This window comes from Sphingopyxis sp. GW821-FHT12C06, assembly GCF_058807415.1.
In genome coordinates this window covers 1-57,671 of record NZ_JBXAQR010000008.1, presented here as the reverse complement: position 1 = coordinate 57,671, position 57,671 = coordinate 1, and the positions used below count along the sequence as shown (strand labels likewise).

41 protein-coding genes and 1 riboswitch (1 of these 42 running past the window's edge) are annotated in these 57,671 nt (G+C 63.0%); of the genes, 28 read left to right on the top strand and 13 right to left on the bottom strand.

The features are described 5' to 3' along the window. On the bottom strand, positions 1–1,627 hold the 5' portion of the coding sequence (locus AC1RRJ_RS21000) for a TonB-dependent receptor plug domain-containing protein (protein WP_493126367.1). Its footprint begins 815 nt before the window's first position; only the first 1,627 of its 2,442 coding nucleotides appear in the window; the start codon lies at positions 1,625–1,627; its stop codon lies off the left edge, out of view. 292 nt (positions 1,628–1,919) lie between these two features. Here AC1RRJ_RS21000 and AC1RRJ_RS20995 point away from each other — a divergent pair, with 292 nt between their 5' ends. From AC1RRJ_RS20995 to AC1RRJ_RS20980, 4 genes are all read left to right on the top strand, one after another. Further along, positions 1,920–3,203, top strand: coding sequence for a metal-dependent hydrolase family protein (locus tag AC1RRJ_RS20995; RefSeq protein ID WP_493126365.1), 1,284 nt, complete (start codon positions 1,920–1,922; stop codon positions 3,201–3,203). A gap of 50 nt (positions 3,204–3,253) precedes the next feature. After that, the gene (gene amaB / locus AC1RRJ_RS20990) at positions 3,254–4,825 is read left to right on the top strand and encodes an L-piperidine-6-carboxylate dehydrogenase (protein ID WP_493126363.1); all 1,572 of its coding nucleotides are present in this window, start codon (positions 3,254–3,256) and stop codon (positions 4,823–4,825) included. 27 nt (positions 4,826–4,852) lie between these two features. Beyond that, on the top strand, positions 4,853–5,845 hold the full coding sequence (locus AC1RRJ_RS20985) for a tetratricopeptide repeat protein (RefSeq protein WP_493126361.1): 993 nt from the start codon (positions 4,853–4,855) through the stop codon (positions 5,843–5,845). 61 nt (positions 5,846–5,906) lie between these two features. Further along, positions 5,907–7,319: an amino acid permease gene (locus tag AC1RRJ_RS20980; RefSeq protein WP_493126359.1), complete on the top strand. Its 1,413-nt coding sequence runs from the start codon at positions 5,907–5,909 to the stop codon at positions 7,317–7,319. Between the two features lie 92 nt (positions 7,320–7,411). On the opposite strand, the gene AC1RRJ_RS20975 is transcribed toward AC1RRJ_RS20980, so the two are convergent. The 3 genes from AC1RRJ_RS20975 to AC1RRJ_RS20965 form a co-directional block, all read right to left on the bottom strand. Then, complete coding sequence (locus tag AC1RRJ_RS20975; RefSeq protein WP_493126357.1) at positions 7,412–7,813, bottom strand: acyl-CoA thioesterase; 402 nt, start codon at positions 7,811–7,813, stop codon at positions 7,412–7,414. Further along, on the bottom strand, positions 7,803–10,115 hold the full coding sequence (metE, locus tag AC1RRJ_RS20970) for a 5-methyltetrahydropteroyltriglutamate--homocysteine S-methyltransferase (RefSeq protein WP_493126355.1): 2,313 nt from the start codon (positions 10,113–10,115) through the stop codon (positions 7,803–7,805). Before metE ends, AC1RRJ_RS20975 begins: the two co-directional genes overlap by 11 nt. A 116-nt stretch (positions 10,116–10,231) precedes the next feature. After that, a riboswitch (cobalamin riboswitch) is annotated at positions 10,232–10,436 on the bottom strand. Between the two features lie 217 nt (positions 10,437–10,653). Beyond that, positions 10,654–11,577, bottom strand: coding sequence for a formylglycine-generating enzyme family protein (locus AC1RRJ_RS20965; protein ID WP_493126564.1), 924 nt, complete (start codon positions 11,575–11,577; stop codon positions 10,654–10,656). A gap of 276 nt (positions 11,578–11,853) precedes the next feature. Here AC1RRJ_RS20965 and AC1RRJ_RS20960 point away from each other — a divergent pair, with 276 nt between their 5' ends. From AC1RRJ_RS20960 to AC1RRJ_RS20890, 15 genes are all read left to right on the top strand, one after another. Next, positions 11,854–12,840, top strand: a complete 987-nt coding sequence (locus AC1RRJ_RS20960; RefSeq protein WP_493126562.1) for a LacI family DNA-binding transcriptional regulator — start codon at positions 11,854–11,856, stop codon at positions 12,838–12,840. A 152-nt stretch (positions 12,841–12,992) separates the two neighbouring features. Beyond that, positions 12,993–15,290 carry a TonB-dependent receptor gene (locus AC1RRJ_RS20955; RefSeq protein ID WP_493126353.1) on the top strand — a complete coding sequence of 766 codons (2,298 nt, stop codon included), beginning with the start codon at positions 12,993–12,995 and terminating at the stop codon, positions 15,288–15,290. Between the two features lie 66 nt (positions 15,291–15,356). Beyond that, positions 15,357–17,084: an arylsulfatase gene (locus AC1RRJ_RS20950; RefSeq protein WP_493126351.1), complete on the top strand. Its 1,728-nt coding sequence runs from the start codon at positions 15,357–15,359 to the stop codon at positions 17,082–17,084. Positions 17,085–17,186: 102 nt separating this feature from the next. Then, the gene (locus tag AC1RRJ_RS20945; RefSeq protein WP_493126349.1) at positions 17,187–19,334 is read left to right on the top strand and encodes a beta-glucosidase family protein; all 2,148 of its coding nucleotides are present in this window, start codon (positions 17,187–17,189) and stop codon (positions 19,332–19,334) included. A 181-nt stretch (positions 19,335–19,515) separates the two neighbouring features. Next, on the top strand, positions 19,516–19,791 hold the full coding sequence (locus AC1RRJ_RS20940) for an HU family DNA-binding protein (protein ID WP_493126347.1): 276 nt from the start codon (positions 19,516–19,518) through the stop codon (positions 19,789–19,791). 839 nt (positions 19,792–20,630) lie between these two features. Further along, positions 20,631–22,034 (top strand): putative porin, encoded by a 1,404-nt coding sequence (locus AC1RRJ_RS20935; RefSeq protein ID WP_493126345.1) that lies wholly within the window; start codon positions 20,631–20,633, stop codon positions 22,032–22,034. Between the two features lie 280 nt (positions 22,035–22,314). Further along, positions 22,315–23,334 (top strand): YncE family protein, encoded by a 1,020-nt coding sequence (locus AC1RRJ_RS20930; RefSeq protein ID WP_493126343.1) that lies wholly within the window; start codon positions 22,315–22,317, stop codon positions 23,332–23,334. Then, the gene (locus AC1RRJ_RS20925; protein WP_493126341.1) at positions 23,331–24,284 is read left to right on the top strand and encodes a right-handed parallel beta-helix repeat-containing protein; all 954 of its coding nucleotides are present in this window, start codon (positions 23,331–23,333) and stop codon (positions 24,282–24,284) included. Before AC1RRJ_RS20930 ends, AC1RRJ_RS20925 begins: the two co-directional genes overlap by 4 nt. Beyond that, positions 24,281–24,646: a hypothetical protein gene (locus AC1RRJ_RS20920; RefSeq protein WP_493126339.1), complete on the top strand. Its 366-nt coding sequence runs from the start codon at positions 24,281–24,283 to the stop codon at positions 24,644–24,646. Before AC1RRJ_RS20925 ends, AC1RRJ_RS20920 begins: the two co-directional genes overlap by 4 nt. Before the next feature lie 139 nt (positions 24,647–24,785). Continuing rightward, on the top strand, positions 24,786–26,159 hold the full coding sequence (locus AC1RRJ_RS20915; protein WP_493126337.1) for an aspartate aminotransferase family protein: 1,374 nt from the start codon (positions 24,786–24,788) through the stop codon (positions 26,157–26,159). Between the two features lie 133 nt (positions 26,160–26,292). Then, positions 26,293–29,574 carry an amidohydrolase family protein gene (locus AC1RRJ_RS20910; protein ID WP_493126335.1) on the top strand — a complete coding sequence of 1,094 codons (3,282 nt, stop codon included), beginning with the start codon at positions 26,293–26,295 and terminating at the stop codon, positions 29,572–29,574. Then, positions 29,564–30,445, top strand: coding sequence for a formylglycine-generating enzyme family protein (locus AC1RRJ_RS20905; protein ID WP_493126333.1), 882 nt, complete (start codon positions 29,564–29,566; stop codon positions 30,443–30,445). The genes AC1RRJ_RS20910 and AC1RRJ_RS20905 overlap by 11 nt, the downstream gene beginning before the upstream one ends. A 123-nt stretch (positions 30,446–30,568) precedes the next feature. Further along, entirely contained in the window at positions 30,569–31,774 is a 1,206-nt protein-coding gene (locus AC1RRJ_RS20900) for a serine hydrolase domain-containing protein (RefSeq protein ID WP_493126331.1), read from the top strand. Between the two features lies 1 nt (position 31,775). After that, positions 31,776–33,014, top strand: a complete 1,239-nt coding sequence (locus tag AC1RRJ_RS20895; protein WP_493126329.1) for a DUF418 domain-containing protein — start codon at positions 31,776–31,778, stop codon at positions 33,012–33,014. Positions 33,015–33,025: 11 nt separating this feature from the next. Further along, positions 33,026–34,201, top strand: coding sequence for an alpha/beta hydrolase (locus AC1RRJ_RS20890; RefSeq protein WP_493126327.1), 1,176 nt, complete (start codon positions 33,026–33,028; stop codon positions 34,199–34,201). Between the two features lie 10 nt (positions 34,202–34,211). On the opposite strand, the gene AC1RRJ_RS20885 is transcribed toward AC1RRJ_RS20890, so the two are convergent. Next, positions 34,212–34,676, bottom strand: coding sequence for a nuclear transport factor 2 family protein (locus AC1RRJ_RS20885; RefSeq protein ID WP_493126325.1), 465 nt, complete (start codon positions 34,674–34,676; stop codon positions 34,212–34,214). 64 nt (positions 34,677–34,740) lie between these two features. Next, positions 34,741–36,180, bottom strand: a complete 1,440-nt coding sequence (locus AC1RRJ_RS20880) for an NAD-dependent succinate-semialdehyde dehydrogenase (protein WP_493126324.1) — start codon at positions 36,178–36,180, stop codon at positions 34,741–34,743. Positions 36,181–36,378: 198 nt separating this feature from the next. Here AC1RRJ_RS20880 and AC1RRJ_RS20875 point away from each other — a divergent pair, with 198 nt between their 5' ends. The 3 genes from AC1RRJ_RS20875 to AC1RRJ_RS20865 all read left to right on the top strand — a co-directional run bounded on the left by AC1RRJ_RS20875 (position 36,379) and on the right by AC1RRJ_RS20865 (position 41,067). Beyond that, entirely contained in the window at positions 36,379–37,788 is a 1,410-nt protein-coding gene (locus tag AC1RRJ_RS20875) for a P1 family peptidase (RefSeq protein WP_493126322.1), read from the top strand. 155 nt (positions 37,789–37,943) lie between these two features. Beyond that, entirely contained in the window at positions 37,944–38,843 is a 900-nt protein-coding gene (locus AC1RRJ_RS20870) for a formylglycine-generating enzyme family protein (protein ID WP_493126321.1), read from the top strand. A 97-nt stretch (positions 38,844–38,940) separates the two neighbouring features. Continuing rightward, positions 38,941–41,067: a TonB-dependent receptor gene (locus AC1RRJ_RS20865; RefSeq protein WP_493126319.1), complete on the top strand. Its 2,127-nt coding sequence runs from the start codon at positions 38,941–38,943 to the stop codon at positions 41,065–41,067. A gap of 206 nt (positions 41,068–41,273) precedes the next feature. Here the strand turns inward: AC1RRJ_RS20865 and AC1RRJ_RS20860 are convergent, their stop codons facing one another. Together AC1RRJ_RS20860 and AC1RRJ_RS20855 are read right to left on the bottom strand one after the other, a co-directional pair. Beyond that, entirely contained in the window at positions 41,274–42,143 is an 870-nt protein-coding gene (locus tag AC1RRJ_RS20860) for a right-handed parallel beta-helix repeat-containing protein (protein WP_493126317.1), read from the bottom strand. Beyond that, positions 42,140–43,540, bottom strand: coding sequence for a peptide MFS transporter (locus AC1RRJ_RS20855; RefSeq protein ID WP_493126315.1), 1,401 nt, complete (start codon positions 43,538–43,540; stop codon positions 42,140–42,142). The genes AC1RRJ_RS20860 and AC1RRJ_RS20855 overlap by 4 nt, the downstream gene beginning before the upstream one ends. A gap of 186 nt (positions 43,541–43,726) precedes the next feature. Here AC1RRJ_RS20855 and AC1RRJ_RS20850 point away from each other — a divergent pair, with 186 nt between their 5' ends. Together AC1RRJ_RS20850 and AC1RRJ_RS20845 are read left to right on the top strand one after the other, a co-directional pair. Further along, positions 43,727–44,830: a PepSY-associated TM helix domain-containing protein gene (locus AC1RRJ_RS20850; RefSeq protein ID WP_493126313.1), complete on the top strand. Its 1,104-nt coding sequence runs from the start codon at positions 43,727–43,729 to the stop codon at positions 44,828–44,830. 67 nt (positions 44,831–44,897) lie between these two features. Beyond that, positions 44,898–45,863 (top strand): LysR substrate-binding domain-containing protein, encoded by a 966-nt coding sequence (locus AC1RRJ_RS20845; protein WP_493126311.1) that lies wholly within the window; start codon positions 44,898–44,900, stop codon positions 45,861–45,863. On the opposite strand, the gene AC1RRJ_RS20840 is transcribed toward AC1RRJ_RS20845, so the two are convergent. Then, positions 45,864–46,994 (bottom strand): serine hydrolase domain-containing protein, encoded by a 1,131-nt coding sequence (locus AC1RRJ_RS20840; RefSeq protein WP_493126309.1) that lies wholly within the window; start codon positions 46,992–46,994, stop codon positions 45,864–45,866. It abuts the gene before it with no gap. A gap of 198 nt (positions 46,995–47,192) precedes the next feature. Between AC1RRJ_RS20840 and AC1RRJ_RS20835 the strand changes: the two genes are divergently transcribed. Further along, on the top strand, positions 47,193–47,840 hold the full coding sequence (locus AC1RRJ_RS20835) for an FMN-binding negative transcriptional regulator (protein ID WP_493126307.1): 648 nt from the start codon (positions 47,193–47,195) through the stop codon (positions 47,838–47,840). Positions 47,841–47,958: 118 nt separating this feature from the next. Further along, positions 47,959–49,335, top strand: coding sequence for an aminotransferase (locus AC1RRJ_RS20830; RefSeq protein ID WP_493126304.1), 1,377 nt, complete (start codon positions 47,959–47,961; stop codon positions 49,333–49,335). Between the two features lie 6 nt (positions 49,336–49,341). Here the strand turns inward: AC1RRJ_RS20830 and AC1RRJ_RS20825 are convergent, their stop codons facing one another. Together AC1RRJ_RS20825 and AC1RRJ_RS20820 are read right to left on the bottom strand one after the other, a co-directional pair. Then, on the bottom strand, positions 49,342–50,478 hold the full coding sequence (locus AC1RRJ_RS20825; RefSeq protein ID WP_493126302.1) for a CaiB/BaiF CoA transferase family protein: 1,137 nt from the start codon (positions 50,476–50,478) through the stop codon (positions 49,342–49,344). Position 50,479: 1 nt separating this feature from the next. Beyond that, on the bottom strand, positions 50,480–51,658 hold the full coding sequence (locus tag AC1RRJ_RS20820; RefSeq protein ID WP_493126300.1) for an acyl-CoA dehydrogenase: 1,179 nt from the start codon (positions 51,656–51,658) through the stop codon (positions 50,480–50,482). A 221-nt stretch (positions 51,659–51,879) separates the two neighbouring features. Between AC1RRJ_RS20820 and AC1RRJ_RS20815 the strand changes: the two genes are divergently transcribed. Beyond that, positions 51,880–52,170, top strand: coding sequence for a hypothetical protein (locus AC1RRJ_RS20815; protein WP_493126298.1), 291 nt, complete (start codon positions 51,880–51,882; stop codon positions 52,168–52,170). A 136-nt stretch (positions 52,171–52,306) separates the two neighbouring features. On the opposite strand, the gene AC1RRJ_RS20810 is transcribed toward AC1RRJ_RS20815, so the two are convergent. Further along, positions 52,307–53,314 carry an arginine N-succinyltransferase gene (locus AC1RRJ_RS20810; RefSeq protein WP_493126296.1) on the bottom strand — a complete coding sequence of 336 codons (1,008 nt, stop codon included), beginning with the start codon at positions 53,312–53,314 and terminating at the stop codon, positions 52,307–52,309. A 105-nt stretch (positions 53,315–53,419) separates the two neighbouring features. Beyond that, a complete protein-coding gene (locus AC1RRJ_RS20805) occupies positions 53,420–55,060 on the bottom strand; it encodes a serine hydrolase (RefSeq protein WP_493126294.1) in 1,641 nt (546 codons plus the stop codon). Between the two features lie 388 nt (positions 55,061–55,448). On the opposite strand from AC1RRJ_RS20805, the gene AC1RRJ_RS20800 reads away from it, so the two are divergent. Beyond that, positions 55,449–57,587, top strand: a complete 2,139-nt coding sequence (locus AC1RRJ_RS20800) for a S46 family peptidase (RefSeq protein ID WP_493126292.1) — start codon at positions 55,449–55,451, stop codon at positions 57,585–57,587. Positions 57,588–57,671: the final 84 nt, after the last annotated feature.

Below are 57,671 nucleotides of genomic sequence, written 5' to 3'. Positions count from 1 at the left end.
CCTGACCGGCGGCGGGGGCGCGGAAGCCGGTGCTGACCGAGCCGCGCAGAGCGAAGGCGTCGCTCAGCTCGAAACGCGTGGCGGCCTTGTAGCTGAAGTTCGTGCCGAACTGGTCGTAATCTTCATAGCGGCCGGCGACCGACAGGTTCCACCAGGACGTGATATCGGCATCGACTTCGGCAAACACAGCGTAGCTCGCTGAGTCAAAGGTGCCCGCAAACTCGGGTGAAAAGCCCTGGAAGCCGTTCGACCCGGCGGGCAAATCCCGCAACGGGCCAGTGGTGTAGCTGGCCACATCGCCCTGGCCGATGACATAGGTTTCCTTGCGGTAGCTGGCGCCGGCGAAGGCAAGGATGTTGTCGGTCAATTCATAGGATGTTTCGGCATCGAACTGGATTTCGCGCTGGGTCAGCGAACCCGGCTTGAACGAGGTCGGCGAATTGACGCCCATCGAGGCGTTGATCGTGCCCGTGATGGTGTAGTCGACCGTGTTGGTGCCATAGCGCGCCGACAAATCCCAGTTCCACGGGCCGACCTGGTCGCGCAAACCGACCAGGGCGCTGAAATCTTCCAGATTGCCCGAGAATTCCGGCGTGAAACCGCCCGGATAGATGGTGGCAAGGTTGAACGCTTGCGGGTGAGTCGGCGAGAGATCGAAGGCCGAATTGGCATAGGTGCCGTGGCCGTTTACGCCGCCGGCGGTGAAGGGCTGGCGCAGACCAAAGGTGACTGCGCTTTTGCCGGTCATATAGTTGCCGAACGTATAGGCTTCGAGTTCGTCGCCCAATTCGATCCCAGCGTTCCAGACCGCTTTGAAGGCCATGTAGCGCGGGTCGAGATTGCCTTCGGGATGTTCGGGGACCCCGGGCACGCCCGCGGCCCTCAGCGCTACCGCACCAGCATGGCTGGCCTTTTTGGCATAGGCCTTTTCCTGATCGGTATATTGGGCTGCCAGGTTGAAATAGGCATTGTCGCCAACCGGAACGGCGATGTGGCCCTGAATGTCATAAGTGCGGCCGCCGCTTTCATAATATTCACCGACCTGCCCGATGATCGAGCCGCCGCTTTTGGCCTTTTTCAGCTCCATGTTGATCACGCCGGCGATCGCATCCGAGCCATATTGGGCCGATGCGCCGTCGCGCAGTACCTCGACGCTCGACAGGGCAATGGGCGGAATGACGTTGAAATCCTGTCCCTGCGAGCCCGAGGTCGAAGCATGGCCGGTGCCGATCTGCACGATCGAGGCGCGGTGACGGCGCTTGCCGTTCATCAGCAGCAGAACATGGTCGGCCGGCGAGCCGCGCAGCGTAATCGGCCGCACGAAAGAGGAGCCGTCATTGCCCTGAAGGCGCTGGGCATTGAATGCGGGCACCAGCGTGCGCAGCGCGTCGTTCACGTCGGTATATCCGGTGGTGGAGATCTGCTCCGGCGAGATGACGTCGATCGCGACCGAGCTGTCGGTGATCGAGCGATCCTTGCGGCGCGTTCCGATGACCACGATGTCGCTGCCACCTTCATCGGTATCGGCGCCTTCTGCTTTCGGCGGCTGCGTCTGGGCCTGCGCGACAGGCGCGATCGCGAATGCGAGAGCCGACGACAACAGCAGGCGTGAAACGAACTTCGACATTTTTCCCTCCTTGGTAACCCATTTCCCCACCCGGAAACCTCTGAATTTCCGGAGTCCACCTTATTCTTCATAATTTTCCTATCATAAAATTTATTGCCCAACCAGCAAAATATTCCTATGGGTGGTTGCGGGGCCGGAGGCGATCTTCGGCGCCCGGTCGACGGGAGCTTTTTACGTGATGGACATCGTCAAACCGTCCGTGCCCGGCAGGGCGACCCGCCGCGCCGGCGCGCTATCGCTATCGCTATCGCTATCGCTATCGCTATCGCTATCGCTATCGCTATCGCTATCGATGCTCGGTCTGTTGCTATCGTCCGCGGCCGCAGCGGCACCCGCCGCGCCCGCCGGGGAAGGTCTGGTGATCCACGCAGGCGCTGTCATTGCGATACCGGGCGAGCGCGCGCTTGGCCCCACGACGATCGTCGTTCGTGACCGGCAGATCGCCGAAATCAGGCCCGGGTATGTGGATTTTCCCGATACGCCGACGATCGACCTGAAGGACCGGACCGTGCTGCCCGGCCTGATCGACACCCATGTTCACTTCAGCTTTTCGCCGGAAACCAGGTTGTGGTCGGCGGCGATCGACACGCCGGAAGACGTGGCGCTCTTCGCCTTTTCCAATGCGAAAAAGACCTTGGAGGCCGGCTTCACGACCGTTCGCGATGTGGGATCCGACGGCTATTCGATCCACGCCCTGCGCGACGCGATCAACGAAGGCACCGTCACCGGACCGCGCATCTTTCTCTCGGGGACGTCCTTGTCGATCGTCGGTGGCCATGGCGACATGTCGGGGCTCAACCGCAAGACGACCGAAACGCTGTATCCCTATGATTATACGGGTGCCTGCACCGGCGCGGTCGAATGTGCGCTGCGCGTCCGCGAGGCCGCCAAATATGGCGCCGATCTGATCAAGATCACATCGACCGGCGGCATCATGTCGCAGCAGGCGCGCGGGCTCGGGCAGCATCTGAGCGATGAGGAACTGACCTCGATTGTCACCACCGCGCACAGCCTCGGCCTCAAGGTCGCGGCGCATGCCCATGGCGGCGAGGGGGTCGCGGCATCGGTCCGCGCCGGTGTCGATTCGATCGAGCACGGCACCTGGCTGGACGAAGAGACCGCAAAGCTGATGGCCAAACGCGGCACCTGGCTGGTGCCGACGCTCGGCCTGCTCGATTCGCGGAAAGAGAGCGACGCCAGCCCGGAGGTGCAAGCCAAAATGGCCGAAGCCCGCCGCGTTGCAGGGCGGAACATCCGCCTCGCGGTCCAGTATAAGGTGGCCATCGCTTTCGGCACCGACGCCGGCGTGTCGCCGCACGGTCAGAATGCGCGGCAGTTCCGCCACATGGTCGAACAGGGACCGATGACGCCGATGGCGGCGCTCCGGTCGGCGACCGTCGATGCGGCGGCGCTCATCGACCAGTCGGCCCATCTGGGTACCATCGAGGTCGGAAAATTTGCCGATATGGTCGCCGTTGGCGGCGATCCCGCTCGCGACATTTCGGTGATGGAACATGTCTCCACCGTCATCAAGGACGGCCGCGTCATCGTTCACGACCGGAAAGACCGGCCCTGAACCCTGCCGGTTCGACACACTCTCTCGCAACGCTTTCAACGGACATACAAATGATCGCTATCGATACGCCTCTCTCTCCCCAATTGGCTCAGCCTGCACCCGGCGCCTTCGGCGCCGCCGTTTCGGATATCTTCGGCGACCTCGGGCTGTCGCTCGAGGGTCATCTCGGTTCCGGTCTCGAAGTTTTTTCGCCGATCGACGGATCCGGACTCGCGCGGCTGAAAATGCACCAGCCGGCCGACATGGATGAAATGGTTGCGAACGCCCAAACCGCGTTTCTGGCCTGGAAACAGGTCCCGGCTCCTCATCGCGGCGAACTGGTGCGGCGCTATGGCCAACTCGTTCGCGAACACAAGGAAACCCTGTCGCGGCTGCTGACCATCGAAAATGGCAAGATCCTGACCGAAGCCCGCGGCGAAGTGCAGGAAGTGATCGATATCTGCGAATATGCCGTCGGCCTGTCGCGGCAGCTGTTCGGACTCACGATCGCATCGGAACGCGCCGAGCACCGGTTGACCGAATATTGGCATCCGCTGGGTCCGCTCGGGCTGATTTCGGCGTTCAATTTCCCCGCCGCGGTCTGGGCGTGGGGCACAACGGTCGCGCTCGTCTGCGGCGACAGCGCAATCTGGAAACCCTCTGAAAAGACGCCGCTCACCGCGCTCGCCTTTGGCAAACTGCTCCAGAAGGCCGCGGCCGATTATGAGTTCGCACCCGACCATCTGGTACAGGTCGCCATCGGCGCCGCCGAATGCGGCGGTATCATTGCCGACCATCCGGGGATCGCGATCGTCAGCGCGACGGGCAGCGTCCGCATGGGGCAGGATGTCGGCGTGCGGGTCCAGCGGCGCTTCGGTCGTCCGGTCCTCGAACTTGGAGGCAACAACGCCGCGATCGTGGCACCCAGCGCCGATATCGGTCTTGCCCTTCGCGGCACAGTTTTCGCCGCGACCGGCACGTGCGGCCAGCGCTGTACCTCGCTTCGCCGCCTGATCGTCCACGACAGCATCCGCGCCGATTTCGTGAAGCGTCTGATCGCGACGGTAGGCAGCCTGCGCATCGGCAGCCCGCTCGTCGACGACACCCATGTCGGGCCGCTGATCGACAAGGCGGCGTTCGACGCAATGCAGCGCGCGCTCGATCAGGCGCGCCGCGAAGGCGGGATCGTCCATGGCGGCGAGCGGATCGACATCGATGGCGCGGAGGGCGCCTATTATGTCCGCCCCGCGATCGTCGAAATGCCCGCGCAGAGCGGCATCGTGCGCGAAGAAACCTTCGCCCCCATCCTCTATGTCCTGCCCTACACGACGCTCGACGAAGCGATCGCGCTGCAGAATGGCGTGCCGCAGGGGCTTTCGTCGTGCATCTTCACCAATGATGTGCGCGAAGCCGAGCGCTTCCAGTCGGCACAGGGCAGCGATTGCGGCATCGTCAACGTCAACATCGGCACCAGCGGCGCGGAAATCGGCGGTGCCTTCGGCGGCGAGAAAGTAACCGGCGGCGGCCGCGTGTCGGGCTCGGACAGCTGGAAGAACTATATGCGCCGCGTTACCGCGACGGTGAATTACTCGACATCGCTGCCGCTCGCGCAGGGTGTGAAGTTCGATCTCGACATAGACTAAAACATATCTGTTTGGAGGAGGTTTAATATGGTCCCCGGGAAACTGAAATTGCTGGCATCGGCCGGCCTGTTGTTCATCGCTATGCCGCTGTTGGCGGCGGCTCAGGAGGGCAGCGTGCAAGGCACATCGCTGCTCGGCAAGCCGATGGTCACGACGCAGACGCGCAACGCCAATGTCGCAGCGACCGAAACGCTCGATCGCGCCGCGCGCGAGGCCAAGGCCGTGTTCGAAGCCAATATGACGGCGGACAACGCGACCTGGTACGGCCGCATCCTCTTCTATCAGGGCTATTCGAAGGAATCTGCGGCGGTCTATGATCAGGCGCTGAAGCGCTTCCCCAATTCGGGCAAGCTGCTGCGTCACCGCGCGCATCGCGCCTTTTCGCTGCGCGAGTTCGACAAGTCGATCGAATTTGGGCTGAAGGCGGCAAAAATCTATGAAAACCAGCCGCTCGAACGCGAGAAGCCGGGCCCGGATTATTTCCCCGGCGACCCCGATGTCGTTCAATATTATCTCTATTACCACCTCGGCCAGGCCTATTTCGCCAAGCATGATTTCGACAATGCCGCGAAATGGTTTGCCAAATCGGCGGAGTCGGCCGCCTTCACGCACGACGTCGAGGCCCGGACGGCGAACGGCTATTGGGAATATCTGTCGCTCGCGCGCGCCGGCAAGCTGCGCGAGGCGCAGAAGCTGCTCGACGACTATGATCTGACCCTGTTCGAAGTCCACCCGAAGGGTGGTTCGGACACCTATTTTGACGGGTTGCAACTGTTTAAGGGCCATCGCGCCACCGACAGCTTCTTCAGCGACAAGGACAGCGGCCGCGCCTTTGCGACCGCCGACGGTGTCGCGGCGTCGACGGCCTATAGTCTCGCCAACTATTATATTCTGAGCGGAGAGCCCGAGAAAGCAAAGCCCTGGCTGAAGCGCTCGATCAACGTCGACAGCTGGGGGTTCTTCGCCCGCATCCAGGCCGAGGCCGACTGGTTGCTGCTGTTCCCGGGCGAACAGCCCTGAACTGACGTGCTGGGTGAGCGGCGGACCCGAACAATCGGGCCGGATATTTGGGAGAAGCATCGTGAATAATTGGACCCGCCGCAAACCCATCGCGCTGGCCGGCGAGCGCAGCGCCGGCGCGCTTCCGCCGAGCCTGTCCTGGCCGCAGCTTATGGCGATGGGCGTCGGCGCGATCATCGGTACGGGAATCCTGACCCTGATCGGCGTCGGTGTCGATCGGGCGGGGCCTGCGGTGCTGCTGTCGTTCGCGATCGCCGGTGCGGTCTGCGCCTGCGCGGCACTCGCCTATGCCGAGCTCTCGTCGATGATGCCCGCGGCGGGCAGCGCTTACAGCTATTCCTATGCCGGTCTCGGCGAGGCCTTCGCCTGGATTGTTGGCTGGAGCCTGATCCTCGAATATTCGCTCGTCGTCTCGACGGTCGCGGTGGGTTGGTCGGGATATGCGTCGCCGCTCCTGATGAGCATAGGTTTCCCCGAAGCGTTGACACGCGGTCCCGAACTCGGCGGGCTGATCAATCTTCCCGCCATTGCCATTATCGCGGTCGTCGCGGGCCTGTTGCTGCTGGGGACGCGCGAGAGCGCCCGTATCAACTCGATCCTCGTCGTCGTGAAGATCGCGACCCTGCTGCTCTTTGTCGGTTACACGCTGCCCTATTTTGACGCAGCGCATCTCGATCCGTTCATGCCATACGGATATGTCGCGAACGCCGGCAGCGATGGGGTGCAGCGCGGGGTTATGGCGGCCGCGGCGATCGTCTTCTTCGCCTTTTACGGCTTCGATGCGATTTCGACAGCGGCAGAGGAGGCCAGGAATCCGGCGCGCGATCTGCCGATTGCGATCATCGGTTCGATGGCCGTCTGCACGCTCATCTATATGCTGGTCGCGGCCGCGGCGGTCGGTGCGACGCCCTTTGCCAGCTTTGCCGACAGTCCCGAGCCGCTGGCGCTTATCCTGCGCTCGATCGGGCAGGGGGGGATTGCTCAAATCGTGGCGACGACCGCCGTTGTGGCGCTGCCGACCGTCTTGCTTGCCTTCCTCTATGGGCAAAGCCGGGTTTTCCTTGCGATGGCACGCGACGGCTTTCTACCGGGGCGACTCGCGCATATTTCGAAGCGCGGCACGCCGACACGCATCACACTGCTGACGGCGGCGATCGTCGCGGTCCTGGCCGGCCTGCTGCCGATCGGAAAGGTAGCAGCGCTTGCCAACGCCGGAACGCTGATCGCGTTCATAGCGGTTGGCGTCTGCCTGCTCGTCCTTCGTCGCCGCGCACCCGATACCCCCCGGCCATTTCGCGTTCGCGCGGTTTGGCTGGTCGGGCTCGGAACGATTGGCGGCTGCCTCTACCTTTTCTTGAGCCTGCCGGTCGAGACTCTCTTGTGGTGCCTGATCTGGAATCTGATCGGGCTCACCCTCTATGCTGCATATGGGCAACACCGAAGCCGGTTGGGCAAGTCCAGTAGCGGGAGCTAGGCTTGGCCGTCACCGTGTGGTTTGCGACCGCTTATTGCAATCCTCATCTCAAAGCCGCCGGTTCGCGACTGCCCAAGTCCAGATGATTCATCTCAAGCCCGATTGGTAAGTGGCCGGACCGCCCGCGGCCGCCGATCCGGCCCCACTGCGACAAAGATAAACACTGCCTGCGTGACCTTGTTGTCCTCGTCGGAGTGACGGTCGCGGGCCCAGGCTTCGACTTCGACGTGCATCGAGGTGCGGCCGACTTTGACGAGGCGCCCGAAGACGGACACCTCGTCGCCGACGAAGACGGGGCGGTGGAAGGTCATGCCTTCCACCGAGATCGTCACCGCGCGGCCGCGCGCGTGGCGCGAGGCCACCGAGGAAGCCGCAAGGTCCATCTGCGCCATCAGCCAGCCGCCGAAAATATCGCCATAGACGTTGGCGTTGGCGGGCATCGCGGTGACGCGGACGGCGGGCTGACCGGTGGGAACACTCTCTTCAGTTTGCATTATAGGCCTCCTTGATACGGGCGGTGTTGCGCATGGCTTTGGCGGCGGCAACCATCGCGATCAGCGCGGGGCGGACCTCGTCCCATTTGCGCGTCTTGAGGCCACAGTCGGGGTTCACCCAGATCTGCTGTGGGGGCAGATGCTTGCCCGCGAGCGTCAGCAGGTCGGTCATCTCGCGCTCCGCCGGGATGCGCGGGCTGTGGATGTCATAGACGCCGGGGCCGACTTCGTTTGGATAGGCGTAGGTCGCGAAGGCGTCGAGCAACTCCATCTGCGACCGCGCGGTCTCGATCGAGATGACGTCGGCGTCCATCGCGCCGATCGCGCGGATGATGTCGTTGAACTCCGAATAGCACATATGCGTGTGGATCTGTGTGTCGTCGCGGACGCCCGACGCGGTGATACGGAAGCTTTCGACCGCCCAGTCGAGGTAATGCTGCCATTCGTTGCGGCGAAGGGGGAGGCCTTCGCGCAAGGCGGCTTCGTCGATCTGGATGATCGCGGCGCCGGCGGCCTCGAGATCGAGCACCTCGTCGCGGATCGCGAGCGCGATCTGGCGGCAGCTGGTCTCGCGCGGCTGATCGTCGCGGACGAAGGACCAGTTGAGGATGGTGACGGGGCCGGTGAGCATGCCCTTCATCGGCCGGTCAGTCTGGTCCTGCGCATAGCGCCACCAGTCGACGGTCATCGGCGCGGGGCGCGAGACGTCGCCGTAGAGGATCGGCGGACGGACGCAGCGCGAGCCATAGCTTTGCACCCAGCCGGCGCGGGTGAAGGCGAAGCCGGCGAGCTGTTCGCCGAAATATTGCACCATGTCGTTGCGCTCGAACTCGCCGTGGACGAGGACGTCGAGGCCGATTTCCTCCTGCCATTTGACCGCGGCGCGCGTTTCGATGCGCAGATACTGGTCGTATGCGGCGTCGTCGATCTCGCCCTTGATATGCGCGGCGCGCGCCTTGCGGACCTCCGGGGTCTGCGGGAAGCTGCCGATCGTCGTCGTCGGGAAGGCGGGGAGGGCGAGGCGTTTTTGCTGCGCGTCGCGGCGGGTTGCGAAAGGCGCGGCGCGGTGGGTGGCGGCCGCGTCGAGCGCGGCGAGGCGCTGCGCAACCGCGGGGTCGTGGATTTTCGGCGAGGTCTGGCGCGCGACTGCGGCGATGCGCGAGGACGAGAAGGCGGCGAAGCTCGCGTCCTCGCCTTCGTTCAGCGCCTTGGCGAGCGCGGCGAGTTCCTCGATCTTCTGCACCGCGAAGCTCAGCCACTGGGCGATTTCGGGGTCGAGGCCGAAATCGAGCGCGAGGTCGACGGGGGTGTGGAGCAAGGAGCAGGACGGCGCGAGGATGAGGTCGCGTTTGCCGGCGAGCTCCTTGAGGCGCCAATAGAGGTCGGGGAGGTTGGCGCGCCAGATGTTGCGGCCGTCGATGACGCCGAGCGAGAGCAGGACGTGCGGCTGGAGCCGGGCGAGCGCGGGTTCGAGCTGGCCCGGTGCGCGGACGAGGTCGAGGTGGAGGCCGTGGACGGGCAGGTCGGCGACGAGATCGAGATTGTCGCCGAGGCCGCCGAAGTAAGTGGCGAGCATGAGTTTGGGACCGCGCGTGGCGAGGCGGGCGTAGGCGCGCTCGAACGCGGTGCGCTGTTCGGCCGAGAGGTCGAGGACGAGGCAGGGCTCGTCGATCTGGACCCATTCGGCGCCTTGTTTCGCGAGGCGGGCGAGGATTTCGGCGTAGGTGTCGAGCAGCTGCGGCAGGAGCGCGAGCGGTTCGACCGCCTTGCCCTTGGCGAGCATCAGATAGGAGACGGGGCCGAGGAGGACCGGGCGGGTGTTGTAACCGAGGGCTTTCGCTTCCTCAAACTCGTCGAAGATTTTCGTGGAGGCGATCTTGAAGGTCTGACCCGCGGTGAGTTCGGGGACCATGAAATGATAGTTGGTGTCGAACCATTTGGTCATTTCCTGCGCCGTGGTGTCGTGGGCGTGGCCGCAGGCGGACGGTCCCTGGGCACCGCGCGCCATCGCGAAATAGAGGTCGGGGTCGACGCTCTCGCCGCTCCAGTCGTAGCGCGGCGGGATCGCGCCGATGAGGGCGCTGGTGTCGAGGACATGGTCGTAGAGCGAGAAGTCGTTCGACGGCAGGATGTCGGCGCCGAGCGCTTTCTGGCGCGTCCAGTGCAGCGCGCGGAGGCCCGATGCCGCGGTCTGCAGTTCGGCGAGATTGGTCTTGCCCGCCCAATAGCTTTCGAGCGCGAATTTGAGCTCGCGGCGGAGGCCGATGCGGGGGAAGCCGAGGGTGGCGACGCTGACAGTCATTTCTCAAACACCTTGCAAGGGGCAAGGCGCCGGGCAGACGCGTACGCACGGGACTCCGCGCCCGCAAACAAGGGTCGGGCGCAGCCATGCATGCGGCCTGACCGGACACCCCGCCGGAGGACGTATCTGACGAGGCAGGTCTCCTGGCTCACGGATCAGCGCGGCGGTCTGGCCTTCCCGGTCCCTTGCCGGACCAGTGACACGTATCGACCGCCGCTCACCGCTTACAGTTGCGGGGGCAGCGCCGGCTTTGAACCGGCTTCCCGTCTTAGCTCCACGCCCGGGTAGCGGACGCGGAGAACCTCGACAGGCTGAAGAATAGCGCTGCAGCTGAGTCTGTCAACCATGATATAAAGAATTCTTTATATCATGGTTTTCGGCATGAACGCAGATCGACAAGTCGTCAGATTCTGATGCGAACCAAGAGCCGTCAAGTCGTCTACGGCCAGTTCTGCTTGACTGCGGAGATAAGGCCGAGGCTGGAAGATCCGGTCGGTCCCGGCGTACCGAAAGCACATTCGAATTGTGAAGAGTGTCTCTATGCGGAGACTCGCTTCACACATCGAAATCCGATGTGGCTCGTCGAACTGTCTATTGTTTCGGGGTGCCGGGCGGCCGGGCGATAGCGCTGGCAGTAATTGGCGGCGCATAGATGGGAGCCGCCCTTGAGTACTTTGCGACCGATACGGATATCGGGATGGGCCGGATCATAGCTGCGTTGCACATGTCCTCCACGCGGATTGTCGATCACGCAGCAGGATTTTTTACCCTTCTTTGCGCTCAAGGCCGGTTCGGACCACCAGTCCTGCGTCCATTCCCACACGTTGCCAATCATGTCGCACAAACCGAAGCCGTTGGCGGGGAAGCTGTCTACGGGCGATGTTCCTTCCCATCCATCGAGACATTGATTGGCGAAGGGGAACAGGCCTTGCCAATAGTTGGCGAGCATGGCGCCGCCCGGTGCAAGTTCACCACCCCAGGCATAGTCTGCGCCATCGAGACCTCCGCGCGCGGCATATTCCCATTCGGCTTCGGTCGGGAGGGCTTTGCCGGCCCATGCTGCATATGCTTCGGCATCGTCATAGGCGATATGGACCACTGGATGGGCTTCGCGGCCCTCGATCGAACTCGAAGGGCCCAGCGGATGGCGCCAGTCTGCGCCGAACTCGAAGCGCCACCACTGGCTTGAATCACCCAGGTCGACAGGCCCGGGTGCTTTCTTGAAAACGATCGAGCCGGGTTGTTCCATGCCGGGCAGCATGTCGGGATAATCGGCCCGATCGGGTGGGGTTTCCGCGACGGAAACATGACCGGTTGCGTCGACAAAGCGCTGGAAGTCACGGTTGGTGACGGGCGCAGTGTCTATCCAGAAAGGGGCAACGCGTACTTTGCGGAGTGGGGCTTCCTCGGGATAGAAATTTTCCGATCCCATGGTGAATGTGCCGCCCGGAATGAAGGACATGCCGCGCGGGCGCTCGTCAGAACCCGCATCGTCGTCTGCGCCGGTGATCATTCTTTTTCCCTTTTGGTGTCCTGCCGGACCGACATTTGACATGCCCCCATGGTGTCTTTTTACACAATGCCGCACACGGCCAAGGTGGTTTGATTTGCGATGTATGCCGTCTATCGTCGGCTGTTTAATGCGACAAGTACGTCCTAGGGAGGGTTTTTGAAGCGGTCCGTCACGATCATCGACATCGCGAAGCGCGCCGGCGTATCGTTCAAGACCGTTTCCCGCGTGCTGAATGGAGCGCCAACGGTGGCGGAGGCGTTTCGGCACAAGGTCGAAGAGGCGATGCGCGAACTCGACTATAAACCCAACCGCGCAGCGCGTCTGCTGCGCGGGGGAAAGGCGCATTCGCTAGGTCTGATCATTGGATCGCGGGCCCGGTTCGTCAGCTCGCCCGAACCCGACCGGCGCCTGCCAAGCTACGCTGCAGACGTGATACTGGGGCTGTTGCAGGCGTGCCATCCGGCCGAATATCATCTGGTGATCGAGAGTGTCGCGCCGGACGATGCGGACGGGCCGGCGGCGCTGGAGCGGTTTCTCGATCTTGTCCGGCTCGACGGCGTCATCCTTGTTCCGTCCTTGTGCGATACCCGGTGGGTTCTCGATCTGCTTGAAAGCCGGGGCATGCCCTTCGCACGCATCAACCCGGGGCTGGACCTCGATCGGGCGCTCTGTCTGGTCATCGACAACCGGAGCGCTGCGCGCGAGGTGGGCGAAGCGATTCTGGCCCATGGCCACCGCCGGATCGGGTTTATCGACGGGCCCTCCGAACATGCCGCGCAGCGCGACCGCAAGACCGGCTTGCTCGACGCCGTGTCGAAGGTGCCCGGCGCGCATGTCGAAGTGCGTCAGGGCAATTTCCTGTTCACATCGGGACTGGAGAAGGGGCGGGAACTCATTGCGCTGGATGATCGTCCCACCGCCATTTTCGCTGCGAATGACGAAATGGCGGCGGGCGTTCTGGCCGCGGCGATCGACGCCGGCATCGATGTGCCCGGCCAACTGTCGCTGGTGGGTTTCGGCGGGCTCGCGATCGCAGAACATACCTGGCCGCGCATCACCACCGTCAGCCAGCCGACGATCGAGATCGCCCGCATCGCCGGCCAGAAACTCATCGCGCAAGGCGGACAGGCGGGCGGGGACTGGCCGCAGCTGATCACCGTTCCCTATGAATTGACGATACGGCAGTCGCTCGCCGCTGCGCCTCGCTCCTAGGCGAACCATCCTCGAACATTATTGCTCAATGTTGACGCCCGCCCTGTGCTTCGTTAGGTGATCGAGACAACGTTGTCTCGAATCGCAACCAGGGTTCGAATTCCAGTGCCGATGCGCGAGACGATCGTCGAAATATCCGGGGGAGGATCAGAATGAATTATCGTCGCAAAGCGCTTTGGCTGTGTACCGCTGCCATCGCGATGTCGGTGCCGGCCGTCGTTCAGGCACAGGACGAGTTGGCCGTTTCCGCTGACGACGCCGGGGGCGACGAAATCATCGTGACGGCGCAGAAGCGCGAACAGAATTTGCAGAAGGTGCCGGTTTCGATATCGGTCCTCTCGGCCTCCGCGCTGTCGGACAATCGGGTCAACGGCCTCGAACAACTGGCGCAGGTCTCGCCCTCGATCGGCTTCACCAATAGCGCCAACACGCGCGGGCAGGGGCTTTCGATCCGCGGCATCGGCACGCTCAATTTCTCGGATGGTGTCGAGCCGTCGGTATCGACTGTGATCGACGGGGTCGTCATCGGCCGTTCGGCGGCGTCCTTTTTCGACTTCAACGATATCCAGCGCATCGAAGTGCTCCGCGGCCCGCAGGGAACGCTGTTCGGCAAGAATTCGTCGGCCGGCGCGCTGAACGTCGTCACCGAAAAGCCGAGCCTGTATGACTCGAGCCTCGAAGCGTCGGCGAGCTATGGCACCTTCAACGACGTCCGGCTGAAAGGCACGGGGTCGCTTGTGCTCGATGAGGGGCGCGCTGCGCTTCGCCTGTCGGGATTCCGGTCGACCGCGGACGGCATCATCACCAACACCTTCAACGGCAAGAAACTCAACAACGCCGACAGCTGGGGTGTCCGCGGCAAGTTCCTCTTCGAACCGAGTGATGTCACCTCGATCTATGTGATCGGCGACTATGGCGAGAGCAACCGCGACTGCTGCGTCTCGACCGTGCGATCGGTCCTGCCAACGACGACTTACTACAATGGCCAGACGCGCGCGGCGTTGCTGTCGGCGCAGCAACTCGGGCCGCTGAACCGCGAAGTGACGATCGACGGACTGTCGTTCAACCGGCAGAAAACCGGCGGCGCATCGGTCGAGGTCAACACCGAACTCGGCGGACAGACGATTACATCGATCTCGGCCTACCGTGAATTCCGGGTATTCGACAACAATGACGCTGACGGCGTGTCGTTGCCCGTCGCCAGCGTCAACAACGCCCGTCAGAAGCAGCAGCAGTTCACGCAGGAATTGCGCCTGACCTCGCCGGCGGGCGAGCCGGTCGAATATGTCGTCGGCCTGTTCTATTTCTGGCAGGACGTCGTCAGCCGCACACAGGTCAAGGGCAATCTGGTCACCAACCTGCCCGCGGGCCAATATCTGGGCAACCAGGTCGACCGCGACATCACGACCAAGAATGTCGCCGCGTTCGGCCAGTTGACGGCACACCCCACCGAGAAACTGTCGCTGATCGGCGGTTTTCGCCTGACGTCGGACCAGTCCGTGGCGCATTTCAACCGGACGATCCTGCCGGGTGCCCTCGCGGCGATGCCGAGCCTTGGCGGGCCGGCCTATGTCTCGCCGACGCTGAAGGCCACCGACACCGATTTCAGCTACAAGCTCGGCGCACAATATCAGTTCTCGCCCGACATCATGGCCTATTTCACCTACACCCGCGGATATAAGGGGCCGGCGCTCAATCTGTTGAACAATCTGACGGCGCCGACGGTCAATTCGGGGCTAGCGGTGCTCAAACCCGAAATCGCGCAAAACTGGGAAGCGGGTGTCCGCACGACCTTATTCGACCGGATGCTGACGCTCAACGTCACCGGCTTCTACGAAACCTTCACCGATTTCCAGGCGCAGACCTACAGCGCGGTGCTCACATCGTTCCAGCTTACCAATGCCGGCAAGCTGATCACGCAAGGCGCCGAGGTTGAAGCGATCCTGCGGCCGGTCGATGGCCTGACGCTGACCGGCAATCTGGCCTATACCGATACCGAGGTGCGCGGACTGGTCCTCAGCTGCTTTGCGGGGCAGACGGCGGCGCAGGGCTGCCTGACCGGCAACCGGCAGGATGTGACCGGCGAGGCGCTGACCAACGCGCCGAAATGGGCCTATTCGATCAACGCCAACTATGGCGCCGACATCGGCAACACGCTGCGTGGCAGCGCCAATCTGGCCTTCACCTATCGCTCGCAGGTGCTCTTCAGCTACCGCGACCCGAAGACCGCCCAGCCGGGCTATGGTCTGCTCAATGGACGCGTTTCGCTCGAAACGCAGGATGGTCGGTATCGCCTCTCGGTGTTTGGCAAGAATCTGACGAACAAGCATTTCGCCAGCTTCATCGGCACCGGCCTGCTCGACACATCGCCCACCGGCGCGGGCTACACCCAGCTTCTGACGCCCGACGCCTTCCGCACCTTCGGGGTCGAAGGCGCGGTCCGCTTCTGAGTTGTTATCGCAGCGGGGGGCGCCGGCCGATTGGTGACCCCCGCGGCCATATGGAGCGCCTCACCCATGCAGATTTCCCGTCGCGGCTTCGTCGCCACGCTTCTCGCCACCACGACGCTCTACAGCGCGGCGGCCGCCCGGTCGGTGGGGCGCGGCGGGCCGCGGCCCAATATCATCACCATCGTCCTCGATGACGTGGGCTATTCCGACCTCGGTTGCTTCGGCGCCGAGATCCGCACGCCGGCGATGGATAGTCTCGCAACGGCTGGGCTGCGCTATGTGCATTTCGATACCAAGTCGGTTTGCGCCTCGACCCGCGCGTCGATGCTCACGGGGCGCAACAGCCACACGATCAATATGCCCGACGTGCCCGATGTCGCGGCCGTGCTGTCCAAGGATCCCCGGATGGCGCGCCTGTTCCGCGTGCCGGGCAACGCACAGAATATGGCGCAGGTGCTGCAAAAACAGGGATATGCCACCTGGGCGGTCGGCAAATGGCATATGATCCCGATGGACGAATTGGGCCCGAACGCCGGCCGCGACAACTGGCCGCTCCAGCGCGGCTTCGACTATTTCTATGGTTTTCCGCGGGGCTGGACCGATCAATATCGCCCCGAACTGGTCGAGAATAATCTCTATCTCAAGCGCGAGTTTCCGGCGGATTATCATCTTTCGTCGGACCTGGCCGACAAGGCGATCAGCTTGATCGAAGACCATGTGGCGGCGAAGGGCGACAAGCCCTTTTTCATGAACCTCGGCTTTGGCACGGCGCATTCGCCGATCCAGGTCGCGCGCAAATATTCGGTGCCCTATGACGCCATCTATGAAAAGGGCTGGGACGCAATCCGCGAGGAGCGCTTTACCCGCATGAAGCGGATGGGGCTGATTCCCGCGAATACCCGGATGCCGCCGCGCGAGGCGCGCGACCGGGCGTGGGATGATCTGTCCGACGACGAAAAGGCCGTCTTCGCCCGCTATATGGCGGTGTACGCGGGCTTTATTGAACATTGTGACGAGCAGATCGGCCGATTGCTCGACACGCTCCGGGAAAAGGGGCTGTTCGAGAACACCATTGTTGTCCTGATCTCCGACAATGGCGCGGCATCCGAGGCGGGGCAGGCGGGCTTTTTCGATGGCCTCTATCGCGCGAACAATATCCCCATCACCGAGCAGCGCGCGCGGATCGACGAACTGGGAACGGCCAAAACGCAGGCCGAATATCCGCGGCCGTGGGCGATGGTCGGCGATACGCCGCTGCGGCGATACAAGCTCTGGCCCTATTCGGGCGGCACCCGCACGCCGATGATCTTTCACTGGCCGCGTCATGTGACCGACCCGGGTGCCATCCGGCGGCAATTCGTCGATGTCGTCGACATCGCGCCCACCCTGCTTGAGGCGGCCGATACGCGGTTTGATCCGGTCGTCCACGGGGTGACGCAAATCCCGGTCGCGGGGCGCTCTTTCCTTCCGTCGGTACGAAGCCGCAAGGCGCCGGGCCGACAGGTCCAGTATTTCGAACTGCGCGGCAACCGGGCGATCACCAGCGGGCGCTGGCGCGCGGTCGCCATCCACGATTGCGATCAGCCCTATGCCGATGACCGCTGGGAGCTGTTCGACCTCGAAAGCGACTTTGCTGAAAGTACCGATCTCGCCGCCCGATATCCGGCGAAGGTCAAGGAATTGAAGGCGCTGTGGGACGATCAGTGGGGTCGATATGGCACCGGGGAGCTGGCGCAGCCGTCGGCGCTGACGTGCCGCTATTCGGACATGTTCGACCGCCGTCCGGTGGATTAGCCGGTCGCCGACCGGCAGAAACAAATCAAAAAGCAGGGGAGCGGGATGATGCGAGGCCTATATGCGACGACGGCGCTGGCGATGTTTTTGGGAGCTATGACGATGACGGCTTCGGCTCAGGATAAAGCCGCGCCCACGCGTGTCGAAGCGGCCGCCGACGACTGGGCGACAAAAACCGAAGCGCAAATGACCGATGACGAGCGTTTCTCGATACTCCACGGTTTCATGCCGATTCCGCTCGGCCCCTATGCCAATCCCGAACTGCAGGCGAAATGGCCCAAGGATGTGATCCCGGGAGCCGGCTATGTCGCAGGCGTGCCGCGTCTTGGCATTCCATCGCAGCGCGCAACCGATGCCAGCCTGGGCGTCACCAATCCCTTCGGAATTCGCAAGGGCGACACGGCCACTGCATTGCCCGCAGGTCTTGCGATCGGCGCGACATTCAACCCCGAACTCGCCTTTGCGGGAGCGCATCTGGTCGCCAGCGAAGCGCGCGCGAAGGGGTTCAACGTCCTGCTCGGCGGCGGCATCAACCTTGTCCGCGATCCGCGGGGCGGGCGTAACTTCGAATATATTTCGGAAGACCCGCTTCTGTCGGGGATCATGGGCGCCGAGGCGGTCCGGGGCGCGCAATCGGCAGGCGTCGTGTCGACGGTGAAGCATTTCTCGCTCAACTCGAACGAAACCAACCGCCACACCTGGAATGCCGAGATCGATGACGCCGCGCATCGTGAAAGCGATCTGCTTGCGTTCCAGATCGCGATCGAGCGCGGCCGGCCGGGGTCGGTCATGTGCGCCTATAATCTCGTCAACGGCGAGAAGGCGTGCGGGAATGATCATCTGATCAATACGGTGCTCAAGCGCGACTGGCGTTACAAAGGCTGGGTGATGTCGGATTGGGGCGCGGTGTCGGGGGCCGATTTCGCGATCAAGGGGCTCGACCAGCAGGCGGGCGAGCAGCTCGACAAGCAGGTCTGGTTCGATGCGCCGCTGAAGGCGAAGCTCGCCGACGGCAGCCTGCCGCGCGAACGCCTGTCTGGCATGGTCCGGCGCATCTTGCGCTCGATGAGGGCGAACGGCCTTGTCGATGCGGCGCCCGCACCGGCCGTCGATATGGCCGCGCATGCACAGATCGCGCGGCAGGTCGCGCAGCAAGGCATCGTGTTGCTCAAGAATGACGGCAACGCCCTGCCGCTCGCCGCCAATGTCGCATCAGTCGCAGTGATCGGCCGCAATGCCCATGTTGGTGTTCTTTCGGGCGGCGGTTCGTCGCAGGGTCTGCCACCGCGCGGATGGGCGGCATCGGTGCCTATCGGCGGCGGCGAGGGCTCGATCGGCGCCTGGCGGGTCGAGCGCTGGTTCGCGGGCGCTCCGCTGGCCGCGCTGAAGGAGGCTCTGCCCAAGGCGCATGTCGGCTTCGATCCCGGACTCTATCCGCAGGACGCCGCGGCCTTGGCGGCACGCTCCGACGTCGCGATCGTCTTCGCGAGCAAATATGAGGCCGAAGGCTTCGATTCTCCAGACCTGTCGCTCCCGAGCAATCAGGATGCGATCATCGAGGCGACGGTGGCGGCCAATCCCAACACCATCGTGGTCCTCGAAACGGGGAATCCGGTTGCCATGCCGTGGCTCGCCAGGGTGAAGGCCGTCGTTGCGGCCTGGTATCCGGGGCAGGAGGGTGCTGCGGCGATCGCCGATGTGCTGACCGGCAAGGTCAATCCGTCGGGACGGCTGCCCGTCAGCTTTCCGGCCACGACGGAAACGCTGCCGCGTCCGGCGATCCCCAGCTATGGCTCGCCCGAACACACGCATGTCACGGTGCGAATGAACGAAGGCTCGAACGTCGGCTATCGCTGGAATGCGCAGCGGGGGATCAAGGCGCTATTTCCCTTCGGACATGGGCTTTCCTACACAAGGTTCGCCACGCGCGGGCTCAAAACGGACGGCACCACGGCCAGCCTGACCGTGCGCAATACCGGTGACCGGCCGGGAGCGACGGTTGTTCAGCTTTACCTTGTTTCGCGCAACGGCAAGACGGTGCAGCGGCTGGTTGGATTCCAGCGCGTCGAACTGGCTCCTGGAACGGAAAAGGCGGTCAGAATGACGATCGATCCGCGTTTGCTTGCCGATTGGAGTGGCACCGGCTGGTCGATTGCGAATGGAGAATTTGGTTTTGCTTCAGGCGAGAGCGCGGAGGAGCTTTCGACTCCCGTGACGGTCCGGTTGAAAGAACGCATCTGGCGAGACTAGGCCACGATTGTGCGGTTCTCGTTGCCTGGGTAAGGGCGCCACGAGAGTGAAGAGCGGTTCTTCGGCTTTTTCTGCTCGATTAGCAGCCAATTATGGGGCGAATGGCATAGCGCTGCGCATAAGTACTGCTCTATAGCGGCTTCCCGTCCGGGATGAGTCCGGGCGTATCAGGAGATTTTAGATGAACCATGCCGAACTTTCGGACGCCGTCGCTGCCGCGCTCGACGTGAGCAAGGCCGACGCCAAGAAGGCCGTCGACGCCGTCTTCGCCGCGATTTCCGATGCTGCCGCCAAGGGCGACGAAGTGTCGGTCAACGGCTTCGGCAAGTTCAAGGTCAAGGAATCGGCGGCGCGCGAAGGCCGCAATCCCTCGACCGGTGCGACGATCCAGATTGCCGCCTCGAAGAAGCTGACCTTCGGAGCCGCCAAGGCCGTCAAGGACCGCCTGAACGGCTGATTCGGCTCACCCCGCCGGCACTGCCGGCGGGGAAATGGGCGTCGCGGGCCATCACTGCAAACGCGCGCGGGACTGCGCGACGACCGGCGACCGAGCGCGACAAAACAGGCTGACAGGATCAGGGGCCGGTTCATGACGCTTCTTCTTTAGGCGGAAGCTCGGCAAGGCTGCCGCGCTCATAGGCCTGTTCGGTCCAGTTACGCGATTGCTCGGTCCGACCTGCGCACGACGCTTGTCAGGTGGGCCGAGACGTTGCGTCGCCCGCCCAATACTTTTCGTTGCCGCGCGCGTCTCGATGACTCCCCGAATGCATCGATGGCTTGGTCAGGGCCAGGGAATAGCGATCTGATTGAAACCCGGCATACGCGGATACTGGAGCGGCTCTGCCGCAATCAGGGCGATGCCTGCGGAGGCGGATTCCGCAGGAAAAACAAACATCCCGAATCACTTGCTATCGAACCGCTCTTCGGATGGAATCTGGCGAGATCAGACCGCAGCTACAGCTCTTGCCGCATGACGTCGGAACATATTGCGAGTGGACAAACGAAAGGCATGAGATAGCCGAAGTCTGCTTTGCGGCAGCGGGTTGCGCCAGCTGACCCGGCCAATCTGACAAGATTCTGACAAGTCACGGCAGGCTTGTGTCAGCATCCAGCAGGCAGGTGAGTGTCACGGACACGGGCCGAGGCCGGGACCGGCCAGAGGCGAACAACGCTTTGGGTTGGGGGCCGTGGCGGCATCGGTGCGCGTCGCGTCTCTCCATGAGAGCGGCAACAGCAATGGCGCGGCAGAGAGCCGCCCGACCGGGCGACCTTTTCGGGCGAGAAGAAGGATAGACTATGGGCAACAGGGTTCGCAATTTTCGTCGCTTTGGCGCGGTGTCGGCGCTCGCCGTTATAGCAGCCATCGCGCCGACGCCGGCCATGGCGCAGACGGCCGAAGATTTCGCCGTGATGAAGGCCGAAATCGAAGCTTTGCGCGCCGCGCAGGCGAGATCGGAGGCCGAGATAGCCGGCTTGAAGGCGCAGCTTGGTGCAACGCCGGCGATGTCGACCGCACAGATCCGCGCGCAGCCGGTGGCGACGACGGTGCTGCTTCAGCCCGCCCGGCAAGACGGAGGATCTTTCATCATGCGTTCGCCTGAACCTGCGGCCTATGCGTCGGCTGCGGCGCCCGTGAACGCTGCTGGCGGATCCGCGCCCGGAACACCGCCGGCGTCGGTGCCCTCGAAGCTCACGATCAATGGCGATTTTCGGCTGCGCTACGAATCGAATTTCGGCGACCAGGACACACGCAACCGCGATCGCGGCGTGCTGCGGGCGCGCCTTCGTGCGGCTTATGCGGTCAACAAATGGCTGAGCGTTGGCGGTCAGCTTTCGACGGGCGATGCTGACGATCCGAACAGCACCGATATCACCTTGTCGAATTTCGACGACGATCTCGATGTCAGCCTCGATCAGGTTTACGCCAAGTTCGCGCTCGGCAATCTCACGCTCTACGGGGGAAAAATTCCACAGCCTTTCGTGCGGACCGAGCTGGTGTGGGACGGCGATGTCAGCCCGCAGGGCGTGAGCGCGTCGTACAGGTTCGACCTTGGCGGCGGTGTTTCGGTAAAGGCGAACGGGCTCTATTTCCTGATCGACGAGTCGGTTGCGGGCAAGAATAGCGACATGGTCGGTGGTCAGATCGCGCTTGAAACCTCACCTTCGGCGTCGCTGAAATTCGAACTCGCGGCGGGCTATTATGACTATCAGCTTGGCAGTACCGCTGGCGGCGATGCTGGCGATTTCCGTTCGAACCGCTTTGTGGCCGGACGCTATCTGTCGGACTTCGACCTTCTCGATGTGATTGCGGCGGTTCAGTATAACGGCCTTGGCAATGCTTGGCCGGTGCGTCTCGTCGGCGATTATGTTCACAATTTTGGCGCGACGACGCCCGATGATAGCGGCTTTGGCGTCGATTTCCTTGTCGGCCGCGCGTCGAAGAAGGGTGATTTGCGCTTCGGCTATGGCTATGCACAAGCTGGGGTCGATGCGGTGTTCGCGGCATTCAGTCAGGACAACACAAATATCGCGACCAACTATCGGCAGCACTCATTGTCGGTCGACTTTGTGCCGATCGATAATCTGATCCTGAATGCGACCTATTATCGCTATCGTCCGAAGGATCCGTTCTACGCGGGCGGCAATAGCCCGACCGACTGGCTCGACCGGTTTCGCCTCAACATGCTGGTCAATTTCTGATCTCCGGGAGGGTGGCGGCCCGCCAAGGGGCGCCACCTATACGGGCATGCATTGGTGGCCGATGGCCGCTTTCGCCAATATCGGCGACCCGAACGCTGCTCGAAAGAGCGGCGTTTTTGCGTTTCGGCGCGGCCGGTGCCTCGCGAACACCGGGGGTCTCGACCTTCGCACCCCGGGCGTCAGGCGGCATCCGCCATAACGGCGCCACGCCCGCTCGAGGCGCCTGTCGGCGGCCGCACCCTGTGCGCCATCGCCCTGAAATTCGACCAAGGAGAGTTGAGTGCTCAAGCATCTGTTACTTACGTCGGCGCCAGTCGCGCTTCTGCTTGGTGGCTGCAGTCCGGACGCGCCAGCGGCGGCCGGGTCCGGCGGGCATAGCGTCATCGAGCGTATTGCCGGACCAGACGGCGGCTATGACTATCTATCGGTCGATAGTGCCGCGAAAAAACTGTTCGTTGCGCGCGAATATGGTGTGATGGCCGTCGCGCTAGACAGCGGTGCGATCACCGAACGACTCATCGAGGCGAATGACGTTTCGGGCGTGCTTGTCCTGCCGAATACGGAATGGATGCTGAGCACCGTCTATGGCGAAGACAAGGCGGTGATCTTCGATCGCGCTACCGGCCAGCGCCAGGGCGAAATCGCAACGGGCAAGAACCCCGACGCGGCCGCCTTTGATCGATCGAGCGGGCTCGTCTTTGTGATGAACGCCACGAGCAACGATGTGACCGTCATCGATCCTGTTGCCCAAAAGGCGGTGGCGACGATCGCAATGGGCGGCAAGCCCGAATCCGCCGTTTCGGACGGCGCCGGCCGCATGTTCGTCAATATCGAGGATACGGCCGAGATTGCAGTGATCGACGTCGCCCGGCGCGCGGTCGTGGGTCGCTACAAGCTGCCCGGTTGTGAAGAGCCGACCGGCATCGCGCTCGCCCCCGCCAGCGGCACGCTGATTTCGGCTTGCCACAACCGCATGGTCAAGCTGATCGACGTGAAGACCGGCGCCGATCGCGGCAGCGTACCGGTGGGCGAGAATAGCGATGGCGCCATTTTCGATGTCGACAGGCGGCTGGCCTATATCCCCAGCAAGGACGGCACATTGACGATCTTCGGTCTGGATGAGGCGGCAAAGCCTCATGGTATCGAAACCGTGAAAACCGCGCCCGGCGCACGCACCGCGGCGCTCGATCCCGCCACGGGCCGCGTCTATCTCGCTGCCGCGCAATCGACCACCGACGCAAAGGGCGAGGAACAGCAGGTTCCCGGCACTTTCCAGATTCTCGTGGTGGCGCCGAAATGATCCGCGTCGGACTTTTCGCGCTCGCGCTGTTCCCCCTTTCAACGCAGGCGGCGACCATCATCGTGTGCCCGGAAAAGGCGACTGCCCGGGATTGTGCGTTCAAGGGCGATCGCGCCATCCAGGCGGCGGTGGACCAGGCAAAGGATGGCGACACCATCTTGATCCGCGCCGGCACCTATCATCCGCGTGCCTATCGCGACCTGCCATCCAAAGAGATTGTGATCCGGGCTTTTGTGGCTATCGAAGGGAAAAAGATCACGCTGCAGGGCGAACCGGGCGCGATACTCGATGGCAGTATTGGACTGCCGGTAACCGGGATCGGCGTGAAGAACGCCGATGTGACGATCAACGGCCTCGATCTCACGGGTTTCCGCTATGACATCAAGGAAGATGATTTGTACGAAGGCCATGGCATCTTCGCATTCGACAGTCGGGTCCGGATTGCTAACGTCACCATTCGCCAGTTCCAGAAAATGGGTCTCACCGGTCGCGGCAACACCATGCTCGACGTGACGGGCATTTCGGTGCTCGACGGGCATGTCGGGAGCTGGCTCTATGAAGGCGCTTATATGCGGATCGATGGCGCGATATTCCGCAACAATGAATCCGCGGCGCTCGCCGCCTACAACGACAGCGTCGCGCACCTGTCGCACATCGCGGTCGACCGGAGTGTCGATGATGCGATTTATGCCGAAGATGACGCGACGATCCATCTGACGCTCTCGCTGGTGATCGACAGCAAGCCGATTGCGTTGAACGCCACCGGGCGGAGCCGGATCATCGCCTCGCACGTCGTGCTGCACGGCAATGAAGCCGACGCCAGCGCGACGGGCGTGACGCTGGGCGAGGGCATTGTTCGCAGCGATCCTAGGATTGACGCCGAATATCGCCCGCTCGCGGGTTCGCCGATTGTGGGGCAGAACATCGGCCCTGTGGGGAGCGCGCGATGATGCCCGCCCTATGCATCATCGCGCTCATCGTCGCACTGTTTTCGCAAACGGAGGCGGCGCAGGCGGCGCAATATTGGACCAAGACCCGCATTGTCGGAGTCAGCGCGGTCACACGCGATCCCGATCATCCCGAATATCGCAACATTTTCTGGATCGGCGTCGCCGATGACGCATGGCTGCCGCCCAAATGCCGTGCGCTCCCCGGTTTGATCTTCCCCGACAGCGAACAGGCGCTGGTCGCGCTGGCGATGCGCGCCTTCGAACGCCGCGAGGCGGTGGTCGTCAAGGCCGACGATGGCGCGATGATCGGGCAATATTGCCGCCTGTTCCAGATCACCTTGCCCGCCGATCCCAAACCCTGATTCCCGCGGTCGATGGTGCGGTCAAAGCACCACCTATGGTGGCTTTGTCGTCTGGCTCGCGACCGCGTGATCGCGATGATCCGGACCATCAGGGTCGTGCTGAAGCAGAGCCGATCAATTCAAAAGGAAATCCAGAACCATGCTCCGCAACTTTGGCGATACCGCCACTCTTCAGGCAATCGACGCCGCCCATCATATCCATTCCTTCGCCGATCCCAAGGCGCTGGCGGAGAAGGGATCGCGCATCATCAAGCGCGGCGAAGGCTGCTATGTCTGGGACAATGACGGCAACCGGGCGCTCGACGGCATGGCCGGGCTGTGGTGCGTCGCGGTCGGCTATGGCCGACAGGAGCTTGCCGACGTCGCGGCGCGCCAGATGACCGAGCTGGCCTTTTACAACAATCATTTCGGCACTTCGACGCCGCAGATGATCGAACTGGCGCACAAGATTGCCGAACTGACGCCCGAAGGACTCGACCATATCCTGTTCGCCAATTCGGGTTCGGAAGCGAATGACACGGTGGTGCGCGTGGTGCGGCGTTACTGGATGTTGCGCGGCCAGCCCACCAAACAGACCTTCATCGGTCGTGAGCTTGGCTATCATGGCAGCACGCTTTGCGCGGTCAGTCTCGGGGGCATGTCGCACATGCACGGCATGGCGCCCGAAATCCTTCCCGGTTTCGAGCATATCATCCATCCGCACCATTATCTGCACGGCGGCGACCTGACGCCCGAGGCGTTCGGGTTGAAGGCCGCGCGCGCGCTCGAAGACAAGATTCTGGCGCTCGGCGCCGACAATGTGGCGGCCTTCATTGCAGAGCCTGTGCAGGGCGCGGGCGGTGTCATTGATCCGCCATCGACCTATTGGCCCGAGATTCAGCGCATCTGCCGCAAGTACGACGTCCTGCTTGTCGCCGACGAGGTGATCTGCGGCTTCGGGCGCACCGGCGAATGGTTCGGCTCGCAACTCTACGATATCCAGCCCGACCTGATGCCGATGGCGAAGGGCCTGTCGTCGGGCTATGTGCCGATCGCGGCGGTGGCTGTCGGCAAGCGCGTCTTCGACGTGATCAACGAAGGCGGCCTGCTCGCCCATGGTTACACCTATTCGGGCCATCCGGTCGCCTGCGCTGTCGCCAGCGCCAATATCGACATCATCGCCCGCGAAGGGCTGGTCGAGCGGGTTCGCGATGATATCGGGCCCTATCTCCACGACTCGCTGCGCCAGATGGCCGATGGGCATCCGCTCGTCGGCGAGGTGCGCGGGGTTGGGCTGGTCGCTGCGCTCCAGCTGATGCGCGACAAGGACAGCAAGAAGCAATTTGCCGCTGTCGAGCCGGCGGCTATCTTCTGTCGCGAGACCTTGTGGGATCATGGGCTGATCGCTCGCGCGGTGGGTCAGGCGATGGTTCTCAGCCCGCCGCTGGTGATCAGCCGTTCCGAAGTGGACGAGATGGTCGACAAGATGAAACAGGGCCTCGATGCAACCGCAGCGGCGTTTGGCGTGCAATAGGGCGGAGCGGCTGGCGGTGATGCTGCGGCACCATGCGCCGCATCTTTTGCATCGCCAGCGCCACCTTACTTGCCATAATCTCGATATCGGCGGCGGACGCGATGGCGCTGGGTCGAAAAAAATGGGGGACGCAATGATGACGGGTTCGGTTTGGGCGACAATTTTGACGGCGACCACGCTGGCCAGCGGCGCGCTCTTCGCGCCGCCCATCCATGCGAAAAATGCCCCGGACATTCTGACGTCCCCTGCGGACGACGTCGCGCTGACGCTCAGCGAAGGCACATGGATGAGTGTTGATGTCAGCCCCGACGGCAAGACCATCATCTTCGACCTGCTCAACGATATTTACAGAATGCCCGCCGGCGGCGGCGAGGCGAAGGCGATCCTGTCGGGGGCGGCCACCCAGCGCAGCCCGCAGTTCAGTCCTGACGGACGCAAGATTCTCTATCTCAGCGACGAGACCGGCGCTGACAATATCTGGATTTCCGATCCCGACGGGGGAAATCCACAGCAGGTGAGCCGTGAAAATCTGGCGATGATCACCGGCCCGGCATGGGCGCCCGATGGGCGTTCTGTCGTCGCGACCAAGACAAGCGCGGCGGTCCACGAAATGCGGACGTCGGAACTTCGCCATTTCGAAATCGGCAGCACGGCGGAGCGTCAGCTGGTCGAGCCGCCCAAGAGCGGCAAGGATATGCAGGAACCGCGCTATTCGCCCGACGGCCGTTACCTCTATTATACCGAGCGGGTTGCCGGCACCCATTATGTCTATAACAATACGGCGCTGAGCAATTTCGTCGTACGCCGCCGCGACATGCAGACGGGCGAGACGGTCGATCTGATCTCGGGTTTCGGAAGTGCGACGACGCCGCAGGTTTCGCCCGACGGCAAGGCGATCGCCTTCATCCGCCGCGTCGGTGCGCGTACCGTGCTGTTCCGCTATGACATTGCGACGCGCGCGCAGACCGCCATCTATCAGGATCTCGATCGCGATCTTCAGGCCGACTATATTCCGCAGGAACATTATTATCCCGCGTTCGACTGGTTTCCCGACAACCGCCATGTGGCGATCTGGGCCAAGGGAAGGCTCGTCAAGGTCGACATGCAGAGCGGCAAGGCGACCGACATTCCGTTCCACCTGACGGCGCACCACCGCGTCCATCGCGCCCTGCGTACACAGCTCGACCTCGCGCCGGACCGGGTCGATGCGAAGATCATCCGTCAGATCGCACCGTCTCCCGATGGCCGCGAGCTTGTCTTCCGCGCGCTCGGCAATTTGTGGCGGCAGGACGTGACGGGGGGGGCACCGCCGCGTCGCCTGACCGACGGGGCGGGTGCCCAGACCGATCCGGCTTGGTCGGCCGACGGGCGTTGGATTGCCTATGTTGACTGGGACGATGAAAAGGGCAGCACGTTGCGTTTGCGCAGCGTGGCCGGGGGGAAAGAAAAGGTGATCGCGCGCAGCGGCGGGGTCATCGGCCAGCCCACCTTCTCGAACGACGGCAAGCGCATCGCCTATCGCATCCTCGATCCGGATTCTCAAATGGGCGGCGCGCGGGATACCGCCGGCCTTTATATCGTAGGGTTCGATGGAAAGAGCCCGCGCTATCTCGCCAAAGCCAGCGGCCTCGCACGCTTTTCTCCTGACGACCGGCGCGTTTATTTCATGGGGCTGCCGGACTATGCCGCGGGCCGTGCCGTCATTTTGAGCAGCATATCGGTCGAGGGCGGCGCCGCGCAGGACCATGCCTATGCCGAAACCGCCGATACCGGCGATTTCACCATCAGCCCCGATTTCAAATGGATCGCGTTCAAGGAGCTTCAGGAGCTCAATGTGATGCCGTTCCCTGCCGCGACTGAAGTGGTGAAGATCACCGCAGAGAAAAATCCGGCAGCGCGCCGACTGACGCGTTCGGGCGGGTATGAACTGGCGTGGAGCGGCGATTCTTCGCGCCTCTACTGGACGCTGGGGGCCAGCGTCTATGCGACAGCGCCCGATGCCGAAGGTATCGTCGACGCTCCGCTGCGCACGGTCGCGCTCAGCGCACCCGCCGACATCCCCGCGGGCAGCATCGCCTTCACCAATGCACGCATTCTGCCGATGACCGGCAATGACACGATTATCGAGGGTGGCACGGTGCTGGTCGAAGGCAACCGGATCAAGGCGGTCGGCCCGGCGGACAGCGTCGCGGTCCCGGCATCGGCCAAAGTCTATGACCTGACCGGCAAGACGCTTATGCCCGGCATGTTCGACGCGCATGGCCATATCGACTGTTGTTACGGCACCAGCGTGATGCCGCAGAAGCACGCCGTCCGCTATGCCGCGCTCGCCTATGGCGTCACCACCAACTTCGATCCTTATGCCAATGAACTGCCAAGCTATGAAACCGGCGAGATGACGATGGCCGGCCTGATGGTCGGTCCGCGCTGGCTGACCACGGGTCATGTGATCTATGGCCGGTCGGGCAAGCCCGACCGCGTCTTCAACCGGATCGACAGCCTCGAGGATGCCCGCGCGATCACGCGGCGCAAGGCGGCGATCGGCGGCCAGATCCTCAAAAGCTATAAATTGACGACACGGGCGCAGAAACAATGGCTGCTGCAGGCTGCGAACGAGAGCGGGCAGATGATCGATGCCGAGGGTGCCGGGCATTTCTACGACAATGTCAACGTCCTGCTTGATGGCACATCGACCCTCGAACATAATCTGCCCGTCGCCACCTATTATGACGACCTGCTCCAGCTGTTCAAAAAATCGGACACCGCTAACACGCCGACGCTGATCGTCACCTTCGGCGAGTTGTTCGGCGAAAATTATATCTACCAGACGCAGGAGCCGTGGAAGGAGGCCAAGGTCCGGCATTTCATTCCCGGCGTGAACAATGCCTATAATCCGATCATGGGGCCGTCCGACGCGCCGCTCTATGTCCGCGGCATGCACACGATCCATCAGGCGGACGAGTTGTATGATGTGGGCTTCCGCTCGGTCAGCCGGTCGGTGAAGCGGCTTGACGATGCCGGGGTCACCATCAACGTCGGGTCGCATGGTCAGTCGGCTGGCATTGCAATTCATTGGGAAATGCAACTGCTCGCCGAAGGCGGGATGGCGCCGATGCGGATTCTGCGCGCGGCGACGATCAATGGTGCCAAAACCTGGGGGCTCGACCATCAGCTTGGTTCGATCGAGCCCGGCAAGCTGGCCGACCTGATCGTGCTCGATCGCGATCCGCTGGTCGATATCAAAAATGCCAACAGTGTGCGCTACACGATGGTCAACGGACGCCTCTATGATTCCGAGACGATGAACGAGATCGGCAACCGCGACAAACCGCGCACCAAATTCTTCTGGGAGTTGACCGATCAGCACGGCATCGACTGGAATCCGGCATGGGGGGAGGTCGGCCGTGACCGTTGATCGTTGCAGCGGCCTGGCCGCGCTCGCTCTGCTGCTCCTCGCTGGCTGCGCATCCTTGCCGGAAAGCGTCTCGCACGGCGTCGCGCCGCCCGAAATGACGCCGATCGCCGGCGGCACCTTTGCGATGGGGGCGATGATCGATCGCGGCTATGGCCTGATCGACGGGCCGACGCACGATGTACGGGTCGCGCCCTTCTCGCTGGCGAGGCGCGAAGTGACGATTGGCGAGTTCCGCGCTTTCGTGAAAGATACGGGCTATGTGTCGGCGGGCAAATGCAACGTCTATGACGATGGCACCAGCTGGCACATCAACCCCGAACGCAACTGGGAGCGTCCCGGTTTCGCGCAGGGAGAAGATCATCCGGTATTGTGCGTGAGCTGGCGCGACACCCAGGCCTATATCGGCTGGCTGAACGGCAAAACGGGGCGCCAGTTTCGCCTGCCGTCCGAAGCCGAGTGGGAATATGTCGCGCTGCGCGCCGATCTGGGCGACGCGCGGGGCGGTGGACGCGGCGTCACCCACGACGTCGCGAACATCGGCAAGGTCGAATGCTGCGGCGGCAAGACCGAAGGGCGCGACACGTGGATCGAGACGGCGCCGGTCGGGAGCTTTCCGGCGGATAAGCTGGGCCTCTACGATGTCCGCGGCAATGTCTGGGAATGGCAGGCGGATTGCTATCATCAGGACTATGTCGGCGCGCCTGCCGACGGATCAGCGCGGAATGATTGCCCGGTCGGCGGATATCACGCCATCCGCGGCGGCTCCTATGGCGATGCCGGCGAGTTTCTCGAGGAACGCTTCCGGCTCCGCGGTCCTGCGGATGAGGCCTATTTCACCGTCGGTTTCCGGTTGGCGCATTCGGCCAACTGATTGGGGCGCCTTGGGCCGGTGCGCCTGCAACACCGTCAGAACGCTATTTCTCAACTGGGGCCGGGGGATCACCGGCCTATCGTTCGGGGATCGGGTGTTTCGGTCCGATCAGGGAGCTGGCCGATGAAAAGCGCTTATCCATTTTACCGCAATCCGGTTTTGGCCGGGCTTCTCTTCGGATCGGCGTTGGTCGCGTCCACCGCGATGGCCCGGGACGCGGACGTTCAGCCGCCGCTCGCCGAGCGTTTGGGCTTCTGGTCGCCCTCCGAGCAGGAGAGCGGCTATCGGGCCATGGAGAAGGTCTTTGCGACGAATGTAATCAAGGCGGGCGGCCCGGTGCGCGCGCTGCCGGTCGCTCCGCAGGAAATGAAGATCGACTTCACCTACGAACATCGCCCCTACACCATAGACGATTTCGTCAAGACGAACCGCGTCGCCGGGGTACTCGTCATCAAAGACGGCCATATCGTCGCGGAGCGTTATGGCTTGGGACGCAAGCCGGCCGACCGCTGGACGTCTTTCTCGATCGCCAAATCGGTCACGTCGACGCTGGTCGGCGCTGCGCTGCGCGATGGCAAGATCAGGAACCTCGACGATCCCCTCACGCGCTATGTCCCCGAACTGAAGGGCGGCGCCTATGATGGTGTGACTCTCCGACAGGCGCTTGAAATGCGATCGGGCGTTGGCTGGAACGAGGACTATAACGATCCGGCATCAGATTTCAGCCGTTATGCTACGCATATGGGGCCAGCTTTCTACAAGAGGATGTCGGCTCAGCCGCGCATCGCGGCGCCGGGCACCCGATATTATTATTCGACCGCCGAATCCAATCTGATCGGCGCGGCGGTCATCAACGCGACGGGCAAATCGCTGTCGGCTTATTTCTCCGAGAAGATCTGGCGGCCGTTCGGCATGGAGGCCGACGCCGTGTGGATGACCTCGCCCGAAGGGCTGGAGACGGGCGGCATCTGTTTCAGCGCAACGCTGCGCGATTATGGCCGGCTCGGCCTGTTCATGCTCGAAGGCGGGCGAGCGGGGGGCAAGCCGGTTCTACCCGATGGCTGGATCGCCGATGCGACCGCAAAGCATAGTGAAAAGGCGTTCGGCGACATTGGCTATGGCTATCAATGGTGGGTCGGCCCCGATGACAGCTATCGCGGCCTCGGAATCATGGGGCAGGCGCTGTTCGTCGACCCCAAACGCAAGCTGATTGTCGTCATCCAGAGCGCCTGGCCCAAGGCGGGCGGTCCGGAGCGATATGCGCTGCAATGGGCCTTCATCCAGGCCGCAGTCGACGCGACCGACCGTGCCGCCCCGGCGGGGCGCTGACATGGTGACGGGGGCGGGAGCGAGCGACCGGATCGGCACCCTCGACGCGGTGCGCGGCGCTGCGGTGATGGGCATATTGCTCATGAATGTCGTCGACTTCGCGATGCCCGGCTACGCCTACTATTTTCCGAATTACTATGGCGGTGCGGACGGTGCGAATTTTCTCGCCTGGGCGGCGAACTATGTTCTGTTCGACGGCAAGATGCGCGGGCTGTTCACGCTGATGTTCGGGGCGAGCACCGTCCTGATCGCCGAGCGCGCGCTGCGCGCGGGCGAAAGCCCGGCGCGCGTAACCTTTGCGCGGATGTTTTGGCTGTTCGTGTTCGGGATGATCCACACCTGGCTGATCTGGTACGGCGACATCCTCGTCCTCTACAGCGTCTGCGGGATGATCGCATTGCTCGCGTGGCGCTGGCCGGTGCGCCGCCTGTTCATCGCGGGTGCGGCCTTGCTCCTCTTGAAACTCGCGCTGGGCGTTGCGGCCTATGTCTCGTTCGATCATGTCCAGCGTGCCGCCGCCGCGCCCGATGCTTCCGCCGAAACGCGCGCCGAATGGGCCGCCGCGCAAGCCGAGATTGCGCTGCCATCGGTGCAGTCGCAACTCGACGGCTATCGCGGCAGCTATGCCGCCGCGCTCGAGGCGCGCGTACCGATCGCGACCTATATTCTGACGCGCGCGCATCCGCTGGCGGTTCCCGATACGCTCGCGCTTATCGCTATCGGTATGGCCTTGTTCCGGCTGGGCTTCTTCTCGGGCGCCTGGTCAAATCGTACCTACGTCCGCATCGTCTTCTGGAGCTTCCTTGTATGCATCCCGCTCTATCTTCCGCTCGTGGCGTGGAATGTGGCGTCGGGCTATTCGCTGGTCACCCAGCACCTGACCGAAGCCATCCATCTGACCTTTCTGCGGACGCCGCTGTCGCTCGCCTATGCTGCGATCGTCATCCTGTTCATGAAGGCTGCACGTGACAGCTGGCTGGCACAGCGGCTGGTCGCGGCGGGCCGGATGGCCTTTTCCAACTATCTCGGTACCAGCATCCTCTGCACGCTGTTCTTCAACGGCTATGGCCTTGGCTGGTACGGCTATCTCGAACGTTGGCAGTGTTACATCGTCGTCCTCGCCGTCTGGGCGATCATCCTGCTCTGGTCGAAACCCTGGCTCGACCATTTTCGTTACGGTCCGCTCGAATGGGTGTGGCGCTCGCTCGCCCGCGGCGAACGTCAGCCCTTTGTGAGATAAGAGGAGACAATATGCCCGCGATCGACAAGCGCCTCGGCGTTGGCCTGTTGGCCCTCACGACCCTTGCGGCGGCGAGCCCCGCCGATGATTTCGTTGCGAGCCCTGCGGAGGCCGAGCGGCTGGAACTGATGTCGCGTCCGGCATCCTGGTTCATCGCCAATCTGGAAGGGCCACGCGAGGTCGTCGATGGCCAGCATCTCGATCCCAAACTGCAATATCATTTCGAGGCTCGGCGCCGCCGCCTGCCTGAGCAAGTGGCAAAGGGGCTCGCCATGTTCCATTCGGCCGAGCAGCGCCCGATCGCCCGGGCGGCGCTCGCGCGCGATTGGGCGCTGCTGACCAAAGCAACGGCGCCGATGCGCAAGGTCGAGAATGGCGCGATCGATGGGCGGGGCGGCCCGATTCCGATCCGCATTTATACCCCCGCGGTTGACGAGTCTGGTCCCCTGCCGATGCTCCTCTATTTCCACGGCGGAGGATGGATCTACAGCGGAATAGAGGCCACCGACCGCAGTGCGCGCCTGATCGCGAACGAGGCGCGCGCGATCGTGGTGTCGGTCGAGTACCGGCTGGCGCCCGAGCATAAATGGCCGGCCGCCAATGATGATGGTGAAGACGCCTTTTTGTGGGCGCGCGCGTATGCCGCGAAGCTCGGCTCGGACCCGGCGATGATCGGTGTCGGTGGCGACAGCGCGGGCGGCAATATCTCGCTGGCCATCTCGCGGCGACAGCTTGCGGCGGGAAGGCCCGCGCCGCTTTATCAACTGCTCTATTACACCTCGACCGATTTCGAACCGCGCTACCGCTCGTTCGCGCTGTTCGGCAAAGGCTATGGCCTCGATGTCGCCTTTCGCGATTTCATGATTCCGCTGGCGTTCGGCGATACCGCCACCGCTGCCCGCGCGGCGGAAGAGCTCCAAGCCAGCGATATGAAGGGGATGCCCGCGACGATCGTCGTCACGGCGGGGTTCGACATTCTGCGCGATCCGGCGCAGGCGCTGGCACGGCAACTGGAGCGCGATGGGGTTGCGGTGACCTATCTCAACTATCCCACGCTCGCGCATGGATTCTTGCAGTTTTCGGGCGTGGTGGAGGACGCTGATCGCGCGGCGACCGACAGCGCTCGGCTGTTCGGTACCGCGATCCGCAGCCGTGCGGCGCTGGTCGCGGAGGCGGCGGCGCGCTAGCGCTCCGGCGTCACGGCGGCCCTTCGAGCAAGGTCTGCTGTATCCGGGCGACCTTCCAGCCCTCGGCTTCCTTGACCAAGGTGTAGTTGATCAGGATTTTGAACTGGCGTTCGGCGCTTTTGATGTAGCGCATGGGCGCGGTCAGCGTCGCCAGCCGGTCGCCGACCAGCGCATGGCCGACGGGACCGGGCTCGATGCTCCAGCCCGCCTCGGCGAACCATTCGCGGTGCCATTGCAGGATCGGTTCGCGGCCGGTGACCGTGTCGCCCCAATAATAGACGATCTGGGATTCTACGCTGCGTGCCAGCGCCCTGTCGAGAGCTGAAACGTCGCGCTTGCGCATTGCATCCAACAGTGCGGTGAGCGGTTGCCCGACTTCGGCGGACACACTGGTCGCGACCGGCGGGGCTTCGGCGGCCATGCCGACGCTTGGCGAAAGCGTCAGCATCAGTGCAGCGGCGTATCGAAGCATCATCGACTATTCTCCCGTTTGGCCCGTTTCCCGTTCGGCAGCAGACCGTCAGGAAGCGGTGCTTTCTTCACATCATGTGGATCGATTTGGACACCATGAAGGCTTTCAGACCTTCGGGGCCGTCCTCCAGCCCGTGGCCCGATTCCTTGACGCCGCCGAACGGCGCGTCGCCCGTCGACAGGCCGACGGTGTTCACCCCGACCATGCCCGATTCAATCCCGTCCGACGCGCGCATCGCGGTGCCGAGGTTGTGGGTGAAGACATAGGCGGCGAGCCCGAAGGGCAGGCGGTTCGCCAGCTCGATCGCCTCGTCGATTGTCGCGAAGGGGCGCAGCATGGCGACCGGGCCGAAAGGCTCCTCGTTCATGATCCGCGCCTCTTCGGGAACGTCGACCAGCACGGTGGGCTGGTGAAAATAGCCCTTGCCGTCGATCGCTTCGCCGCCGTGGAGCGCGCGCGCGCCCCGGCGCACGGCGTCGCCGATCAGTCCGCCGACGGCTTCGGGGCGGCGGCCGTTGGCCAGCGGTCCCATGATCGTGTTGGTGTCGAGCGGATTGCCCACTCTGATCGTCGCGGCCGTCCGTGCGGCAAAGGCTTTGGCAAAGCGGTCATAGATGCCCTGTTGGACATAGAAGCGCGTCGGCGACACGCAGACTTGCCCAGAATTGCGGAATTTCCCGGGTACCAGTAGTGCCAGCGCCTTGTCGATGTCGGCATCGTCGAAGATCAGCACGGGGGCATGGCCGCCCAATTCCATCGTCGTGCGCTTCATGCCATCGGCGCACAGTTTCATCAGATGCTTTCCGACCGGTCCCGATCCGGTGAAGCTGACCTTGCGGATCACCGGTGAGGTGATGAGATGGCGGCTGATCAGGTCGGGATCGCCGAACACCAGCTGGCTGGCGTCGACGGGCAGGCCGGCCTCGAACAGTGCTTGCTGGATCAGTATGGCCGACGCCGGGGTTTCTTCGGCGGGCTTGGAAATGATCGAGCAGCCGGCAGCGAGCGCGGGCGCGATCTTGCGCGCGACGTTGAAGAAAGGAAAATTCCACGGCGCAAAACCGACCGAAGGACCGACGGGCTCATAGGTGACGGTCGCGCGCTGACCCGACGGACGAACGAGGACGCGGCCATAGGCTCGTTTCGCTTCCTCGGCATGGATGTCGAAAAAGCGGATTCCCGCCGCCGCCTCGCCGCGCGCCTGAGCGATTGGCTTTCCTTGCTCGGTCGCGATCACCGTCGCGATCTGGTCGATCCGGGTGCGCAATATGTCCGCCGCCTTGTGGAGGATGGCGGCGCGGTCGTCGACATGGACGCTGCGCCAGGTGCGAAAGCCGCGATCTGCCGCCTCGAGCGCGCGGTCGAGATCGTCGGTGGTGACTTCGGGCAATTCGCCGATCACATCGCCGGTCGCCGGATTGATGACGGGACGGAGGCTTCGGCTGCCTGCGGGCAGCCATTCGCCGTCGATCGAGGATGTCAGCAGGGGGGAATAGGATGTCGTCATGGGAAGAAACCTGTTGCTGGTGGGGGAACTAACACGGGTGTCGGCGATTCTAGGGCGGCCATCGCCGGCCCCCAGTCGCGTTCAGCAATGGCGTTGGTGCGCTGAGCGCACCAGCTCGCCGATTCTTTGCACTTATGTTGCCGGCGATTTGTTGCGAAAGCTTCGCACCACATGCCCAAATGTCGGAAGGTGAGCAGAATGAGACAAATCCGCACGCAGGTCAGAAGTGTCGCACTGGCGGCCATGCTGGTGTCCATCATGAGCATGGCATGGGCCGCCGACACCCCGCCCGCGGCCGCCGAAAGCCAGGCGGACCTTCCGATGACGCTCAACGACGGTGCAGGAACGAAGGATGCGCTGGGTTTCGACTGGCCGATGCTCTCGATCGGCACCGGGCAATATGAGGACGGGCCGACCGGGCTGACCGTGATCCGGTTCAAGGAGCGCGTTCACGCCGCGATCGACACGCGCGGGGGCGGACCGGGAACGGTGAATTCGGACTATCTGCGCCTCGGCTACGAGCTTCCCGAGCTCGATGCGATCGTCCTGTCGGGCGGATCTTGGTACGGGCTCGAAGCGGTCACCGCGGTGAACACCGCGCTGAAGGACGACGGCACGCGCAGCGGCCATTGGGACAATGTCGGGCTGGTCGAAGGATCGATCATCTATGATTTCGGCGGACGCCGGCTGAACGAGATTTATCCCGACAAAAGACTGGCGCAGGCCGCATTGCGCGCGGCGAAGCCCGGCTGGTTCCCGGTCGGTGCCTATGGCGCCGGACGCTCGGCGGTGTCGGGCGGGATTTTCGGCTGCAACGCTCGCTCGGGGCAGGGCGCGGCGTTCCGGCAGATCGGCGACGTCAAGATTGCTGTCTTCACCGTGGTCAATGCGCTGGGTGTCGTCGTCGGTCGCGATGGTAAGGTCGTGTCGTGCCACAAGGGATCGCACTGGCCTGCCGATCTCACCGCCAGCTATCTGATGGGCAGTGCGCCCGCCAGCCTCCAGCCCGGCTGGAACGGCGACGAGGGGACCGGGCCTGATCGCAAGAATACGACGATCAGCCTCGTCGTAACCAACCGCAAAATGTCCAAGGCCGAACTGAACCGGCTGGCGGTACAGGTTCACACCTCGATGGCGCGCGCCATCCAGCCCTTTGCCACCGAGCTCGACGGCGACGTCCTCTATGCGGTCTCTACCGCCGAAGTGGACAAGGGGCCGGGCGAATTCCTGCCCTCCGCCGAAATCGGGGTCGCTGCATCGGAATTGATGTGGGACGCGGTGCTCGCCGCGGCTGCGCCCGCGCGGCAGCTGCCGTCGGTCAAGCGCACGAAACCGTTGACCGCTGCGGCCGCGGCCAGATTCACCGGTGACTATCGCTTCAGCCCGCTTGCCAGCCTCAAAATCTGGTTCGAGGGCGGTGCACTGAAGGCGTCGGCCACGGGTGAGCGTGACATATTCGCGATCAAGCGTGACGCGCCGAGCGAGCTGCTCTTCGTGTCGGACGACAGCTATATGATCCCCGGACGCTATCCGCTCGTGGTGCAGTTCCGTGATGGCGAGGTGATCCTGAACCCCGGCCGCTGGCAGCAAGTGGGCCGGAGGAACTGACGCAGCTCCGGCAGGCGCCAGTGGTGCCATTCGCGCACCAGTGCGTTTGGTAAACGCGCCTCTCGTTCGTGCATGCAAGATGCTCGGATGCGATGCCGGACGTCCGGTTCCGGGCGCGGCGCAATGGGCGGCAAATCTGTGTGGGAAACAGGGCAATGAAAAACCATCTTCTGATCGTGGCGATCCTCGGTCTCGGGGCCTGTTCGGCTGACTCCGCAGATACGGCGCAAGCCGACGGGGCAAAGGATTGCGCCGACTGCCCCCCGATGGCCGAAATTGCCGGTGACCGTTTCGAAATGGGGGAGACGGTCGACTATGGTTATGGCCCGATGGACGGGCCGCGACACAGCGTTACCATTCCCTCGTTCGCGCTGGCGAAATATGAGGTGACCCGTGCCGAATATGGCCGCTTCGTCAAGGAAAGCGGCTATGTCCCCGAACGCAAATGCAACATCTACAAAGAAGATGCGAAATGGTTCGTCGATACCAGCCGGACATGGGATGCGCCGGGTTTCGCGCAGAAGGATGATGAGCCCGTCGTCTGCATCAGCTGGAACGACACCCAGGCCTATATCGGCTGGCTGAACAAGAAGACGGGGCAAAATTACCGCCTGCCGTCCGAGGCCGAATGGGAATATGTCGCGTCGCATGGCGGATGGGGCGCATCGGGAGCGATCACCCATGACGTGGCCAATATCGGCAAGGAGACATGCTGCGGCGGCCTGGCATCGGGCAAGGATCGCTGGGTCTATCCCGCGCCCGTGGGGAGCTTTCCGGCCGACCGGTTCGGATTGCACGACATTCGCGGCAATGTCTGGGAATGGCAGGCCGATTGCTATCACGATGATTATGCGGGCGCGCCGGTCGATGGCTCGCCGCGGACAAAGGGCTGCGGCTCGCCCGGTCACCGCGCGGTGCGCGGCGGCTCCTATGGCGATGCGGCCAAGTATATGTTGCCGACGTCCCGGCTGCCGGGACCGCGCGACGAAGGATATTTCACGGTCGGCTTTCGTCTGGCCAGCGATGGTACGGCGCGGTCCGGGCTGGCGCGGTGACATTTGCGCACCAAGACTTCGCGATTTCGCATCATGGCGCACCGGCGTCTTCGGATAGCGTGCCAGCGACAGATTTAACAGGTTCTGGGAGGGACATATGAAAACGTCTTTTTACACAGGCTCGGCCGTAGCATTGCTCGCCGCTACCTTAACTCAGCCGGCCTTTGCGCAGGCAGCCGACGGTAACAATGATAGCGAGCTGATTGTTGTCACCGCACAGAAGCGCGAGCAAAAGCTGGTTGATGTGCCGATGGCGATTTCGGTGCTCGGCGGTGAGGAACTGGCGGAAAAGGGCGTAGCCAGCGTTCAGGATCTGTCCTTTTCGGTTCCCGGTCTGACGATGCGCGAAGACGGCCCCGGCAGCTATACGATCTTCATGCGCGGGCTGGCTAACCAGTCGGGTTCGGGCGCGCTGGTCGGGCAATATCTCGACGAGGCACCGCTTTCGCTGGGCGGCTTTATCCAGCTCAGCCCCGTCGCGCTCGATCTGGAGCGCATCGAGGTGCTCAAGGGGCCGCAGGGGACGCTCTATGGTCAGGGCGCGGCGGCGGGCGTCATCCGCTACATCACCAACAAGCCCGACCTCGATGCCTTTTCCGCCGCCGTGACGGGCGAGGTCTATGACGTCGATCAGGGCGAGGTCGGGTATAAGACCTCGGCCGTCGTCAACGTTCCGATCGCCACCGGCAAGGCGGCGCTGCGCATCGCCGCGCTTTACGAAGACGGCGGCGGCTGGATCGACCAGCCCGAGGCGGGGATCAAGGATGGCAATGGCACCGAATTGCTGAATGTCCGCGCGCAGCTGCTGTTGCAGCCGAGCGACCGCTTTTCGGCCAAGGCGATGGTCCAGATTCACCGGGCCGAAACGCAGCTCGGACTGGGCTTCGAGGAAGCCGACCGGACCGTCGATATCGCGATCGACCCGGCAACGGTCCTCATCCCCAAGAAGTTCGATTTCACCAGCTATAACCTCGAACTCAACTATGATCTGGGTTTCGCCCAGCTGGTAAGCGCGACGACCTACACCGATTTCGATGAGCAATATCCGTTCACCTACATCCCGCGCCCGGGCAATTTCTCCTATGGTTTTGTCGAGGGCAACGACGACCGTTATGGTGGCGCCAGCCAGTTCAGCCAGGAACTGCGCCTGTCGTCGGGGTCAGGACCGTTTCAATGGACCGTCGGCGGCTATTATGCGGTTGGCAAAAATGATCTGCTCGCAAATTACGACTATGCCTTTGCGGCGGATGGCGATCTGTATGAAGGCGGCGGGATTGTCGTTGAGGATCAATATTATTTTTCGAAATCGCGGACCGAAAACTACTCGATCTTTGCCGATATTTCCTATGATCTGACCGACCGTCTGACCGTCGGCGGCGGCATTCGCTATTTTCACGACAAGCAGCGCGATCTCACTGAAACCGCGCCCGATACCGGCGTGACCAATCGGGGGACGTTTGAATCGACCGATCCCCGCGTCGTCGTCAGCTATCGCTTCGCCGACAATGCGCGTGTTTATGCGAGCTATGGGCAAGGCTTCCGCAGCGGCGGTTTCAATCAGGCGCCCTTCGGTTCCTATGGCCCCGAAAATGTCGAAACCTATGAAATCGGCAGCAAGGGCAGCTTTGCCGGCGGCCTGTTCCAATATGAGGTGGCCGCGTTCCTTACCAACTACACCGACATGATCCGGCGCCGGCTCGTCAATGTGAACGGGCAGTTCCTGTCCGAATCGAGCAATATCGGCAAGGTCCGGGTCAAGGGACTGGAATTTGGCGTGCAGGTGCGCCCGGCATCGGGGCTGACCTTTGGCATCAACGCCGCCTATCTCGACAGCAAGATTGTCGATACCGATCCTGGCGATCAGGTGAACGTCATCGGCGACCTGACCGACTACACGCCGAAGCTCAGCTATTCGGCCAGCGCCAATTATGATTTTGCGGTGTCGGACAATATCGACGGCTTTGCCCGGGTCGATTTCAACTTCCGCGACAAGGTGAGCTATACTGATCGTTCAAGCTTCATGGCGAGCGTCCTTCCTCAGGAATCAGACACGCTATCGTTGCTCAACGCGCGTATGGGGCTCGATTTCGGCCGCTTCAGCGCCGAAGTCTATGGCTCCAACCTGCTCAACGTCAATCGCGCGATCGACCCCTATCAGGGCTGGGCCAACTCCAATCGCACCCGTCCGCGGGTGATCGGGATGAAGGTCGGAGCCAAATTCTGACCCCGACGCCCTGACGGGCAAACGGGGTTTTCCGGGACAATGCTCTCCCCAGGGCAGCGACGCCGCATTCCTCACGGGATGCGGCGTTTCCTGTTGGGGAAAGAGGGGTGCCCGCAACGCACGCAGCCGATGAGCGCGCAGCAAAAAAGCCCCAGGCAACACTCTGTTGTCCGGGGCTTTTTACCGATGAGACGATCGATGAATCGTCAGCGGGAGTCGCGTCTGATTTCGCCTTTGCCCTCGGTGCCGAAGTCCTCCGTATTGCCGCGGACCGCGCTTTGGGAAAGTGAAATACGGCTGCTGCCACTGGCGCGAATGCCGAAGGGGCTGTTGCCGCTGACCTCGGTCCGCGCCACGAACAGCACGGCATCATCGTCGCTGAAGATGCCGTCGTCGGCAAAGCCGCTGAAGCGCGAATCCGAAATATGGGCGCTGCTTTGCGCATAGGCGCACAGCCCGACGACCGACCCGCGCTCGACCACCGCATGGCTGATCCGCGCATAGGCGGTCTCGCGGAGCCAGAAACCGACATGGCTGTCGCTGATCGTCACATGGCGCGCGATCAGCTGGCTGTCGCCCCGTGCGGACACAGCCATTTTCGAAATGCGCGTGAGGCGTACCCTGTCGAGCGTCAGGCGGCTGTCGATCGCAAAAATGCCATGTCCGTCGTACAGCGCGTCCTCGTCAGAAGCATAAGTAAAGTCGCGAACCTCGAGGCCGGAGATCATTGCATTGGCGTTGACGAGGGTGATCGCGGTCGATGGCGCATTCGGATTGCCGGCAAGCACTGCGCCGTCGTCGGCGCGGATAGTGATCGACCGATCGGTGATGGTCAGGAAGGAGGGAAGGGTGGCATCCTGAAAGGCGGTACTGTGCCCACCTTCCGCCACATATTCGCCCGCGCGGATGATCAGCGTTCCGCCATCGGGTGTGGACTCGATCGCGGCTTGCAAAGCCCCCGCACCGCGAAACCCGCAGTCGGCTTGAACGGCGTCCCGCGGGCAGGCGATCACGACTGCGCCGGGCGGACTTGTCGCTGCCGCAGCGAGCATGGCTGCGAGGCTCAGGATCATCATGCGTCTCCGTCGTTTTGCGGCGCGATGGCCATCGCGCGCAGCAGCGGCCGGCCGAAGGCGAGGATCAACAGCGCGCCGCTGCCGACGATCGCGCCGTGCATCGCCCAGAAGGCCGCCGGCGACATGGTTTCATAAAAGCGGCCGAGCCATCCGCTCGCAAAGCTGCCGGCGAAGATCGCCAGATAATAGCAACCGACCATCATCGCGTTCACCGCAAGCGGCGCCGCGCGCGACGTCAGCGCCAGCGCGATGGGGCCAAGATAGAGAAAACCGATTGCACAGACGAAATGGAACAGGACGGGCCAGATGATCGCGACCTGACCGCTGCCCGCCAATATTTCTCCAGCCGAGAGCAACAGGCACGCCGCGGCGAACACTGCGCAGCCAAGACCGATCTTGGCGAGGTCCGTGGGCTCGGCCGCGCGCCGCGACTGGCGTTTCCAATACCAGAGTACCGCGGGGGCGAGGAGCAGCACTGCGAGTGAATCGAGCGACTGGAACCAGGTCACCGGCACGGTCGCAAAGCCCAGATTGCGGTCGACCTGATCCTTGATCCACAGCGGATAGCTGTTCCAGACCTGCGATTGCGCGGTCCAATAGAGCGCGGTGATCGCGAGCATTGCGACAATGGCCGTGATCTTTGTCCCGTCGCCGGGTTGCAGGCGAACCCGTTCGCCGTGCTGAAGTCGGATCTTTTCGGGCGGCAGATAGCGGGCGCCCTTCAGATAGATGGCAAGGCCGATCAGCATGCCGATCCCCGCCGCCCCGAAACCATAATGCCAGCCATAGAGCTCGCCCAGTGTGCCGCAGATCAGCGGCGCGACGAACGCCCCGACGTTGATGCCAAAGACATAGACCGAAAAACCGGCATCGCGCCGCTTGTCATTGGCGGCATAAAGGCCGCCGACCTGCGCCGCCAAATTGCCCTTGAGGAACCCCGATCCCACGACCAGCGCGAGCAGCGCGAACAGGAACAGCGCCTCGAACGCCATCAGGAAATGTCCTGCCGCCATGAAGACCGCGCCGATGATCACCGATTTCTTGCGACCCAGGTAGCGGTCGCCGAGCAACCCGCCAAATACGGGCATAAAATAGACGAAGCCGACATAGAGGCCGAAGGTCTGCGCCGCGAGCGCCTGTGTGCTCAGCGGCCCGAAAACGGCGGCCATCACGGCGCGATAGCCGTCGAAACCGGCGACAACCGCGCTATTCTCGGGCTTGAAGAGGTGCAGCGTCATATAGAGGACGAGCAGCGCCTGCATTCCATAGAAGGAGAAGCGCTCCCACGTTTCGGTGAAGACGATATAGGCGAGTCCGCGCGGGTGGCCAAAAATCTCTTTGCTGTCGTCGAGGACGCCGGACGCCGGATCAAGCGGAGCGGAATGGGTCGTCGTCATGAGAGCCACGGGCCCCTGCCGAGATCGCTTTGTGTCATTATTTTTCCCCTTCCACTGGCTCCTAGTAGAAGGCGGGACGGAAAACGGGAACAGGCGACAAAGGCCGGTGACCTGGTGCGCATTGCGCACCACTGATCCGCGCTTAGGCATCTCGTCCATCGGCCGGGCGGGAGCGAGGTTGGGGGGATGAAAAAGGCCAAAGACACGCGAACTGCGCGGACCATCCACAAATTTGTCGGCCTTGCGCTGGCGCTGTTCTGGTTGCTGCAGATCGCATCTGGACTGACCATTCATTTTCGTACCGAGATGGACGACAGCCTGCTCGGCGGGCAACCCGTCACCGTGTCGCCTGCGGCGATCGGCGCCGCGGCGCGGCGCGCAGCGGATGCGGGCTATGCGGTGTCCTCGATCTGGATTTCGGGCGGCATTGAAGGACAGCTCGATGTCTATGGCACGAAGGACGGCAGCGATCATACGCTTCGCATCGACAGCGCTGGTCGGATGATCCGCACGCGTCCTGACAGTCAGGCGGTCGGGGACGGTGCGCTCTACGAAACGCTGAAGGCGTTTCACCAGACCTTGTTCGCGGGCGACACCGGGCAGGCGATCGTCGGTGCGTCGGGGCTGTTCCTGATCTTCAGCATCGTCATGGGGCTGATCGCGGGCTGGCGGTCGAAGGGCATGGGGCGCAGCATCGTACGGCGCCCCGCGCGGCTGGCGTCGGGGCAGGCGAACCTTCTCGGCTGGCATCGCTTTCTGGGTTACTGGCTGGCGATCCCGCTGTTTGCCTTGGCGGTGTCGGGCGTGATGCTGGCCTTTGCCGATCCGTTGAAAGACCTAGCGGGCGTCTCGGCGCCATCGGTCTCGGCGCCACAGGACGCGCCGAACAGCATCGACGCCGAAGTGGCCGTCGCGCGGGCGCTTGGACATCTTCCCGGAGCGCGCTTCACGGCCATCGACATGCCGAACGAAACCGGCGTGTATCGCGTCCGGATTCACGCGCCGGGGGAACTGCCGCGCAGCTATGGCGCCACCGCCATCTATCTCGACCGCAGCGGGCAACTCGTGCGTATCGACGACGCGCGAACGAAGCGCGGAGCCGATGCGATATTCAACGCCCTTTACCCGTTTCACACCGGCCAGATACTCGGCATTGGCGGACGGATTGCGGCTTTCCTGTGCGGGGGAGGCGCGTTGGTCATGCTGGTGCTGGCAATGACCGCATGGGTCCGCTCAACCCGGCGCGGATCCGCCAAGCGCCCTCACGCCTCCGCCCGAGATTCCAATTGACGCTCCAACATCGCCTGTGGGAAATATCATGAATGCACCATATCATTTCGATTGCGGCCGCCTCGACGTGAGCGCGCACCCCCGTCCGCCCGAGCGAAAGTCGCTTCCGCCGTTCGAGGCGTTGCGGGCGTTCGATGCGGTGGCGCGTCTTGGGGGTATCCGAAAAGCGGCGGCCTGGCTCAGCCGCGACCATGCCGTGGTGAGCCGCCACTTGCGGGCGATCGAAAGCTGGCTTGGCGTGCAACTCGTCGCGCGCACGCCCGGCGGGATCGTGCTGACCGAGCAGGGGCGCATCTATCACGCCAGCATCAGCCAGGCGCTCGAAGACATCGCCCATGCGACACTCGACGTACTCAACAGCGGGCAACACAACAGCCTGTCGATCTGGTGCACCCCCGGCTTTGCGTTGCATTGGCTCTCGCAGCATTTCGCGGCGTTCGAAGCGCGCAACGCCGGCATTGATTTCGAGCTGCGCCCGACCGACGCCTCGCCCGACTTCGCGGGGCACGAGGCCGATCTCGATATCCGCTTCAACGCGACTTATGAGGATGAGGTCAAGCCGTCGGCCTGGCAGCAACAGGGAACGATCGCGCATGTGCCGATCATCGCGGTCGCGAGCACCCGTTATCTCGAAGCGCGCGATGCGATCGTCGATCCGGCCGACCTGCTTTCGCACGAACTGCTCCACGAAAGCGGCACGAACAATTGGGTTCAGTGGCTGCGATCCTATGGGGTGCCCTGCGAAGAACGGATCGGCGGCCCGCGCCTGTGGCAGGGCCATCTGACGGTCGACGCCGCGCGCCACGGCCGCGGGATCGCGCTGGCCAACAGTCTGATCATTCGCGACGATCTGCAATCGGGCGCGTTGATCGACATCGGCGCGGGCAAGGACAGCTTTCCCGTGCGGATGGGGCATTATGTGCTGATCGCGCGCCGCGATCGCTGGGACGACCGCCTGGTGCGGACATTCCGGCGCTGGCTGCGCGAGACGATCGCCAAGGAGCTGCCCGAATTCGCGCCGCGGCGCGGTTGATCAGCCGATCGCATCCGCCACGGCGTTGAAGAAGTCATTGTCCAATATGGCTTCGGAATATTTCGGCTTGGCGCGGCTGCTGAGTACGGTGACGAGCAGGTTCCGCGCCGGGTTGATATAGATATATTGGCCAAAAATGCCGCGCGCGCTGTAGGCGCCGTCGCGGAAGTTGCCGTTCCGATCAGGTACCGGCCACCACATATAGCCATAGTTGAAGGCGTCGCCGCTGTCGTGCGCGCCGCTGGCTTCGTCGAACCAGCCCTCGGGTACCACCCGCTCGCCGCCGGCGACCCCGCCGCTAAGCGCGAACAGCCCGAAGCGCACATAGTCGCGCATCGTCGCGCACAGGCCGCTTCCCGCGACCTCCAGCCCGTGCGGGGCCTCGAGCCACCAGCAGGCATCGGCCTGCATCCCGACGCGGGACCAGATTTTTTCGCTCAGATAGTCGGCCAGCCATTTGCCGGTAGCGGCTTTCACCAGCGCGCCGACGACATGGGTTTCGCCGGTGCTGTAGTTCCACACGCTCCCCGGCTCGGCGATACGCGGCAGCGTCGCCATATAGTCCATGATCGCGCCGTGCTGTCCGCTGACCTGCAAATCGAGCATATGGCGCCGGTGCGACGCGGGGTTGGTGTGGGTATCATCCCATTCGACCCCCGATGTCATCCGCATAAGATGCCGGATAGACACCCCATCATAGCCGCTGCCGTTCAGCATTGGCAGATAGTCGGTGAGCGGGTCGGTTACCCCGCCAATATATCCGTCGACGATCGCGGCACCGATCAGGGTGGTCGCGGCTGACTTCGCCATCGACATCGAAATCCAGCGCATGTCGGGGGTCAGGCCGCCTTCATAGCGTTCGTGGACGACGCTGCCATCCTTGACGATCGTCAGTCCGACCAGACGATTGCGCGACACATAGTCAATGAGGTCACAGCTTTCCCTGTCGGTGACGATCGGAAGATCGGGCAACATCGTTGCGGCATGATGCAACTCAGCAACATCCGCCCTGCCGCGCGAAACGGTGCGGGTGGGAAAGCTGTTCTCGCTCGCCGAAAAGGTCGCGAACTGTTCGTTCGGAAACAGCTTTCCGGCATAGGCATCGACAATGTTGGAGGGCTGGCGGCTCATGGGGCGTCCTGTTCAAAAATCGTATGTTGCGGGGCACTATAGCCCGTTCGTTCGTCCGGGTCGGTGCGAAGGAAACGGAGGGTGGTGTGCCCCGGTCACCGAGCCGACTGGTGCCGGACGGGCACCACCGCTTTGCGCCTTGGCAACTTGCTCCCGAAGCGACAGGCCCGCTTAAAGGCTGGAACAGGAGGATGTGGAATGGAAGAAGCAGAAACCCGGCGCCGGATGCATGTCCCCGAACATTATCGGGCGCCTGACGCGCGCGCGCTGGTCGCGCAATATCCGTTTGCGCAGCTCGTTTCGGCCGCCGCCGATGGCTCCCCCTTCGCGACGAGCGTCCCCATCTATTTCGCGAGCGACGCCCTAGGCGAGATGGAGCTCGTCGGCCATCTGGCGCGGGCGAACCCCCATGCGGCGGTCCTGACCGAAGGACAGCCGGCACTCGCGATCTTTTCTGGCCCCCATGCTTATATTTCGTCGTCCTGGTATGTCGAACGCCCGACGGTTCCGACGTGGAACTACATGGCTGCGCAGGTCCGTGGCCGGTTGACGCCGATCGACGATGACGAGGAACAGTTGGCAATCATGCGGCGCACCATCGCGATGTCGGAGGGCTATAATGGCAGCACATGGCGGATGGAGGATGCGCCGGAGGGCAAGGTGGAGTTCCTGTTACCGATGATCCGGTCATTCCGGATCGCGATCGAGCGTATCGACGGCGTGACGAAGCTCAGCCAGACGCACCCCCGGGGCGACCGCGAGCGCGTGATCGCAGGGCTCCGCGCCCGGGGCGCGGCCGAGGATGTGCAGATCGCCGATCTGATGGCCGACCTCGACCGCGGTTGACGCCTGCGCACCGGCGCCGGTGTTCTCACGGCAACGCCCGCGGCGGTTTCGTCATCTTTCGCCCGGGGGCCAAGTCCGGGATGCTTCCATCGAACCGACGACAATGGGAGTATCGATCGTGGAAGCTGGATTTTCGACCGAGGCATGGCGCGCGCTGGACGACCGGCACCATCTTCACCCCTTTTCCGACCCGCGCGAGCTGGCCGAACGCGGCACAACGATCATCACCCGGGGTAAGGGCAGCTATGTCTGGGACAGCGAGGGCAACAAGATCCTCGACGGCATGGCGGGGCTCTGGTGCGTCAACGTCGGCTATGGCCGCGACGAACTGGTCGATGTCGCGGCCAGCCAGATGCGCGAACTGCCTTACTATAACAGCTTTTTTCAAAGCGCGACGCCGTCGCAAATCTCGCTCGCCAGGCGGCTGTCGGAGGTGACGCCTCAAGGCATCGACAATTTCTTCTTCACCAATTCGGGGTCGGAGGCGAACGACACCGTCATCCGGCTGGTCTATCATTATTGGAAACTTTGCGGGCAGCCGTCGAAGCGCGTCTTCATCGGGCGTCATCTGGGCTATCACGGCAGCACATTGGCCGCGACCAGCCTCGGCGGGATGAAGGCCATGCACGATATGGGGCACGAACTGCTCCCCGGTTTCGAACATATTATGGAACCGCACCGGTATCGGCATGGCGCCAACCAGACCCCTGAACAATTTGCCGAAATCGCGGCCGCCGCACTCGAAGACAAGATCGCCGCGATCGGCGCCGCCAATGTCGCAGCCTTCATCGCCGAGCCCGTCCAGGGCGCGGGCGGGGTGATCGATCCGCCCCCGGGATATTGGGACCGGATTCAGAAAATTTGCCGCAAACACGACATCCTGCTGGTCGCCGACGAAGTGATTTGCGGTTTCGGTCGGCTCGGCGAATGGTTCGGTTCGCAATATTACGGAATCCAGCCCGACCTGATGCCGATCGCGAAGGGCCTGTCATCGGGCTATATGCCGATTGCCGCAGTCGGCATCGGCGAGCGCGTCCATAAGGCGCTCTACGAAGGCGGCCCCATTCCGCACGGCTACACCTATTCGGGGCATCCCGTCGCCTGCGCGGTGGCCGAAGCGAATATCGACATCATCGCGCGCGAAGGGCTGATCGATCGCGTCCGCGAGGATGTCGGGCCCTATTTCCGCGGCGTGCTGCAACAGATCGCCGACGTCCATCCGCTGGTCGGCGAACTGCGCGGCGCCGGATTGCTCGCCGGGCTCCAATTGATGAAGGATCGCACCGAACGATTGTTCTTCGAACCCTCTGAAAAGGCGGCGCTCACCTGCCGAGAAATCGCTCTGCAAAACGGCCTGATCGCGCGCGCCGTGGGCCATACCATGGTCCTCTGCCCGCCGCTGACGATCACTCGCGGCGAGATCGAAGAGATGGCCGACAAGATGGTGAAGAGCCTCGATGCCACCGCGCAGGAATATGGCGTGGCGGCGCCCTGAACGGGATCAGGACGCGGCGCGCGGCAGCTTCGGCGCCGCGCGGTCGCAGGACAGCGCGGCATCGGAGAACCGGATCGGTGTGCGGATTCCGGGCACGGCCCCGGCGCCATCGCGATCGAGCGCAAGGCGCATCCCGCGGTGGACGGTCTGCGGATCGGCGAAGACGTCTTCGACGCGGTTGATCGGGCCGGCGGGTACGCCGCGCGCTTCCAGCGCCGCCATCAACGTACTATTCCTCCACGGTACGAGCCTCGCCGTAATCGCGGCCGACAGCGCCGCGCGATCGGCGACACGCCCGGCGTTGCTTTGCCATTCGGGCCGTTCGTCCAGTCCGAGCAAATCGACAAGATGCGCGAATTGCCGGTCGTTACCAACAGCGATGATGACCCAGCCGTCGGCGCAGGGAAAAGCTTCATAGGGAGCGATGTTGGGATGCGCGTTGCCCAGTCGCGATGGCGAGACGCCCGACGCCAGATAGTTCAGCCCCTGATTGGCGAGGGTGCCAACCATGACATCGAACAACGCCATGTCGATACGCTGCCCGGTGCCGGTCGTCGCGCGCTGGATCAGGGCGGCTTCGATGGCGATGACCGCATAAAGTCCGGTCATGATGTCTGCATAGGCGACGCCGATTTTCTGAGGCGGGCCATCGGGCGCGCCAGTCAGGTCCATGATCCCGCTCATCCCCTGGACGACGAAATCATATCCCGCGCGGCCGGCATAGGGGCCGGTCTGCCCGAAACCGGTGATCGAGCAATAGATCAGCCGGGGGTTGATCGCCGCGAGGCTGGCATGATCGAGGCCATAGCGCGCCAGCGTCCCGACCTTGAAATTCTCGATCACGACGTCGGCGTGGCGGATCAGTGCGATCACCTCGGCGCGGCCTGCGGGCGACGAAAAATCGACCACGCGCGATGCTTTGCCGCGATTGGCACAATGGAAATAGGCGGCGTCCGCCGTGCCATCGCCATTGTCGATGAAGGGCGGGCCCCATTTGCGTGTGTCGTCGCCGTCGGGGCTTTCGACCTTGATCACCTCGGCGCCCAGATCGGCGAGGATCTGTCCCGCCCATGGCCCCGCCAGGATGCGGGCAAGCTCGATGACCTTCAGCCCCGCGAGCGGTGTTCTGGCGGCATCGGGCATGTCAGAACGCCGCCAGGCCGGTGATCGCGCGACCGATGATGAGCGCATGGATGTCGTGCGTGCCTTCATAGGTGTTGACCGTTTCCAGATTGATCGCGTGGCGCATCACCGGATATTCGTCCGAAATCCCGTTGCCGCCGTGCATGTCGCGCGCGGCGCGGGCGATATCGAGCGCCTTGCCGACATTGTTCCGCTTGATCAGCGAGATCATTTCGGGGGCGACGGCGTCATCGTCCATCAGGCGTCCCACCTGCAACGCGGCTTGCAGGCCGAGCGCGATCTCGGTTGCCATGTCGGCGAGCTTCTTCTGGTAAAGCTGCGTCGCGGCGAGCGGGCGACCGAATTGATGGCGGTCGAGGCCATATTGGCGTGCGGCCGCATAACAAGCCTCGGCCGCGCCCATCGCACCCCAAGCGATGCCGTAGCGCGCGCGATTGAGACAGCCGAACGGGCCCTTCAGTCCTTCGACATGGGGGAGCAGGGCGTCTTCGGACACGACCACGCCGTCAAGGTTGATCATCCCGGTGATCGATGCGCGCAGGCTGAGCTTGCCTTCGATCTTCGGCGCCGAAAGGCCTGCCATACCCTTTTCGAGGATGAAGCCCCGAATGGCACCGCCATGCGCGTCCGACTTGGCCCAGATGATGAAGACATCGGCGATCGGCGCGTTAGAAATCCAGGTCTTGTTGCCGTCGATCCGGTATCCGCCATCGACCGCCGTCGCCTTGGTCCGCATCCCGCCGGGGTCGGACCCCGCGTCGGGTTCGGTCAGGCCGAAACAGCCGATGCTCGTGCCCGCCACCAGTGCGGGCAGATAGCGCCGCTTGTGGGCGTCGGAGCCATAGGCCAGGATCGGATGGATGACGAGGCTGGATTGCACGGACATCATCGAGCGATAGCCTGAATCCACCCGTTCGACTTCGCGGGCGACGAGGCCATAGGCGACATAGGATGCGCCGATGCCGCCAAATTCTTCGGGCACGGTGACGCCCAACAGGCCTTGCTCGCCCATCTCGCGGAAGATGTCCGGGTCGCTATGCTCGCGGGCATAGGCTTCGCGGACGCGCGGGCGTAGGCGGTCGTCGCAATAGGCGCGCGCGGCATCGGCGATCATCCGTTCCTGCTCGTCGAGCCGATCGAAAATATTCAACCCGTCCTGCCAGTCAAACCTGCGCACCATTTCGTCTCCGTGTCGTTCAAAGTCCGCCGGCATCTAGACGCAAAGGGCGCGAAGGAAGGTGTTGCCAATCCCGCCTGTGGCGGTGCCGGTGTCGTGTCGCACCTCTGTGGCCCGGCATGGTTTTGAAGCTGTACCGTTAAAACGCGAAGGCCTCGACCGCCTGCACGGCGGCTTCACTTCTTCTGCGGGCGACCGGCCCTCGGGTGGCCGGGGCGAGCTATGTGGAGAGCCCGAAATTCGTTCCATTCCAGGAGGTGGAATATCGGCCGCAGGCCGCAGGCGCGGTGGCGGCCGAATGCGTCGGTCAAATTATTGCCCATCCACCGGTCGATGCTGTCGATGCTCGAAGGAGAGCCGATGTCGAAGACCACGCCGTCGCGGGCATCAGCCGCGCGAACCCGCATTTCGCAGCCATGCGCTTTGTTTTAATCGCGCAGCGCCTGCGTTGCGACCTCGATCCGGTGGTCGATCTGCTGCTCGATTTCGCGACGTATCGGCCCCGATGCCATTGATGGAGGACGGGCCGGATATTGTGCGGAGCGACGTTAGCCGGTCGGCAACCGATTCTTTTCCGGACCAACCCGCCGAAGCGGCTCTCGACACGGGTCATCGTTGGATCCCGCGCGCGGTGCGAACAGGTGCGTCCGGTCAGAAGCGCACATGGCGAACCTCGTCATTTTCGAAAATCCCCAATCCCGCGGCGACCGCGGGCTCGACGGTCAGGCCCGCTTCGCCGTGCCAGACTGTTCCGCGCACCACGCGAAATTGCGATCCGTTGTGCGCGGCTATGAGGCTGTCGGCAGGGGCGCCTTCCAAGGGCGGCGGACCGATTGTCGCGATACGTTCCGACGTGCTCGACCGTATAGACGCCAGCGCGTCGATATCCGAATGAAGCGTTGGTCCTGCGTCGAAGATGTCGACATAACCATCGTCGCGGAACCCTTCGGACTTCAGCATGGCGTAAGCGGCGACACCATCGTCATGAGGGCGGCCGATCGCCGCTTGCGCCTCGCTCGACAGCATGTTTACATGAATGGGATGGCGCGGGCCGAGGTCGGCGATGATCTGGTTTCCGGCCAGTGCATTGAGCCGGTCGGCCTCTTCGAAGTCCATGCCATAGAAGCGGCCGCCGACGGCATCCCAGAAGGGCGAGCGGCTTTCGACCTGCGCGCCGCGCAACTCGGCGATGACCCGGTCGCCAAAATATTCGCGATGGCTTGCGATGAACAAATAGCGGCTGCGCGCCATCAAGGCACCCAGGCCGCGCCCTTTGAGGCCTGCGTCGATCAGCAGTCCCCCGACTTCGGCACAGCCGTCGAAATCATTGGTCAGGGTCAGCGTTTCGAACGAAATGCGCTGGCCGTTGACCAGAGAACGCTGCGTGTTGCGGCTGGTTCGATAGCTATAGAAGGGCCAATCGGCTCCGATGCGCAGGAATATCATGCCGCAACCCTGAACACGGCCTTCGATTTCGAGGACGAGGATCACCGGCCCATGGCCGTTCTCGCCTGTGATCACCGCCTCGCTCGCGGCGAGCTTGGCCTTTAGTGCACCGGCATCGGGGGGCAGGTTGGTCAGCCCCGATCCGCCACTCCGGGCAAGCTCCACCAGGTCATGGACATCATCGAGCCGTCCGGTTCGGACAAATATGGTCATGCGATTGGCTTCCCCGTTCATGCGGCGCAAGAATTTCGGTGCCCTCTTGTCGGAGGGCACCGACGCATTTGATTCACAAGTTTTCGCGATGAAGGCGAATGAGGATCAGTTGCCCGAACGTGCGAAGTCGATCGGACGATGCAGATAGGGATGGGTGATCGACAGGGTCGCCGGCTTGCCGGTATCGCCGGTTTTGAAGCCGACGTGGAAATATATGGCCGAGGGGCCGCGCACCGTTCCCTTGAAATTTCCATCGCCGAGCGGGGTCAGTTCGACATCATAGGTTGGGCCTGTGCTGGCCAAAAGCTTGCCCTTCTCGACCCGCACCGAAAGCTTGCCGCAAAAAGGATGCTCATATGTGCCTGTGAAGGTGCTGAGTGGACGGGTTTCCGGACCTTTCACGGCGAAGAGCGCGCTGAATATCTCCTTGTTTTCGACCTGCCCGGCGCGCTCGCGCTTCAACGCCATCTCCGACCAGTCGAGAGCTTCCCGCCCGTAGAGCGCATCGAGCGTTCGTCCGACCAGAGCATCGGTCGCGCCGCTCTTGCCCGCAAAATTGTTGATCATTGCCACCACGGAAATTTTCCGCTCGGGATCGACGATCATCAATGCGGTATAACCCAGTTCGTCGCCCGAATGGCCGAAGAGAGAATTGCCTTCATAGGTGTAGAGCATCAGGCCCGATGCGTAGATTACCGGTTGGAGGCCTTCCCGGGAGTCGTTGAAATCGGCGGACCAGTTGGCCGGGAAATCACCGCGACGGATGATCGCCGCGCGCCGCATTTCGCGTACACCCTCGACCGGTATGACCTGACGGCCGTCGATCTGGCCCATATTCATCAGCAATTTCGCCCAGCGTGCCATATCGTCGACCGACGAGAAGACCGCCTGGCCGGGGTCGATCGCGGTGCGATGGAAATGGGCGAGGCGATCGGTGAGATCCTTCTTGTGGAAGGCCAGTGAAGAATCGATCGCTTTTTCCCATTGCACATGAGGGGAGGCCACGTTCATCGACGACGGAACGGCATCCTGGCCGATCTTGACCGTGTCGGACCACCCGTCGCCGGACGGCAGGACATTTTCGGGTGGGATGAAGTCATCGGCATGGGCATAGCTGTTGTTCATGCCCGCCGGCGTCCAGATTTCCTCGTCGATATATTGGCCCCAGGGTTTTCCCGTTACCTTTTCGATGATCTGCGCGGCGGCGACATAGGTGATGCTGTTATAATAGGGGCGTTCGCGAAAGGGCGCCGCCTGATCGAGCGCGGCCATCCGTTCGACCACCTCGGCTCCCGTCATGCCCGGAATTTCCTCGGGCCAGTCACCATAGGAAGCGAGGCCGGTACGGTGGGCCAGAAGATCGCGAATGGTGATGGTGCGGGTCAGCCACGGGTCGGCGACCTTGAAATTCGGCAGATGCTTGATCACCGGATCGTCGAAGCTGATCCGGCCCTCGCCCGCGAGTTTCGCCAAAGCGCCCGAAACAAAGGTTTTCGTGATAGAGGCGATCCCGAACATGGTGTCCTTGGTGATCGGCGCCTTGCGGTCATATTGGCGCAGTCCATAGGTCCGCGTCGTGATCTTGTCGTCCTTGACGATCGCGATGGCGACGCCGGGGATCGACCAGTCCTGCCGCATCTGTTCGATATAAGCGTCATATTCGGCGGAAAAGACGGGTGGCGAAGGGGCGGCAGTGGCAGGCACCGCTCCAGCCAGTCCTGCGACAAGCGTTCCCGCGATCAGCATATGCATTAACCTGGGCCGACGGCGGTGAGAGTGAAGCGGCTCGATATGCATGATGTACTCCCCAATATGTTTTTCAGCGTGCCGGACGATAGGGTCGAATCGGCTGGCGCGATAAGAACAATCGGGCGATTGACCGTTGAGCGTGCATTCGCGCAAATCGAATCGCGATTGTGCTTCTGTTTGTGCGCTCTTGCGCTCTTTCGGACGATGTCGGCGGGAGCATTCCATCAGGTCGCGCCATCGATCCGGGCGCCCATTTCGTTGCCGGAAATTGTTCGGTCAACGGTGACCACCACCGCAATAATTTCGGCATCAGGCAGTATATCGTCGTCGCCGGGGTATCGCAGGGCTTGGCCTCGATATCCGGCATGGCAAGGACATAAGCCGCATGAGCAATTATCACTCCGCTGCCATGTTTTCGCTCGCGATGCTGGCGATCGTTCAGCCGGCGTCGGGCCGCGAAGGCATGTGGCTTCCCGATCAGGCGGCGGATCAAGGAGCCGCGATGCGCGCCGATGGGATGGAACTGGACCCCGAACGATTGAGGATGGTCAGCATGCCCCCGCTTGGCGCCGTCGCGGCGCTGGGGAGTTGCACGGCCTCCTTCGTGAGCGAACAGGGCTTGCTGCTCACCAATCATCACTGCCTCTCGGGCTCTGTGCAGCACAATAGCGGGGCCGGGAAAGATTATTGGACCAACGGTTTCGTCGCCCGCGATCGTCGGGCGGAGCTGCCCGCGGAGCCGGGGATCCGGATCAATGTGATTGAGGACTGGCGCGATGTGACCGCGGCGATGAACGATGGCGTCGGCGGCTTGGATGAAACCGCTCGCAAGGTCGCCCGCGACGGGAATCGCGCACGACTGACAAGCGCCTGCGAAGTGCAGCCCGGTCGTCGATGCCGTATCCTCAGCTATTTCGGCGGCAGGGTCCATTATCTGGAACAGCGACTGGAACTGCAGGATATCCGGCTCGTCTATGCGCCGGGCGAAGGGCTGGGCAATTTCGGGGGTGATACCGACAATTGGATGTGGCCGCGGCATAGCGGAGATTTCGGCCTTTACCGTGCCTATGTGTCGCCCGATGGTTCGCCGACACCTTTCGCACGGCAGAATATTCCTTACCGTCCAAAATCGATCCTGAAAGTGGCTCGGCGCGGCGTGAAGGAAGACGATTTCATTCTGACCGCCGGCGTTCCCGTTGTGACCAACCGTTTGGCCACCGCGGCAGAAACGATCTTCAATATTTCAGAATATGAACCGCAATGGCTCGGCCTCCTCACGCGCCATGAAGAAAAAATACTGGCGGCAACCGTAGGGGATCGCAAAACGCAAAGCCGCTACGCAACGGCGCTCGAGGACGTGCGCAATTACAGAAAGAAGCTCACAGGAAGTCTGGCCGGCGCCCATGCCGCTCAGGTCCTGAAGCAGAAGCAGGCCACCGAAGACGCTTTTCGGGGCTGGATTGCTGAGGATCCCGGCCGGCGCAGCTACTATGCGCCTTTGCTGGCGAGGCTGGATGCCGAGGTTGAGGAAAATGGCCGGGCCTCGCTGCGTCGCCTTTACCGCGCGACACTCGATCGCGCCGAGCTTTTGCGGGGTGCGGGCATGCTTTATAAATGGGCGAAGGAGCAGGGAAAGCCCGATATGCAGCGCGCGAAAGGCTATCGCGATCGCGACCGGCAACTGCTTTCCGATCGCCTCACCCGCATTCAGAACCGCTATGAACCCTCGGTCGACCGGCAGCTGTTCGAAGCGGCACTGACCGAATATCGCAAGCTTCCGCCCGCCGATCGGAGCGGAGCGTTCGAAAGCCGTTTGGCAGCTATCGGCCTCAATCGGCTTTACGCGGCCACGCGGCTCGGCGAGTTCGGGGAAAGGCTGGCGTGGCTGGGCAGAACAGCCGCCGAATTCGAACGATCGGATGACCCCTTCATTCAGTTGGCAGTGGCGCTCTATCCGGACGACCTTGCTGCCGAGCAAGAGGCCGAGGTCCGCGCCGAACGAACCCGGCCGGCGCGCGATGCCTATCTCGCCGCCTATCTCGACTACAAGCGCGAACGCGGCGAGCCGGTGCATCCCGACGCCGACGGATCGATGCGAGTCAGTTGGGGCAAGGTTGAGGGACGCGTTCGTGACGGAGAGATGTGGACGCCCTTTACAACTGCGTCCGGCCTGATCGAAAAGCAACGGGGCCAAGGGGAGTTTAACGCTCCCGCGGCCCTGATATCTGCCGCGCGGAAGGGAAATTTTGGCGTCTATGCCGATCCCGAACTCGGCACGCTTCCCGTCAACTTCCTATCCAGCGCCGATATCACGAGCGGCAATTCCGGATCGCCGACACTCAACGCACGCGGTGAGTTGGTCGGGCTGGTGTTCGACGGGACGATGGATGGGGTGGTCTCCGATTGGGTTTATGTCGGGCAGCGTAACCGGACTGTCCATGTCGATATCCGGTTCATGATGTGGGTCATGGCGAAGGTCGATGGTGCCGGCCATCTCCTCCGCGAAATGACGGGTGCACGTTGAATCGTCAGATCGTTCTCTAGAACCCGAGGAGGTTGAAGCTGGTTTCGGCGCGAACGCCGAGGATAAGGGCATGGGCGATCGCCG

Bases quoted from the DNA above. Each gene is read 5' to 3' on its own strand.
- AC1RRJ_RS20955 (WP_493126353.1), top strand. From the start codon at position 12,993: ATGAATTATCGTCGCAAAGCGCTTTGGCTGTGTACCGCTGCCATCGCG.
- AC1RRJ_RS20805 (WP_493126294.1), bottom strand. From the start codon at position 55,060: ATGCTGATCGCGGGAACGCTTGTCGCAGGACTGGCTGGAGCGGTGCCT.
- AC1RRJ_RS20995 (WP_493126365.1), top strand. From the start codon at position 1,920: ATGCTCGGTCTGTTGCTATCGTCCGCGGCCGCAGCGGCACCCGCCGCG.
- AC1RRJ_RS20965 (WP_493126564.1), bottom strand. From the start codon at position 11,577: ATGTCCTTCATTCCGGGCGGCACATTCACCATGGGATCGGAAAATTTC.
- AC1RRJ_RS20950 (WP_493126351.1), top strand. From the start codon at position 15,357: ATGCAGATTTCCCGTCGCGGCTTCGTCGCCACGCTTCTCGCCACCACG.
- amaB (WP_493126363.1), top strand. From the start codon at position 3,254: ATGATCGCTATCGATACGCCTCTCTCTCCCCAATTGGCTCAGCCTGCA.
- AC1RRJ_RS20820 (WP_493126300.1), bottom strand. From the start codon at position 51,658: ATGGTGCGCAGGTTTGACTGGCAGGACGGGTTGAATATTTTCGATCGG.
- AC1RRJ_RS20915 (WP_493126337.1), top strand. From the start codon at position 24,786: ATGCTCCGCAACTTTGGCGATACCGCCACTCTTCAGGCAATCGACGCC.
- AC1RRJ_RS20975 (WP_493126357.1), bottom strand. From the start codon at position 7,813: ATGCAAACTGAAGAGAGTGTTCCCACCGGTCAGCCCGCCGTCCGCGTC.
- AC1RRJ_RS20895 (WP_493126329.1), top strand. From the start codon at position 31,776: ATGGTGACGGGGGCGGGAGCGAGCGACCGGATCGGCACCCTCGACGCG.
- AC1RRJ_RS20825 (WP_493126302.1), bottom strand. From the start codon at position 50,478: ATGCCCGATGCCGCCAGAACACCGCTCGCGGGGCTGAAGGTCATCGAG.
- AC1RRJ_RS20885 (WP_493126325.1), bottom strand. From the start codon at position 34,676: ATGATGCTTCGATACGCCGCTGCACTGATGCTGACGCTTTCGCCAAGC.
- AC1RRJ_RS20935 (WP_493126345.1), top strand. From the start codon at position 20,631: ATGGGCAACAGGGTTCGCAATTTTCGTCGCTTTGGCGCGGTGTCGGCG.
- AC1RRJ_RS20945 (WP_493126349.1), top strand. From the start codon at position 17,187: ATGACGGCTTCGGCTCAGGATAAAGCCGCGCCCACGCGTGTCGAAGCG.
- metE (WP_493126355.1), bottom strand. From the start codon at position 10,115: ATGACTGTCAGCGTCGCCACCCTCGGCTTCCCCCGCATCGGCCTCCGC.
- AC1RRJ_RS20920 (WP_493126339.1), top strand. From the start codon at position 24,281: ATGATGCCCGCCCTATGCATCATCGCGCTCATCGTCGCACTGTTTTCG.
- AC1RRJ_RS20835 (WP_493126307.1), top strand. From the start codon at position 47,193: ATGGAAGAAGCAGAAACCCGGCGCCGGATGCATGTCCCCGAACATTAT.
- AC1RRJ_RS20875 (WP_493126322.1), top strand. From the start codon at position 36,379: ATGAGACAAATCCGCACGCAGGTCAGAAGTGTCGCACTGGCGGCCATG.
- AC1RRJ_RS20880 (WP_493126324.1), bottom strand. From the start codon at position 36,180: ATGACGACATCCTATTCCCCCCTGCTGACATCCTCGATCGACGGCGAA.
- AC1RRJ_RS20855 (WP_493126315.1), bottom strand. From the start codon at position 43,540: ATGACGACGACCCATTCCGCTCCGCTTGATCCGGCGTCCGGCGTCCTC.
- AC1RRJ_RS20850 (WP_493126313.1), top strand. From the start codon at position 43,727: ATGAAAAAGGCCAAAGACACGCGAACTGCGCGGACCATCCACAAATTT.
- AC1RRJ_RS20940 (WP_493126347.1), top strand. From the start codon at position 19,516: ATGAACCATGCCGAACTTTCGGACGCCGTCGCTGCCGCGCTCGACGTG.
- AC1RRJ_RS20985 (WP_493126361.1), top strand. From the start codon at position 4,853: ATGGTCCCCGGGAAACTGAAATTGCTGGCATCGGCCGGCCTGTTGTTC.
- AC1RRJ_RS20890 (WP_493126327.1), top strand. From the start codon at position 33,026: ATGCCCGCGATCGACAAGCGCCTCGGCGTTGGCCTGTTGGCCCTCACG.
- AC1RRJ_RS20865 (WP_493126319.1), top strand. From the start codon at position 38,941: ATGAAAACGTCTTTTTACACAGGCTCGGCCGTAGCATTGCTCGCCGCT.
- AC1RRJ_RS20870 (WP_493126321.1), top strand. From the start codon at position 37,944: ATGAAAAACCATCTTCTGATCGTGGCGATCCTCGGTCTCGGGGCCTGT.
- AC1RRJ_RS20800 (WP_493126292.1), top strand. From the start codon at position 55,449: ATGAGCAATTATCACTCCGCTGCCATGTTTTCGCTCGCGATGCTGGCG.
- AC1RRJ_RS20860 (WP_493126317.1), bottom strand. From the start codon at position 42,143: ATGATGATCCTGAGCCTCGCAGCCATGCTCGCTGCGGCAGCGACAAGT.
- AC1RRJ_RS20840 (WP_493126309.1), bottom strand. From the start codon at position 46,994: ATGAGCCGCCAGCCCTCCAACATTGTCGATGCCTATGCCGGAAAGCTG.
- AC1RRJ_RS20810 (WP_493126296.1), bottom strand. From the start codon at position 53,314: ATGACCATATTTGTCCGAACCGGACGGCTCGATGATGTCCATGACCTG.
- AC1RRJ_RS20925 (WP_493126341.1), top strand. From the start codon at position 23,331: ATGATCCGCGTCGGACTTTTCGCGCTCGCGCTGTTCCCCCTTTCAACG.
- AC1RRJ_RS20900 (WP_493126331.1), top strand. From the start codon at position 30,569: ATGAAAAGCGCTTATCCATTTTACCGCAATCCGGTTTTGGCCGGGCTT.
- AC1RRJ_RS20910 (WP_493126335.1), top strand. From the start codon at position 26,293: ATGATGACGGGTTCGGTTTGGGCGACAATTTTGACGGCGACCACGCTG.